The organism is Micromonospora zingiberis, assembly GCF_004331455.1.
In the GTDB taxonomy this organism is placed as follows: Bacteria; Actinomycetota; Actinomycetes; order Mycobacteriales; family Micromonosporaceae; genus Micromonospora; species Micromonospora zingiberis.
This window is the reverse complement of the sequence record NZ_SJJR01000018.1, coordinates 1-56,438: the sequence shown is the minus strand read 5'-3', so window position 1 is coordinate 56,438 and position 56,438 is coordinate 1. Positions and strand designations below refer to the sequence as shown.

The 56,438-nt window shown below is 71.2% G+C and carries 51 protein-coding genes and 1 pseudogene (1 of these 52 running past the window's edge); 28 read left to right on the top strand and 24 right to left on the bottom strand.

Features of this window, described 5'->3' with window-relative positions; genetic code table 11:
* Together E0H26_RS22365 and E0H26_RS22360 are read right to left on the bottom strand one after the other, a co-directional pair.
* Positions 1–1,483 carry the 5' portion of an integrase gene (locus E0H26_RS22365; RefSeq protein ID WP_131306873.1) on the bottom strand. The gene continues 134 nt to the left of window position 1, outside the view, so 1,483 of the gene's 1,617 nt are visible here — the first part of the coding sequence; the start codon lies at positions 1,481–1,483; its stop codon lies off the left edge, out of view.
* A 1,032-nt stretch (positions 1,484–2,515) separates the two neighbouring features.
* Complete coding sequence (locus tag E0H26_RS22360) at positions 2,516–4,543, bottom strand: hypothetical protein (protein ID WP_131306870.1); 2,028 nt, start codon at positions 4,541–4,543, stop codon at positions 2,516–2,518.
* A gap of 352 nt (positions 4,544–4,895) precedes the next feature.
* On the opposite strand from E0H26_RS22360, the pseudogene E0H26_RS30705 reads away from it, so the two are divergent.
* Both E0H26_RS30705 and E0H26_RS22350 read left to right on the top strand, forming a co-directional pair.
* Positions 4,896–5,020: pseudogene (locus E0H26_RS30705) on the top strand (transposase); the annotation flags it as partial.
* Positions 5,021–5,486: 466 nt separating this feature from the next.
* Positions 5,487–6,380, top strand: a complete 894-nt coding sequence (locus tag E0H26_RS22350; RefSeq protein WP_131306869.1) for an LLM class flavin-dependent oxidoreductase — start codon at positions 5,487–5,489, stop codon at positions 6,378–6,380.
* A 36-nt stretch (positions 6,381–6,416) separates the two neighbouring features.
* Here E0H26_RS22350 and E0H26_RS22345 read toward each other — a convergent pair whose 3' ends face one another.
* Positions 6,417–6,848: an ASCH domain-containing protein gene (locus E0H26_RS22345; RefSeq protein WP_131306867.1), complete on the bottom strand. Its 432-nt coding sequence runs from the start codon at positions 6,846–6,848 to the stop codon at positions 6,417–6,419.
* Positions 6,849–6,956: 108 nt separating this feature from the next.
* Here E0H26_RS22345 and E0H26_RS22340 point away from each other — a divergent pair, with 108 nt between their 5' ends.
* Positions 6,957–7,472, top strand: a complete 516-nt coding sequence (locus tag E0H26_RS22340; protein ID WP_131306865.1) for an alpha/beta fold hydrolase — start codon at positions 6,957–6,959, stop codon at positions 7,470–7,472.
* 68 nt (positions 7,473–7,540) lie between these two features.
* Here E0H26_RS22340 and E0H26_RS22335 read toward each other — a convergent pair whose 3' ends face one another.
* The gene (locus tag E0H26_RS22335; RefSeq protein WP_131306863.1) at positions 7,541–8,083 is read right to left on the bottom strand and encodes a phosphoribosyltransferase; all 543 of its coding nucleotides are present in this window, start codon (positions 8,081–8,083) and stop codon (positions 7,541–7,543) included.
* Positions 8,084–8,263: 180 nt separating this feature from the next.
* On the opposite strand from E0H26_RS22335, the gene E0H26_RS22330 reads away from it, so the two are divergent.
* From E0H26_RS22330 to E0H26_RS22315, 4 genes are all read left to right on the top strand, one after another.
* Complete coding sequence (locus E0H26_RS22330; protein ID WP_131306861.1) at positions 8,264–8,896, top strand: septal ring lytic transglycosylase RlpA family protein; 633 nt, start codon at positions 8,264–8,266, stop codon at positions 8,894–8,896.
* Positions 8,897–8,996: 100 nt separating this feature from the next.
* Positions 8,997–10,124 carry a PP2C family protein-serine/threonine phosphatase gene (locus tag E0H26_RS22325; protein ID WP_131306859.1) on the top strand — a complete coding sequence of 376 codons (1,128 nt, stop codon included), beginning with the start codon at positions 8,997–8,999 and terminating at the stop codon, positions 10,122–10,124.
* A gap of 150 nt (positions 10,125–10,274) precedes the next feature.
* Complete coding sequence (locus E0H26_RS22320; protein WP_131306857.1) at positions 10,275–12,131, top strand: acyl-CoA dehydrogenase; 1,857 nt, start codon at positions 10,275–10,277, stop codon at positions 12,129–12,131.
* 233 nt (positions 12,132–12,364) lie between these two features.
* On the top strand, positions 12,365–12,634 hold the full coding sequence (locus E0H26_RS22315) for a DUF6458 family protein (RefSeq protein WP_013730795.1): 270 nt from the start codon (positions 12,365–12,367) through the stop codon (positions 12,632–12,634).
* Positions 12,635–12,745: 111 nt separating this feature from the next.
* Here E0H26_RS22315 and E0H26_RS22310 read toward each other — a convergent pair whose 3' ends face one another.
* A complete protein-coding gene (locus E0H26_RS22310; protein ID WP_131306855.1) occupies positions 12,746–13,285 on the bottom strand; it encodes a SixA phosphatase family protein in 540 nt (179 codons plus the stop codon).
* Positions 13,286–13,402: 117 nt separating this feature from the next.
* On the opposite strand from E0H26_RS22310, the gene E0H26_RS22305 reads away from it, so the two are divergent.
* Positions 13,403–13,687: a DUF6458 family protein gene (locus E0H26_RS22305; RefSeq protein WP_131306853.1), complete on the top strand. Its 285-nt coding sequence runs from the start codon at positions 13,403–13,405 to the stop codon at positions 13,685–13,687.
* Between the two features lie 54 nt (positions 13,688–13,741).
* Here E0H26_RS22305 and trhA read toward each other — a convergent pair whose 3' ends face one another.
* Complete coding sequence (gene trhA / locus E0H26_RS22300; RefSeq protein WP_131306851.1) at positions 13,742–14,419, bottom strand: PAQR family membrane homeostasis protein TrhA; 678 nt, start codon at positions 14,417–14,419, stop codon at positions 13,742–13,744.
* Between the two features lie 106 nt (positions 14,420–14,525).
* Here trhA and E0H26_RS22295 point away from each other — a divergent pair, with 106 nt between their 5' ends.
* The 3 genes from E0H26_RS22295 to E0H26_RS22285 are packed head-to-tail and all read left to right on the top strand — an operon-like array spanning position 14,526 to position 16,760.
* Positions 14,526–15,182, top strand: coding sequence for a 5-oxoprolinase subunit B family protein (locus tag E0H26_RS22295; RefSeq protein ID WP_131306849.1), 657 nt, complete (start codon positions 14,526–14,528; stop codon positions 15,180–15,182).
* Positions 15,179–16,027 (top strand): 5-oxoprolinase subunit C family protein, encoded by an 849-nt coding sequence (locus tag E0H26_RS22290; RefSeq protein WP_131306847.1) that lies wholly within the window; start codon positions 15,179–15,181, stop codon positions 16,025–16,027. The genes E0H26_RS22295 and E0H26_RS22290 overlap by 4 nt, the downstream gene beginning before the upstream one ends.
* Positions 16,011–16,760 carry a LamB/YcsF family protein gene (locus tag E0H26_RS22285; protein WP_131306845.1) on the top strand — a complete coding sequence of 250 codons (750 nt, stop codon included), beginning with the start codon at positions 16,011–16,013 and terminating at the stop codon, positions 16,758–16,760. The genes E0H26_RS22290 and E0H26_RS22285 overlap by 17 nt, the downstream gene beginning before the upstream one ends.
* A 63-nt stretch (positions 16,761–16,823) precedes the next feature.
* On the opposite strand, the gene E0H26_RS22280 is transcribed toward E0H26_RS22285, so the two are convergent.
* The 7 genes from E0H26_RS22280 to E0H26_RS22255 form a co-directional block, all read right to left on the bottom strand.
* On the bottom strand, positions 16,824–18,659 hold the full coding sequence (locus E0H26_RS22280; protein WP_131306843.1) for an NHL domain-containing thioredoxin family protein: 1,836 nt from the start codon (positions 18,657–18,659) through the stop codon (positions 16,824–16,826).
* A gap of 163 nt (positions 18,660–18,822) precedes the next feature.
* Entirely contained in the window at positions 18,823–21,390 is a 2,568-nt protein-coding gene (locus E0H26_RS22275; protein ID WP_131306841.1) for a hypothetical protein, read from the bottom strand.
* A gap of 343 nt (positions 21,391–21,733) precedes the next feature.
* Positions 21,734–21,871 carry a hypothetical protein gene (locus E0H26_RS29415; protein ID WP_165521953.1) on the bottom strand — a complete coding sequence of 46 codons (138 nt, stop codon included), beginning with the start codon at positions 21,869–21,871 and terminating at the stop codon, positions 21,734–21,736.
* A gap of 214 nt (positions 21,872–22,085) precedes the next feature.
* Positions 22,086–23,558, bottom strand: coding sequence for a dihydrolipoamide acetyltransferase family protein (locus tag E0H26_RS22270; RefSeq protein ID WP_131307003.1), 1,473 nt, complete (start codon positions 23,556–23,558; stop codon positions 22,086–22,088).
* A gap of 5 nt (positions 23,559–23,563) precedes the next feature.
* Positions 23,564–24,553, bottom strand: a complete 990-nt coding sequence (locus E0H26_RS22265) for an alpha-ketoacid dehydrogenase subunit beta (protein ID WP_131306839.1) — start codon at positions 24,551–24,553, stop codon at positions 23,564–23,566.
* Positions 24,553–25,728 carry a pyruvate dehydrogenase (acetyl-transferring) E1 component subunit alpha gene (pdhA, locus tag E0H26_RS22260; RefSeq protein WP_131306837.1) on the bottom strand — a complete coding sequence of 392 codons (1,176 nt, stop codon included), beginning with the start codon at positions 25,726–25,728 and terminating at the stop codon, positions 24,553–24,555. The genes E0H26_RS22265 and pdhA overlap by 1 nt, the downstream gene beginning before the upstream one ends.
* A gap of 634 nt (positions 25,729–26,362) precedes the next feature.
* Complete coding sequence (locus tag E0H26_RS22255; RefSeq protein ID WP_131306835.1) at positions 26,363–27,151, bottom strand: hypothetical protein; 789 nt, start codon at positions 27,149–27,151, stop codon at positions 26,363–26,365.
* Between the two features lie 73 nt (positions 27,152–27,224).
* Between E0H26_RS22255 and E0H26_RS22250 the strand changes: the two genes are divergently transcribed.
* Positions 27,225–27,854 (top strand): phosphatase PAP2 family protein, encoded by a 630-nt coding sequence (locus tag E0H26_RS22250; RefSeq protein WP_131306833.1) that lies wholly within the window; start codon positions 27,225–27,227, stop codon positions 27,852–27,854.
* A gap of 119 nt (positions 27,855–27,973) precedes the next feature.
* Here E0H26_RS22250 and E0H26_RS22245 read toward each other — a convergent pair whose 3' ends face one another.
* Genes E0H26_RS22245 through E0H26_RS22235 form a run of 3 tightly spaced genes read right to left on the bottom strand, consistent with a single transcriptional unit; the run spans position 27,974 to position 32,802 of the window.
* Positions 27,974–29,194 carry a hypothetical protein gene (locus E0H26_RS22245; protein ID WP_131306831.1) on the bottom strand — a complete coding sequence of 407 codons (1,221 nt, stop codon included), beginning with the start codon at positions 29,192–29,194 and terminating at the stop codon, positions 27,974–27,976.
* Between the two features lie 58 nt (positions 29,195–29,252).
* Complete coding sequence (locus E0H26_RS22240; protein ID WP_131307001.1) at positions 29,253–30,929, bottom strand: GTPase; 1,677 nt, start codon at positions 30,927–30,929, stop codon at positions 29,253–29,255.
* Between the two features lie 34 nt (positions 30,930–30,963).
* The gene (locus tag E0H26_RS22235; protein ID WP_131306829.1) at positions 30,964–32,802 is read right to left on the bottom strand and encodes a GTPase family protein; all 1,839 of its coding nucleotides are present in this window, start codon (positions 32,800–32,802) and stop codon (positions 30,964–30,966) included.
* A 221-nt stretch (positions 32,803–33,023) separates the two neighbouring features.
* Between E0H26_RS22235 and dnaK the strand changes: the two genes are divergently transcribed.
* The 4 genes from dnaK (at position 33,024) to E0H26_RS22215 (ending at position 37,441) form a co-directional block, all read left to right on the top strand.
* Positions 33,024–34,898, top strand: coding sequence for a molecular chaperone DnaK (gene dnaK / locus E0H26_RS22230; RefSeq protein WP_131306827.1), 1,875 nt, complete (start codon positions 33,024–33,026; stop codon positions 34,896–34,898).
* 37 nt (positions 34,899–34,935) lie between these two features.
* Positions 34,936–35,712, top strand: coding sequence for a nucleotide exchange factor GrpE (grpE, locus tag E0H26_RS22225; protein ID WP_131306825.1), 777 nt, complete (start codon positions 34,936–34,938; stop codon positions 35,710–35,712).
* Between the two features lie 81 nt (positions 35,713–35,793).
* Complete coding sequence (dnaJ, locus tag E0H26_RS22220; protein WP_131306823.1) at positions 35,794–36,975, top strand: molecular chaperone DnaJ; 1,182 nt, start codon at positions 35,794–35,796, stop codon at positions 36,973–36,975.
* Between the two features lie 28 nt (positions 36,976–37,003).
* Positions 37,004–37,441, top strand: coding sequence for a heat shock protein transcriptional repressor HspR (locus E0H26_RS22215; protein ID WP_131306821.1), 438 nt, complete (start codon positions 37,004–37,006; stop codon positions 37,439–37,441).
* A gap of 127 nt (positions 37,442–37,568) precedes the next feature.
* On the opposite strand, the gene E0H26_RS30625 is transcribed toward E0H26_RS22215, so the two are convergent.
* The 4 genes from E0H26_RS30625 to E0H26_RS22195 form a co-directional block, all read right to left on the bottom strand.
* Positions 37,569–37,796 (bottom strand): hypothetical protein, encoded by a 228-nt coding sequence (locus E0H26_RS30625; RefSeq protein ID WP_206025302.1) that lies wholly within the window; start codon positions 37,794–37,796, stop codon positions 37,569–37,571.
* Between the two features lie 141 nt (positions 37,797–37,937).
* A complete protein-coding gene (locus E0H26_RS22205) occupies positions 37,938–38,366 on the bottom strand; it encodes a hypothetical protein (RefSeq protein ID WP_131306817.1) in 429 nt (142 codons plus the stop codon).
* 187 nt (positions 38,367–38,553) lie between these two features.
* Complete coding sequence (locus E0H26_RS22200; RefSeq protein ID WP_131306815.1) at positions 38,554–39,762, bottom strand: cation:proton antiporter; 1,209 nt, start codon at positions 39,760–39,762, stop codon at positions 38,554–38,556.
* 6 nt (positions 39,763–39,768) lie between these two features.
* Positions 39,769–40,269, bottom strand: coding sequence for a cation:proton antiporter regulatory subunit (locus E0H26_RS22195; RefSeq protein WP_131306813.1), 501 nt, complete (start codon positions 40,267–40,269; stop codon positions 39,769–39,771).
* A 31-nt stretch (positions 40,270–40,300) separates the two neighbouring features.
* Between E0H26_RS22195 and E0H26_RS22190 the strand changes: the two genes are divergently transcribed.
* The 9 genes from E0H26_RS22190 to E0H26_RS22150 all read left to right on the top strand — a co-directional run bounded on the left by E0H26_RS22190 (position 40,301) and on the right by E0H26_RS22150 (position 49,223).
* Positions 40,301–41,431 carry a hypothetical protein gene (locus tag E0H26_RS22190; protein WP_131306811.1) on the top strand — a complete coding sequence of 377 codons (1,131 nt, stop codon included), beginning with the start codon at positions 40,301–40,303 and terminating at the stop codon, positions 41,429–41,431.
* A gap of 303 nt (positions 41,432–41,734) precedes the next feature.
* Positions 41,735–44,326: an ATP-dependent chaperone ClpB gene (clpB, locus tag E0H26_RS22185; RefSeq protein ID WP_131306809.1), complete on the top strand. Its 2,592-nt coding sequence runs from the start codon at positions 41,735–41,737 to the stop codon at positions 44,324–44,326.
* 66 nt (positions 44,327–44,392) lie between these two features.
* On the top strand, positions 44,393–44,770 hold the full coding sequence (locus tag E0H26_RS22180) for a hypothetical protein (RefSeq protein WP_131306807.1): 378 nt from the start codon (positions 44,393–44,395) through the stop codon (positions 44,768–44,770).
* 91 nt (positions 44,771–44,861) lie between these two features.
* Complete coding sequence (locus E0H26_RS22175; protein WP_240742311.1) at positions 44,862–45,443, top strand: DUF4178 domain-containing protein; 582 nt, start codon at positions 44,862–44,864, stop codon at positions 45,441–45,443.
* A gap of 99 nt (positions 45,444–45,542) precedes the next feature.
* On the top strand, positions 45,543–46,442 hold the full coding sequence (locus tag E0H26_RS22170) for a polyadenylate binding domain-containing protein (RefSeq protein WP_240742310.1): 900 nt from the start codon (positions 45,543–45,545) through the stop codon (positions 46,440–46,442).
* 141 nt (positions 46,443–46,583) lie between these two features.
* Positions 46,584–47,255, top strand: a complete 672-nt coding sequence (locus E0H26_RS22165; RefSeq protein WP_131306803.1) for a hypothetical protein — start codon at positions 46,584–46,586, stop codon at positions 47,253–47,255.
* Between the two features lie 23 nt (positions 47,256–47,278).
* Positions 47,279–48,088 (top strand): SDR family NAD(P)-dependent oxidoreductase, encoded by an 810-nt coding sequence (locus E0H26_RS22160; protein WP_131306997.1) that lies wholly within the window; start codon positions 47,279–47,281, stop codon positions 48,086–48,088.
* Positions 48,089–48,257: 169 nt separating this feature from the next.
* The gene (locus E0H26_RS22155) at positions 48,258–48,788 is read left to right on the top strand and encodes an orotate phosphoribosyltransferase (protein ID WP_131306801.1); all 531 of its coding nucleotides are present in this window, start codon (positions 48,258–48,260) and stop codon (positions 48,786–48,788) included.
* A gap of 57 nt (positions 48,789–48,845) precedes the next feature.
* Positions 48,846–49,223: an ArsR/SmtB family transcription factor gene (locus tag E0H26_RS22150; protein WP_007454255.1), complete on the top strand. Its 378-nt coding sequence runs from the start codon at positions 48,846–48,848 to the stop codon at positions 49,221–49,223.
* A 51-nt stretch (positions 49,224–49,274) separates the two neighbouring features.
* Here E0H26_RS22150 and E0H26_RS22145 read toward each other — a convergent pair whose 3' ends face one another.
* The 3 genes from E0H26_RS22145 to E0H26_RS22135 all read right to left on the bottom strand — a co-directional run bounded on the left by E0H26_RS22145 (position 49,275) and on the right by E0H26_RS22135 (position 52,386).
* On the bottom strand, positions 49,275–50,210 hold the full coding sequence (locus tag E0H26_RS22145) for a DUF368 domain-containing protein (RefSeq protein ID WP_206025301.1): 936 nt from the start codon (positions 50,208–50,210) through the stop codon (positions 49,275–49,277).
* 235 nt (positions 50,211–50,445) lie between these two features.
* Complete coding sequence (locus E0H26_RS22140) at positions 50,446–52,017, bottom strand: LPXTG cell wall anchor domain-containing protein (RefSeq protein ID WP_131306800.1); 1,572 nt, start codon at positions 52,015–52,017, stop codon at positions 50,446–50,448.
* A gap of 156 nt (positions 52,018–52,173) precedes the next feature.
* On the bottom strand, positions 52,174–52,386 hold the full coding sequence (locus E0H26_RS22135) for a hypothetical protein (RefSeq protein WP_131306798.1): 213 nt from the start codon (positions 52,384–52,386) through the stop codon (positions 52,174–52,176).
* A 154-nt stretch (positions 52,387–52,540) separates the two neighbouring features.
* On the opposite strand from E0H26_RS22135, the gene E0H26_RS22130 reads away from it, so the two are divergent.
* Positions 52,541–52,924, top strand: a complete 384-nt coding sequence (locus E0H26_RS22130) for a phage holin family protein (protein WP_131306796.1) — start codon at positions 52,541–52,543, stop codon at positions 52,922–52,924.
* Positions 52,925–53,089: 165 nt separating this feature from the next.
* Entirely contained in the window at positions 53,090–54,115 is a 1,026-nt protein-coding gene (gene fbaA / locus E0H26_RS22125; RefSeq protein ID WP_131306794.1) for a class II fructose-bisphosphate aldolase, read from the top strand.
* 142 nt (positions 54,116–54,257) lie between these two features.
* Here fbaA and E0H26_RS22120 read toward each other — a convergent pair whose 3' ends face one another.
* Positions 54,258–55,505 (bottom strand): LOG family protein, encoded by a 1,248-nt coding sequence (locus tag E0H26_RS22120; RefSeq protein WP_206025297.1) that lies wholly within the window; start codon positions 55,503–55,505, stop codon positions 54,258–54,260.
* A gap of 283 nt (positions 55,506–55,788) precedes the next feature.
* On the opposite strand from E0H26_RS22120, the gene E0H26_RS22115 reads away from it, so the two are divergent.
* The gene (locus E0H26_RS22115; protein WP_131306790.1) at positions 55,789–56,217 is read left to right on the top strand and encodes a DUF3151 domain-containing protein; all 429 of its coding nucleotides are present in this window, start codon (positions 55,789–55,791) and stop codon (positions 56,215–56,217) included.
* Positions 56,218–56,438 lie beyond the last annotated feature (221 nt).

The following is a 56,438-nucleotide window of genomic DNA, read 5'->3' as shown; positions in this document are numbered from 1 at the left end:
CACCCACCAGTGGTGCCGCCGTTCGCAGCGTTGCGTCCAGCGCGACCGCCGCGGTGGTGCCGCCGTGGTTGACGATGTTGCGGTGGCGGTACAGCCGACGCAGCACGCTGCAGTACACCGCCCGGACGTCGGCGAGCTCCCTGCGTGGCCCGGCCAGCACCTTCGACATCCGCTCGCAGGCAGCGACGTCGCTCGGCTGGGACAGCGTTAAGGACGCCCCACTGGCCACTGCCCGGGCCACTTCTCGGCATCGCTCAATGTTGGTGCTTGCGGCTTCGAGTGCTCGGCTCAGTTCGTCCGGTTGGGTTGGCCGATGCCGGTACGACAGCGCTGTCAGCTCCGCCCGCGGCCAGGAGCACGCCACCAGCGCGGCCAGTCGGTCGGCGGCCACCACCCGTCCTCCGTCTGGATCATCCTTATCCCCTGGGTGGTAGAGAAGCGATTCGATCGCCGCCCACGCCCCGGACAGCGCCGGCGCCGGTGGCCCCTCATTCAGCGGAGCTGCCAACTCCAACGCGTCGTCGAGTCGGTCGGAGTCCGTCACCGAGTACATCGTGCCCTCCCGCTGCAGTGACAACACGTCCGCGCCGCGGGCAGGGGGTTGTACCGGCAGGGCCTCTGGATAATCGCCGACCCAAACCTGCCCGACTGGCTGTAGTCGCCCACGCCCTGCCCTGGCGAACGAGTTGCGGGCCTGCAACCTCAGAACCAGCGCACCGGCAGCGCGGGCAGCCGCCACCGCGTCTTTGGCCATGATTCGATAGACGAACGCGCCGTTGTGCCGGGGCCTACGGGTAACGCCCTGCTCTTCAAACCACTCCGCTGCCGCTGGCGCCGGCCGCCACTCTGGCAGCCGCTCGGCCAGTGCCTGTTGGTTGGGTACCGCCAGAAACGGGACCAACACCTCGAATTCACTGTCGCCGCATGCCGCAAGGTCGCGGGCATACTCGAGCAGGTGCCGGAGAGTGGCGTCCGAGAGCTGCGCCGTGTCATGCACCCAGCGGTGCAGTTGGCCCGAGCTCCACCCGCTATCGAGTAGGTGGGTGGCGACCGCCCGGGCAAGCCGCTCAGGCGATGGTGGCGCGGCGGTTTCGACCGCCTCCATCCACCGGGTCAGATAGCCGTCGGTAGCCAACGGGATGATCTGCTTCAGACGGCGCCGCTGCTGACTGTCAGGGGCAAGGCCCGAGCGCAACAGTTGGGTCAGCTCCTTGCGCAGCAGACTGTCGCCGAGGCCGCGGTCCGGGCCGATTTGGCGCTCCAACGTGTGCAGGTACCAGCCCACGGCGCTGGCGCCGAGCACCTGTTCCCGCTGCCAGTCGCCCGCCTCCCACGCCTCCCGCAACGCAAGTGCGCTGCTGATGTCCCACAGCCGGCGCGGCCAGGGCGTGGTGTCGGCGAAGAAGTCCAGCAGTCGGGCGGTCACGTGCGCCGCGTAGGTGCTGTTCAACGAGGCGTCCAACAGATTCGGGGCAGCGGTCACGAGATGATATGCTCTCATCAGAGCAGACGCTCGACGTCTAAAGTTGGGGAGCCGCCTCGCAAGGGGCCGCTCCCCACTTTCTTTCCCCAGGTCAGCGCTCCCACCTGCTACCCCGCACGGAGCCGGCCGGCGTGTCGTCCTCACCCACTCAGGCAGCGGCTCGGTCTGCTGAACAGGATCACTCTCGTCGAGGCGAGGCAGTACCGCCAGCACCGCTTGCCGTATTCACGCCGGCGTAAGAACCACTGCTGGCGCTTGGGCCTGTGTCGTGCTCGGGTACCGCAGGCACCAGCGTCATCGCCGTCTGGGCCACGAACTCCTCGGACGACCGTCGACAACTGTGCGAGTTCGTTCATAACCAAAGCGTAATGTCCGACTATGACTACTTCAGGGCTTCTGCGAACCTTACCCGCAAATCTAGTGAAGCTGGCCTTTTTGAGGCTTCCCGCTTGCCCGGAGGGGACATGAAGCGGGCCAGGAAGCGAAGGCTTCCTGGCCCGCTGAAACGCTGCGCGGCTATCCCGCTGCGCCAGCCTGGGTGATCATCAGGCAGGCCAGCTTGGCGTGGGACAGTTGCTGAGGCCGGCCGGGTCGGCTGCGACGCGAGGCCAGGTGATCATCTACGAATTCGGCGGGTCGATCCAGGTCGTCGGGACCGGACGCGGCAGCATGTTTAGGACCCGACGGCGATGCGGGGCAGCGCCATGTTCCGCTCAGGCCCAACCGCGAGCCCGATACGTCCCTCGACCCGGCGCAGTTCCCTCTCTGAGGTCCCATCCCTGAGCGGAATGATGTACACGCTCGCCCAGTCGAGTGTCTTTGTCAGGCTACCGAGGTGCTGCGAAAAGCGCGTGCGGACGCCGACGGTGGTGGAGCCGACGTAGAGAGTCTTCCCGGACCAGCCGCACACGAGGTAGACCACGTTTCGTGCGTGGACTCTGATGTTCGGGCTGAAGGGCATTGGTCCAGCTGGTCCGTCGGGATGGAGCTTGTCGCCGGCGTAGGCGGCGAGCGACGCGAGTCGGGCGGGGGTCACTTCGCGGCCTCAAGGTTGTCGGCGTCCTCGTCCTCCCAAGTATCGATCGCGCGATCGGTATCGTCGTCGTACTCGGTCTCCCAGTTGTCATCGCGCCGAGCGGTAGCCCGGGCTCCGCGGTTGCGCCGCTCCCAGATCCGGCCCCAGAACTCCAGGTCTGAGGTGGCGTCATCCAGGACGTTCTTCCACTCCTTGACGTGGTTGCGGTCGGCCCCGACCGTCTCGACATGGTCGGTTCCGTCGAGCGCCTTTACCGCACGGATCGCGGCCATGGCGTCTTCGACAGCCCGCACGGCAGCACCGAGCCGTGCGGCGGCGTCCCGCAGCGCGTCGTCGGGGGTGTCAGTGCTGGTCGGCCGCTGCGGCGAGCCCGGCTTCGGGAACGTCGAGCGCAGGTAGACGTCGTTAAGAATCTGGTCTTGGGCGCGGTCCTCCGTACGGCGGATGCTTCCGTCTTCGTTGACCGCACGCAGCGTTGAGCGGCCATTGTGGTGGTCGACGATCGCCCGGTGCAGCTGCCGGATGCCGAGTCTCGACGTGAGCATGGTGTCGATGACTTCCCCGGGGCGCCGCCTGTCGTCGGCGTTCGGGTTGTTCTGCGTGCCGCGGTCGGCCCACAGCGACAGCGTGGCGATGAGCGGGTAGGCAGAGCGGGCCGCGAGGTCGAGACGGGCCGGCCCCGGTTCACCAGCAGGGTCCTGGTCCAACTCGTCAAGGGCATCGGTGAGGATCACGTCGGCGTCGCGGTGCGTGGGCTTGAAGTACCTGTCGCGTACGGCGACGAACCCGTGTTGCATGTAGCGGCGGACTCGATCCGGGTTGGCGCCTTCGCCGGCGACGGCCCGGACGATCAGTGCGACAGCGAGATTGACCCGGACGTTCTTGGTGATCCGCTTGCGGGTCGACTGGCGGGTGACGGCGTCGCGGATCGCGTCGCGTACAAGCTGGTCGTCGCTGGTGAACAGGGCGATGATCTCGGCCGCTCGGATGGCCTGGTCGGTGGGCAGGTGAGCAGCGTTCGCCTGAGCGCGGCTGATCGAACCGGCGAACCAGCGACGTCGTAGGGGCGTGAGGATGCCGCGGTCCTCCATGACAGCCAGGGCCTCATCGGCGAGGGATTCCATTTCAGGACCATCGCCCCATGCCTTCGGCGCATCGACGTGGCGCAGCGCCACGAGCGATTTCACCGCTGATGAGAACCGGTCCGGTCCTCCGCTGAGGGGCTGGTAGCCGACCAGGATGAGCGCCGGCAGGGTTTCACAGCGCAGCGCCTCGGACTGCTTGATCGTGGGGCCCTGCTCTAAGGCGGTGTTCAACTCCTTAATGCGGCCGCGCATGTACGTGTCAGAGCTGGCCGTCACGACAGCGTCGACGCTGTTGCCCATGCCGAGAACGTCGTGGGCGGCGGTGGTGCGTGAGGAACCCTCAGCGGTGGTCATAGCCCACAGTGCAGGGCTGCCGTCCTCGGTGTGGTCGTAGCGGGTGGCGACCAGCCACACTTCGGTGAGCACGCCCTGGTTGCGGATGGAGTACCGCCAGTCGTTGGCTTCGAGGACGGCACGAGCAGCCAGGCCTGAAGCCCATCGCATGTGCTCGGCCGACTCGACCTCGACCGTGAGGTGGGGGGTGGTGCCCTCGCTGGTCGGGTCACCGACCGGCGCGAAGCGAGACTCCTCATCGGTGCCGGGCTCGACGGCGATGGGGTGGCGACGGGCGGCTCCGATCCGCGGGTTGCGAATGTCGGGCAGGGTACGGCGCGCCCAGACCTCCGCCCGTACGGCGAGGAGCGTGCCGCCGGTGATGGCCAACTGGGTGGGGGTTTCAATTGAGCGGCGCAGTTCGGCGGGATCGACAACTGCGTCGGCGATAGTGCTCGCGGCCGCCTCATCGAGGCTGAAGGTCTCGATCAGCTTGTCGGCTGCCTTGCGGCGCGCAGCGATCGGCGCGAGTTCCGGTAGCTTGCTCACTGGGCGGGGCGGGACGTGGTCGTGGACAGCGACCGGTTCGTCTATGGTCGTGGTCATCTCGATGCCTCCTGGCATGTTTGAGGCACGCCGAAGAAGGTTGAGACGATGGGAAGCTGCTGGTCGTCTCGTCCGCTCCCGGAGTGCCACACCTGGTGTGGAATCCGTGCCCGGGAGGTTGGACGACCGAGGCCGTCGAGCGCATCCCCTCCAACTTTGTCGGAGCAAGCCCCGATGTGGTCTTCGGCGGCAACGTGGCACTCGGCAGGATCTGCGGCGTGAGGAAGCGAGCCTCCACGTTGCCTACCGAGGGACGTGAGTCCCGCAGCGATCCTGCGTCGCTTCACGCGTCGCAGGCATCGGCGATTTTAGCACTCCCCTCTCGGTCCGTCACTCCTAGAAGGCCATCGAAAGTTGGGTCCGGCAGGCGTAGGTCGATGGCGGCCAGCGGCGGGGGTCACGTCGGAGGAGTCGGCGGAGCTGAAGCGGCCGCGGCGGGAGAACGCCGAGTTGCGTCGGTCGAATGAGATCTTGAAGGGCGGGTGCGATCGTCGGTGCGGAGACCTGCGGCCCGCCGCTTCCGGCACGGGCAGCATTGGGAGGGTTGGGTGGTGGGATGGAACGGTGCGCCGATTTCAGTCTTCGTGTCGTGCATGGTGACCTCCGTCTTGGAAGCTCGGAGGCGGCGCCGCTCCCCGGAGATTTGTTGGGGATCTTGATGGGGAACGACGCCGGATCTACCCGTCTGAGCCCGGAGTAAGCCGGAAGGTCTTGCAACGTAGCCGCAGCTCAGAGCCTGTTTGTGAGACTGGCCCTGATTTAGCCGGATGACTGAGGCGGTTTCCCAAGCTGACAGTGCGGGTTCGATTCCCGTCACCCGCTCCACGTACGAAGGCCCTGGCGGGACGAGAGTCCACGGCCGGGGCCTTGGTGTTGCTGCGGCCAATTGTGGCGGGCAGTGGTCCGGACCGAGGGTGCGCGACCTCGTCGTACGCTGGCGATCATGCGGATTGGCATCGTGATTCTGCCCGACCAGCGTTGGTCGGTGGCCCGGCACCGCTGGCGGCAGGCCGACGAGTGGGGGTTCGACCACGCCTGGACGTACGACCATCTGGGCTGGCGGGATCTGGTGGACGGGCCCTGGTTCGACTCGATGGGCACGCTGACCGCCGCCGCGACGGTGACCTCTCGGATCCGACTTGGCACGCTGGTCGCGTCGCCCAATTTCCGGCATCCGGCGGCGTTCGCCCGGCAGGTGACGGCGCTCGATGACGTGTCCGATGGGCGGGTGCTGCTCGGCATCGGGGCCGGGGGCATCGGCTTCGACTCGGCCGTGCTCGGCGGCGAGACACTGCCGCCGCGACGCCGGGTGGACCGGTTCGGCGAGTTCACCGAGTTGCTCGACGCGATTCTGCGGCAGGACGGTACGACGTGGCGGGGTGACTGGTTCGCGGCGGTGGACGCCCGCAACAACCCCGGCTGCGTACAGCGGCCACGGGTGCCGTTCGTGGTGGCCGCCAACGGGCCTCGGTCGATGCGGCTGGCCGCTCGGTTCGGGCAGGGTTGGGTGACCATCGGCAATGGCGGCGACGACCTCGACGCCTGGTGGGCGGGGATCGCCGAGACGGTCGCCCGGTTCGACTCGGTGCTGGAGGCCGAGGGGCGTGACCTGGCCGGGCTGGACCGCTACCTGTCGCTGGACGCGGCCCCGGTCTTCTCGCTGAGCAGCGCCGAGTTCTTCGCCGATCAGGTCGGTCGGGCGGCCGAGCTGGGCTTCACCGACGTGATCACGCACTGGCCCCGGGAGAGCAGCTGGTACGCCGGTGACGAGGCGATCCTGGCGGACGTCGCCAACCGCCTGCTGCCGGAGCTGCGCGGCCAGTGCGGGCACGGCTGAGGCTGGGAGCGGCGTGGCCGGCCGGTGCCGCCGCGCTCAGCTGCCGAGGTCGCCGGTGGCGATGCCGCCGTCGCCGGCGCTGACCAGGTGGAAGCGGATGCAGACGACCTCGGTGTCGTCGGTGACCGGGGTGCCGACGCGGGTCCAGTAGGCGGCGTGGCCGGCCCGCCACTCCTCGATCGAGCGGTCGCCTTCACCTTCGGAGCGGGCGAACTCCCAGGGCACCTCGGCGAAGCGGCACACCTGTACACCGGTCACCTCGACGATGCCGAGCAGGGCATCCTGGTCGTCGACGAGGGCCAGTCGCTCGCCGACGTGCTCAAGCTCCTCGCCCTGTTCGGCGTACTCGTCGAGCAGGCCGGCGGTCGCGGTTTTCACCCCGTTCAACACCAGGGTGTTGAGGTTCGTCCGCAGCTCACCCGGGGTGCCAAGGGCGAGGGTGCGCAGTACGCCGATCCGTGGCCACATCCTGCCGACGTTACCGGCCGGCTGGTCGGCGATGGCCGGTGACGCTTCGGTCGTCCCGCTGCGGCTTTGCTGGGGGTACGGTCGATGCCCGACAAGAAGGAGATGTCCATGGCGGACCGACGTGCGGTGCTCATTCCGGGCCGTGGCTACGACACCCGGTACCCACTGTTCCTGTATTTGGGTGAGGCGCTGCGCCGGGCCGGCTTCGGGCTACACGGGATTTCCTGGCAGGTGCCGGAGGACTTCGACGTCGATACCATCGGCAGGTGGGTGTGCGACCAGGTGGCACCGACCTTGAACGAGCGCGCCGACCTGCTGGTCGGCAAGTCGCTCGGCACCCTGGCCGCGCCGCTGGCGGTGGCCCGGGGGTTGCCCGCCGTCTGGCTCACCCCGTTGCTGCACCGTGGCGAGGTGGTCGACGCGCTGCGCCGGGCCACCGCCCCGTTCATCCTGGTCGGGGGTACGGCCGATTCGTCCTGGGACGGCGCCACCGCCCGACGGCTGACCCCGCACGTGCTGGAGATCCCCGCCGCCGATCACGCGCTGATGGTGCCTGGGCCGCTGGCCCGCTCCGCCGAGGCGCTGGGCCGGGTCTGCACGGTGGTCGAGGACTTCGTCCGCTGAGCGGACGGGCGCAGGTGTTAAGAAGGGGCCCTTCCTCTACCTGAGGCGTTAATAAGGTGCCCTTCCTTTCAGCTGGGCAGGGTGGTGAGGGCGTGGATTCTTAGGGCGGCGGCGACGGGTGGGGGGCAGTCGACGACCACGGCGGAGGTGCCCAGCGGTTCGGCGCCCAGGGTGGTGCAGATTTCGTAGAGCGCCTGCACCTGGGCGGCGGTGGCGACCCAGTCGTCCACCACCAGCACCCGGTCGCCCGGGCCGAGGTGCTGCTGCCGTATTGCCAGGTCGACTCGCCGGCCGCGGAAGTCGGGTGGGCTTTGTGCCCAGGTCAGCGGCCCGGCGGGCAGCCGCCCATCGCCCGGCTTGTGGGCCGGCACGAAGCCCACGCCGAGCGCGGTGGCGGCCAGCGGGCCGAGCAGGAACCCGGTGACCGCCGGGGCGACGACCACGGTGGGCCGGGCCGACCGGAACGGGGCGACCAGCGCGGGGCCCAGTGCGGCGAGGGTGGCCGGATCCCGCCACCAGCCGGAGACGTCGCTGACCAGGTGGCTCGTGTCCGGGCCCGGGTCGACCCAGCGGAACAACTCGACGAGGCGCTTGCTGAGCTCAGCGGACATCTTCCTATCCTGCGCCGGGGCGGCGCCGGGCACCCGGCCGCCCGGCCCATCGCGGCTCGGATGATCGGCTTCAGGTATCGCCGCAATTCCGGCTATACCACCATGATCACGTTGACTTCGGAAGTGCTTCTCTCGTTATGGTCCGACCCGATTTGATCCGCTGAGGAAAGGACCGGGCCGGTGACTGGTAGGCACACCCGTACCCGCAGGATCACCTCGCCGGCCGGCATCGCGGCCAGCGCGGTGGTGGCCGTCGCCCTCGCGGTCGGCGGGACCTTCGGCGCCGTACGACTGACCGCCGGCTCGGAGCCGGTCCGGCCGACGGCGATCGACCTCTCCGACCCGATCGAACCGGCCACCGGCTCGCCGAGCGCCAGCGCCTCGCCGAGCGCGAGTGCGAGTGCGAGCCCGACGCCGAGCCGTACGACGCAGGCGCCGTCGCGCAGCAAGCCGCGTACGCCCAGCCCCAAGGCGACGCCCACCGCGAAGCCGACGCCCACCGCGAAGAAGACGACGGCTCGGCCGGTGGTGCAGACCGGCTCGTGTGGCGCCTCGTTCTACTGGGAGGGCCAGATGACCGCCAACGGCGAGACGTTCAACCCGGAGGAGTTGACGGCCGCGCACAAGACGCTGCCGTTCAACACGAAGGTCCGGGTGACCAACCCGGCAAACGGCAAGTCGGTCACCGTCCGGATCAACGACCGGGGCCCGTTCATCGAGGGCCGTTGCCTGGATCTGTCCCGGGCCGCCTTCGGCGAGATCGCCTCGCTCGACCTGGGCCACATCGAGGTCCGCTACGAGGTGCTCGGCTGAGCCGGTGCCGTCCGGCGATCGGCTCTGGGCCGCGATCCTGGCGGCCAGAGCCCGCTCGTACGACGGGTCAGGTTGGTGCTTTCGTTCATCTCCATCAGGCATGCTGTCGGATGTACGTACGCGACTCCTCCAGCCGGGCCGTAGCCCGCTGAGCCCCGGATCCCGCGCCGGCCTCGGCGCGGCCCTCATTCTGCTCGCGATCGTCTCCGCGGTGGAGCTGGCCGACGGCCGCGCGGCGAACTACATCGCGTTGATGGTGGCCGCCCCCTTCCTGGCCGCCGCGTTGGCGTCCTGGCGGGTGGTGCTCGGCGTCGGCGCCACGGCCTCCCTGCTCGGGGCGGGCTTCGCGCTGGCCGAGCGGAGGCTGTCGCTGTCCACTGCGGTCGCCGTGGCGGGCATCGTGCTGGGTACCGGCATCGCGGCGGCGGTGGCGTCGGCACGGGAGCGGCAGGCCAAGCAGATCGCCGAGTTGTCGAAGCTCGCGGCGGTCGCCCAGCAGGCGGTGCTGCGCCCGCTCGGTCCCCGGGTGGGCACCCTGTCCGTGGCGGGCCGGTACATCTCCTCGACGGCGACGGCCGAGATCGGTGGCGACCTGTACGAGGCGATCGACACCCCGTACGGCGTCCGAATGATCATCGGCGACGTACGCGGCAAGGGCCTGGAGGCGGTCCGGCTGGCCAGCATCGTGTTGGGCTCGTACCGGCACGTCGCCTACGAGCGGGCCGACCTGCGGGCCGTGGTGGCGGACCTGGACCGGGCGGTGGCCCGCAACGTGGGCGACGAGGATTTCGTCACCGCGGCGCTGGTGGAGGAGCGTGGCGGCACGCTGACCATCGTGAACTGCGGTCATCCCGCCCCGCTGCTGCTGCGCGGTGGCGCGGTGATCCCACTCGAACCGCCGGCTCCGGCGCCGCCACTGGGCTTCATGCCGGTGGTCCGCCCCCGGGTGGAACGGCTGGAGCCGGGAGACCGGCTGCTGCTGTTCACCGACGGCCTCGGCGAGGCGCGTCGGGAGGGCGAGTTCTTTCCCACCGCCGACCGGGCCTGGCGGCTGCTCGGGCACGGCACGGTCGGCGACGGGCTGGCCTCCCTGGAGACGGCGTTGGTGGAGTGGGTGCACGGCCGGCTCGACGACGACATCGCACTGGTGTTGATGGAGTACACGGGCACGCCGACCGCCGCGACCGCGGCGGTGCCGAGCTGGGAGGTCGGCGCGGCGGAGGGCTGATTGGCCAACCCTGTCGAGGGCGCGGCCGGAACCCGAACCGCAGGTGTGTAATCGCCGTCACTTCGACGGGTGACTTGTCGCTGTCTACCCGCGAGTAATACAGTTTGGGTTACTGATCGGTAACACCTGTCCGGAAGCGGGGCCAGCGACATGACCCACTACAAGAGCAACCTTCGGGACCTCGAGTTCAACCTGTTCGAGGTCTTCGGAGCGGACCGGGCGTTCGGCCAGGAGCCGTACTCCGACCTCGACGTCGACACGGCGCGGAGCTTCCTCGCTGAGATGGACCGGCTGGCCCGCGAGGACCTGGCCGCCAGCTACACCGACAGCGACCGCAACCCCCCGGTCTTCGACCCGGCCACGCACACCGCGCCGCTGCCGGAGGCGTTCAAGAAGTCGTACCAGGCGTTCATGGATTCCGAGTTCTGGCGCCTGGACCTCCCCCCGGAGTTGGGCGGCACCAATGCCCCCCGCGCGCTGTGGTGGGCGCTCGCCGAGTTGGTGCTCGGCTCGAACGCCCCGGTCTGGATGTACGCCTCCGGCCCGTCCTTCGCGCACGTGCTGCACGTCGAGGGCACCGAGCAGCAGAAGAAGTGGGCCAAGCTCTTCATCGACAAGCAGTGGGGCTCGACCATGGTGCTCACCGAGCCGGACGCCGGCTCGGACGTCGGCGCCGGCCGGGCCCGGGCCATCCCCCAGCCGGACGGCTCGTGGCACATCGAGGGCGTGAAGCGCTTCATCACCTCCGGTGAGCACGACCTGAGCGACAACATCGTCCACTACGTACTGGCCCGTCCGGTGGGCGTGGCGGGCGTCGGTGGCCCGGGCACCAAGGGCCTGTCGCTGTTCGTGGTGCCGAAGTTCCACTTCGACGAGAACACCGGCGAGTTGGGCGAGCGCAACGGTGCCTACGCCACCAACGTCGAGCACAAGATGGGCCTGAAGGTCTCCAACACCTGCGAGGTGACCTTCGGCGAGCACGGCGTACCGGCCAAGGGCTGGCTGTTGGGCGACAAGCACGACGGCATCCGGCAGATGTTCATGATCATCGAGTACGCCCGGATGCTCGTCGGCACCAAGGCGATCGCCACCCTCTCCACCGGCTACCTGAACGCGCTGGAGTACGCGAAGAACCGGGTGCAGGGCGCCGACCTGATCCAGCAGGCCGACAAGAGCGCACCCCGGGTGACCATCACCCACCACCCCGACGTGCGTCGCTCGCTGCTGATGCAGAAGTCGTACGCCGAGGGCCTGCGCGCGTTGGTCTGCTACACCGCCTCCTGGCAGGACAAGGTCGCCATCGCCGAGGCGGCCGGTGACGAGAAGGCCATCGCGTTGGCCAAGCGGGTCAACGACCTGCTGCTGCCGCTGGTCAAGGGCGTCGGCTCGGAGCGGGCGTACGAACTGCTCGGGCACGAGTCGTTGCAGACCTTCGGTGGCTCCGGCTTCCTCCAGGACTACCCGCTGGAGCAGTACGTCCGGGATGCCAAGATCGACACCCTGTACGAGGGCACCACCGCCATCCAGAGCCTCGACCTGGTCTTCCGGAAGATCGTTCGGGACAACGGCAAGGCCCTGGTGGTGGTCGCCGGAGCGATCCAGGAGTTCATCACCACCGAGGGCGGCAACGGCCAGCTCAAGCAGGAGCGGCTGGCGCTCGGCAAGGCCCTCGCCGAGATCCAGGCCATCCTCGGTGTGTTGACCGGCTGGCTGGGCGAGGCGCAGAACGGTGACCCGCGCGCCCTGTACAAGGTCGGGCTGAGCAGCCGGCGGTTCCTGCTGGCGGTCGGCGACCTGGTGGTCGGCTGGCTGTTGCAGAAGCAGGCCGACGTGGCGCTCAAGGCGCTGGCCGGTGAGGTCCCGGCGGCGGACAAGGCGTTCTACACCGGCAAGGTGGCCGCCGCCCGGTTCTTCGCCCGCGAGGTGCTGCCGCGCATCGGCGCCGACCGGCGGATCATCGAGGGCGCCGACCTGGACATCATGGACATTCCGGAGGAGGCGTTCTGACTCCGACGCAGCTCGGGCGGCCGGTGGGCTGAGGCTCACCGGCCGGCTGGCCGTCGATCACCGTTTCGTCCAGATTTGCCGCCGGATGGTAGCGGTACCCGAGTCGGAGGGCGTCGAGGGTCGGGCCGAGGTGTTCGCCGCGCGACGGCGCGGGTAACCCCGGCCCGGACGGGTAACCGTCCCGGGCCAGTCAACGTACGCCCAGAGCAACCGCACGGGGGAGTGCCGCGCACATGGGCATTGGTAGTGGGATCTTCCTGATCGCCATCGGCGCGATCCTGACCTTCGCCATTCGGGCAAACGTCTGGTGGGTGGATCTACGCGCGGTCGGCTGGGTGTTCATCCTGGCCGGACTGGGCGTCCTGCTCACCACGCTCTGGTTCTGGCAGGATCGCCGCAAGCGGGCGAGGACGCTGATCGTGGAGGAGAACCGGCTGTCTCATCCGACCGCGATGATGCCGCCGCCGCCCGATCCGCCGCCGCCGACGGCACCGCCGAGCTGAGGCAACACACACGGTTGAGCCAGCGACCACCGAGACGGGGTCGCTGGCTCAGCCGCTGTATCGGTGGGCGGCGCCAGCCTGGTCGGCCCCGTCGGCGTCAGGTCAGCGTGGTCAGGCCCGAGCGGTGTGCCGGGCGCCGATCGCGGCCGTACCGCGAGCCAGTTCCGCCCACGGCAACGTCGTACGGTGCACGACCAGGTCGCTGGTGCGCAGCCCTTCCGGGTCGGCGCGTTGCGGATCGAGGAACTCGGACAGCAGCGAGATGCCCGGGTTGTGGGCGATCAGCAGAACTGTGCCGGCCTCCGGCTCGACCCGACGGACCAGCGTGAGCAGGTCCTCCGGATGTGCCTCGTACGCATCCGGCTCATAACGGACCATCGGCACCGGACCGGCCGGGCCGCTCTCCGGCGGCGAGCCGGTCATGCCCATCTCCACGCCGTGCCAGGTCTGCCGGGTACGCAGCGCCGCCGAGCAGAGGACCACCTCGGGCAGCAGCCCGTGCCGGGCCAGCCAGGCACCGGCCGCCGCCGCGTCGGCACGTCCCCGAGTGGACAACGGGCGTTCGATGTCGGGGCCGTCCGCCGTGGGGGGTTCCGCCTTGGCGTGCCGCAGCAGCACGAGCGTCCGTTCCTGCACCGGGGCGTCCGTCATGTACTCAGCTTGCCCGATTGGCGATCTCCGTGCCTGGGTAAGTCCAGGCGTGCCGCAACCTCATCCATGGCCGCGGCGGAGTGGAATGCCAGCTTCGAAAGCCGAGGAGATGACGAGATGGGCATCGGTGGCAGCATTTTCCTGATCGCGGTCGGCGCGATCTTCGCGTTCGCGGTGGAGGCGGATCTCGGCTGGCTCAACCTGAGCGTCGTCGGCTGGGTGCTGATGCTCGCCGGGGTCGCCGGCCTGATCATGACTCTCTACTTCTGGAACTCGCGTCGGCGTACGGTCGTCGCCCCGGTCCGTGAGGAGCGGGTGGTCGCCGAGCGCGCCGTGCCGGTCCAGGACGACCGGGTGGTGCAGGAGTACCGCGAGGTGCGCCGGCCCGGCCCCACGGTCTGATCTGCCCGCACCCGGGGGTTGGTGGGTTCGCCCACCAACCCCCGTGGCGTGCGGTCAGGCGAACAGTGCGAAGTAGATGGCGATGTGGTGGCAGATCGCCGCGACCAGGGTGCAGGCGTGGAAGAACTCGTGATGCCCGAACACGGTGGGCCACGGGTTCGGCCGGCGCAGCGCGTAGAAGACAGCGCCGACGGTGTAGATCGCGCCACCGACGCTGAGCAGCACCAACGCGGTGACGCCGCCCTGGTGCAGGATGTCGGGCAGGATCGCCACCGCCACCCAGCCGAGAGCCAGGTAGAGCGGCGCGGAAACCCAGCGTGAGGCGTGCGCCCAGACCATCTTGAGTGCCACACCGGCCAGTGCGCCGCCCCAGACCACCGCCAGCATGATCACAGCGGAGCGGGTGTCCAGCAGCAGTAGGCAGAACGGCGTGTACGTACCGGCGATGAACAGGAAGATCATCGAGTGGTCCATCCGGCGCATCACCTGGAAGCCGCGCGCCGACCACACTCGACGGTGGTAGAGCGCACTGGTGCCGAAGAGGCCGCAGATGGTGAGGCTGTAGACGGCTGTGCTGACCAGGGGTGTCCAGCCGGGTCGGGCAGCGGCGATCGAGCAGAGCACGATGCCGCAGACCACGGCGACGAAGAACGCGTACGTGTGCAGCCAGCCGCGCATCCGGGGTTTCCCGATGTCGACCGGCTTGAGCCGGGGCGGTGCTGAGGTCGTCACGAGATTAGGTTACGGCACCGTAGGTTACTTTCGGGTAGTGCGTCCGGTCACGCTTTCGGCCGGTGGGACGACGCGGCCGTTATACCTGGTCCGCGAGGATGACGGCATGCGGATCAGACCGGTCGGCGCGCACGCCCTGCTCCTCGACTTCACCGCACCCCCGCCCGAGGTCGGAGCCGGATCGGCGGCCACCCCCGCAAGCGTGGTGGAAGCCTGGCGGGCCGAGCTTTGGCGGCGCCGCGAGCAGGGCGAGCTGGTGGCCACCGAGATCGTGCCGGCAGCCGCCACCGTGCTGCTCGACGGCGTACCGGACCCGGCGGCCACCGCCGCCCGCCTCCTGGGCTGGACGCCGGCCCCGCCCGCCGGCACCACGACACCCGGCGCCGACCCGGTCGAGGTGCCCGTGACGTACGACGGTGAGGACCTGCCCCAGGTCGCCGCGCACTGGGGCACCGATGTGCCGTCCGTGCTGCGCCGCCTGGAGCGGACCGAGTTCCGGGTGGCGTTCTGCGGCTTCGCGCCCGGCTTCGGCTACCTGACCGGGCTCCCCGCCGAACTGGCGGTGCCCCGGCTCGCCTCCCCGCGCCCCCGGGTGCCGGCGGGCTCGGTCGCGCTGGCCGGACCGTACGCCGGGATCTATCCCACCGCCTCCCCCGGCGGCTGGCTGCTGGTCGGGCGTACCACGCTGACCCTGTTCGACGTACACGCCGATCCGCCGGCCCGACTCACCCCCGGCACCCCGGTCCGGCTGGTGCCCGCATGATCGAGGTGCTGCGGGCCGGGGCGCTGACCACCGTGCAGGATCTGGGCCGGCCCGGCTGGGCGCACCTGGGGGTGCCCCGCTCCGGCGCGCTCGACCCGGACGCGATGCGGCTGGCCAACCGCCTGGTCGGCAATCCGGAGTCGGCGGCCGGCCTGGAGCTCACCATGACCGGCTGCGCACTGCGCCTCACCCGGGCCACCACCGTCGCCGTCGTCGGGGCCGAGGTCGACGTGTGGGTGGGCGCCCGACCCGGCGACACCGGTCGTCCGCTGGCCGTACCGGCCGGGGCGGTGCTGCGGATCGGTCCCGCCCGACGGGGCCTGCGCTGCTGGCTGGCGGTGGCCGGCGGCATCGCCGTCGACCCGGTCCTGGGCAGCCGCGCCACCGACACCCTCGCCGGACTCGGGCCGGCGCCGCTGCGTGACGGCGACCGGCTGCCGCTGGGCGTGCCGGCCGGCCCGCCCGCCCCGGTCGACGTCACCATGCCGGTCGCGCACCCGACGGAGGTACACCTCACCGCCCAACTCGGCCCCCGACACGACTGGTTCGACACCGTCGCGCTCGACCTGCTGTACGGCACGGCGTACACGGTGAGTCCGTTGAGCAACCGGGTCGGCGCGCGACTGGCCGGCGCACCGCTGCCCCGGGCGGTGCCCGGGGAACTGCCCAGCGAAGGAGTCGTCCTCGGCGCGGTGCAGGTGCCGGCGGACGGCCAACCGTTGATCTTCCTCGCCGACCATCCCACCACCGGCGGATATCCCGTCATCGCCGTGGTGGCCGACGTGACCCCGCTCGCGCAGGCCCGACCAGGTACTACCGTCAGGTTCCATGGACCTCAACGCTGATCTCGGTGAAGGCTTTGGTGTCTGGCGGCTCGGCGACGACGAGGCACTCCTCGGCCTGATCACCTCGGCCAACGTCGCCTGCGGCTTCCACGCCGGTGATCCCGCCACCATGCGCCGGGTCTGTGCCGCCGCAGCCGAGCGGCGGGTGGCCGTCGGCGCCCAGGTCGGCTACCGCGACCTGGCCGGCTTCGGTCGCCGGCACATCGCGTACGAGTTCACCCAACTGCGCGACGAGGTCCTCTACCAACTCGGCGCGCTCGACGCCTTCTGCCGCCCGTACCGCACCCGCGTTCGTTACCTGAAGCCGCACGGCGCGCTGTACCACGCGGCAGCCTGCGACGAGACCCAGGCGGCGGCGTTGGTCGCCGCCGTCGACGACTACGATCCGGAACTGCCCCTGCTCTGCCCACCCGGCTCGGTGCTGGCCCAACTCGCGCAGGGCGCCGGGCTGCGGGTGGTGGCCGAGGGCTTCGCCGACCGCAACTACCTGCCCAACGGGCAACTGGTGCCGCGTACCTCGCCCAACGCCCTGGTCACCGACCCGCAGGAGGTGGCCGCCCAGGCGGTACGGATGGCCACCGAGCGGACGGTGGTCGCCGTCGACGGCACCGTGGTCCCGTGCGCCGTCGACTCGATCTGCCTGCACGGCGACAGCCCCGGCGCGGTGGCCGCCGCGGAACTCGTCCGCGCCGCCCTCGTGGACGCCGGAACCACCCCCACCCCGTTCACCTGACGTGATAGGAAAGGCACCTTATTAACGCCTGCGGTAGATAAGGGGTCCCTTCTTAACGAAAACCTAGCTAGCGTCCAGGCCGCGCAGCACCAAAGGAAGCCGGGTCGCGCCGTCGGTGTCGACCTCCACCGGCACGCCCCAGTCCTGTCGGGTCAGGTGGCAGGCCGCGTGCTCCACATCGGCGTCGCAGGTCGCCGCCTGGGCGGTCACCTGGAGCACACCGTCGGTCACCGAGCCGGACACCACCAGCCGGCGGGACAGTTCGGTGCTGGTGCCGGCCCCCTCGACCAGCAGCTCGGGCGGGGACGCGGAAACCACCAGGCGGGTGGACGGGCCGTACGTCTCGTCCAGCTTCTGCCCGGGAGCCGGGGTGAAGACCACGTCCAGCACCACCTCACCGGCGGCCAGCGCGGTCGGCTTGCGTTCGGTGCGGTGCCGGGGACCATCGACGGTGTTCGCACCGGCGGCGGAGAGTGCGCCCGGGGCCAGCCGGGTGATCCGGTGCCCGGTCGACTCCACGACCAGCACCGCGCCATCCGGGGTGAGCACCAGGTCACTCGGCTCGGCCAGATCGGTGGCGACCGTGGTCACCTGGTCCGTCGCCGGGTCGTAGCGGCGTACCGCCCCGTTGTAGGTGTCCGCCACCAGCACCGAACCGTCGGGCAGGGCGCAGACGCCGAGCGGATGCTGGAGCAGCGCCTGCGCCGCCGGCCCGTCCACATGACCGAAGTCGAAGAGGCCCTGGCCGACCGAGGTGCCCAGCACGCCGTCCTCGACGTACCGGAGGGCACTGGTCTCGCTGTCGGCGACCCAGAGCCGAGCGCCGTCGGCGGAGACGGCGAGCCCGGACGGCTGGGCCAGCCATGCCTGCGCCAGCGGGCCGTCGCGCAGCGCCTCCACCGTCGTGCCGGCGTACATGCCTGCGGTCCGCTTGATCGGATCGAACCACCACAACTGGTGGATGCCGGCCATCGCGATGATGACCTTGCCGTCGTACCAGGCCAGGTCCCAGGGGGAGGAGAGGTCGACCGAGAGCGCGTCGTGGGCGTGGTCGTCGACCGTGGACCGCCACTGCCGTCCGGTGCCGGCCACGGTGACCACCTCACCGCTGCTCAGGCGTACGCCGCGCAGCAGGTGGTTGACCGTGTCGGCGACCACCAGGTCGTAGCCGGCGACCTCGGCCACATGTGTCGGTAGCAGGCACAGCCCCTGCGGCTCGGAGAACGTCGCGGTGTCGGCCGTACCGTCGGATCGGCCCCGGCTGCCGGTGCCGATGGCACGGAGCACGGTCTCTCCGTCAGCGGCCAACTCCACCACCCGGTGCCGGGCGGAGTCCGACACCAGCAGGGTGCCGTCGGGCCCGGCCACCAGCTTGCCCGGAAACCGCAGGGTGGTCTGCGGCTCTGCCGGCGGAACGTAGGGGCCGTCGCCCCGGTGCAGCGTGCCCTTGGCCTCGTGGGTGGCGATCAGGTCGTCGATCAGCCGGGCCAGCCCTTCGGCATGACCCTCACCGGCCATCGTGGCGACCACGTAACCCTCGGGGTCGATCACCGCGAGGGTCGGCCAGGCGCGGGCCGCGTACTGCTGCCACATGTCCAGCTCAGGATCATCGAGTACGGGGTGGTGCACGCCGTACCGCTCGACGGCGTCGGCCAGCGCGTCCGGGTCCTTCTCGTGCTCGAACTTCGGCGAGTGCACCCCGATCACGACCAGGACGTCCGCGTACTTCTCCTCAAGCGGCCGCAGCTCGTCCAGTACGTGCAGGCAGTTGATGCAGCAGAAGGTCCAGAAGTCGGCGATCACGATCTTGCCGCGCAGGTCGGCGAGCGTCAGCTCCCGCCCACCGGTGTTCAGCCAGCCTCTGCCCCGCAGCTCAGGCGCCCGTACGCGTGCACTCATGCCCCCATCGTGCCGTACCACCGTTCGGTCCCCACCCGATGGGCGGCGAGAGAGGCGCAGCTGACATCTCCCACCCGCCGGCGAGCCAGACAGGCGGAAGCGCCCGTCCCTTCGTGGGGCGGGCGCTTCCGCATGCGATCGTCGCGACACCGCGACACCGGAATCAGCTGGCGGCGTCCTTCAGGCAGAGCACCGGGTTGGCCACGCTGCCCCGCAGCTCCACGTACGGCAGGGCCGGGTCGGGGCACTTGTCCTTCGAGTCGACCTTCGACACCACGCTGAACGACTCCGGCTCGCCGCACACCGCCTCGATGGCGGTGTCGCCCGAGCGCTTGACGCAGGAGCCGACCGCCGGGTCGAACGGTGCGGCCGAGTCCGAGCCGCCGAACTTGCCGAGCAGCAGAAGCAGGCCGAGCGGGATGGCGAGGATGAGCACCGCAGCCACCAGCACCGCGGCGAGCACCCGACCGTTGCGTACCTTCGGTGGCGGCGCGTCGGGATCGGGCTCCGCGACCGGCTTGAACGCGTCGAAGCGGCCCTGCTCCGACTCGGCTGCCGGGGCGCTCGGGCTCCACGGCGCGTTCGACTGGGGTGCCGGCGGGAAGGCCGACGTGTGGTCGCCGCCCGACTCGGGACGGGCCGGCGAGCCGTAGGTGACCCCGGGGCGGTCAGGTGAACCGGCGAACGGGTCACGAGCCGGACCGCCGAACGGGTCACCAGCGGGGGCTCCGAACCGATCAGCCGGGCGTTCCGGTTCGGCGTGCGGCTTGACGCCGTTGACCGGCCGGTTGGTCGCTGGCGCGTCCGCGAAGGAGGGCATGGCTGGCGGGAAGGCGGGCGAGGCCGGCGCGGCGGCGGCGAAGCCGTTCGGCCCGGATTGCTCGTGATCACCGAAACGCGGATCCGGGCCCTGGTCGAACCGGGTTGCCGGGGAATGCTCCTCCCGTTCCTGGGCGGATTCCTCCGGCTCCGGTCGGGCGGGTCGGCCGTACACCCGGGGTGCGGACGGGCCGGTCGGCCGAACCGTGTGGTCGGCCGGCGGCGTGACCCGGCTGGCCGTCGGCACCGACGCGCTCGCCGAGACACCGCCGGCACCTGCCGGCGGGGTGGCCCGGCCGGCGGATTCGGACGAGGTCCGGGGCGCGGGGATGACTGGTTCAGCCGGTGACTGTGGCTCGTCCTGCTGCGACTCGGACTGGCCCCAGCCGATGCCGCCGGCCGGCTGTTCGGCGGGCGGACGCGAACCCGGCGTGGCCGGGTCATCGGAGAACTGGGCCGGGTAGTCGGCGGGCGGTGCGGCGGCCAGGCTGGCACCGGGTACCCGCTGCTCCTGTGGCGGCAGCGGCACCATGTTGGCCGGCGAGATGCCCGGGGCCGGCGCGGGCTGGTAGACCGGGCTGTCCTCGGAACGCCCGGCGTCAGGTCGGGCCGACCCGGCCTCGCCCGCCCCGCTGCTTCCCCATGCCTCGCCGGGTGCCCATGGCTCGATCTCGGTGAGCGGCGCCCGGTCGGCGGCGGTACGGGACGGCAACGGCTCCTGGGAGGGGCTCCAGGTCGGCGTCGGCGCCCCGGGGGCGGGCTCGGCGGGCGTCCATGCCACTGCCGGTCGGTCCTGAGCCGGCGGCGACCACTGGGGCCGCTCGTCGGCGGTCGTGCCGCCACCGGCCCAGCCGGCCGGTTCGGCGGGCTGCGACGTGGCCCAGTCGGGCTGCGCGGGCCGCTCGCCTGCGGTCTGCCAGCCCTCGGCCGGCCGCTGCTCGCCGGCCCAGCCGGCGGCCTCCGGCTGCCGGCCCTGACCGGTGGCCCAGCTGGGTTGCTCCTGCTGCTCGGCGGGCCAGGCGCCGGCCCGGGCCGCATCGCCCGCTGCGGACGGCTGCTGCGGCGCGGGGTCGGCCCGCGGCACCTGGGCAGTGGCCCGGGCCGCCGGCTCGGCGGGCTGATCGGTCTGCGCCCAGTCGGGCTGTGCGGGCGAACTGGCCTGCGCCCAGTCGGGCTGCGCCGGTGCGCTGGTCTGCGCCCAGTCGGGCTGCGCGGACGAGTTGGTCTGCGCCCAGTCGGGCTGCGCCGGTGCGCTGGCCTGCGCCCAGTCGGGCTGCGCGGGCTGGTTGGTCTGGGCCCACTCCGGCTGCGCCGGCTCGGGCGGGCTCGCGGTGGTGGCCCAGCCCGGTGGCTGCTCACTGGGGCGGGGGGTGGCGTTCCACTCCGCCTGCTGGCCAGCCGGCCAGGCGGCTGGCTGGGCCGACCCCGGCTGGCCGTTGTTCCAGTCCGCCGACGGACCCGACGGGGTCTGGTTGGGCGTCCACTCTGCTGGTTGGCCGGCGTCCGATGTGGTGGAGCCGGCCCAGGCCGGGTTGCTCTGCCCACCGTTGGCCCAGGCGGGTTGGTCCGATGTGGGCGGCGCCGCCGAGGCCCAGTTGGCCCCGGGCTGCTCGCCCTGCGCGGCCCAGGACGGCTGACCGCCGGCGGCCGGATCCCAGCTGCCGGAGGTGGCGCTCTGCGCCTGCCGGGTCGCCTGCGGGCTGCCCCAGCCAGCGCCCGGCTGGCTCGCCCACGCGGGGGTGGCCTGGTCGGGGCGGGCCGGCGGTGGGGGTGCCCAGCCCAGGTCCGGGGCGGGTGTGCCGTATCCGTTGTCCTGCTGAGCCGGTCGGTCGCCGTATGGCGCCGGTCCGCCGCCGCCCGGCGGCACCTCGTCCGGCTCCTGGCCGGGGTGGTGCGGGCCCTCGGACGTCATGCGTGCGCCTCCTCCATCACATGTCGGCCGCCGTCGCCGATCGTCTCGGCCGGGCAGCCGGCGGTGCCGGCGTACCGGCCGTGCCGGCTCCCCGCACCGTATCCCGGTGACCTTTCGAGGGGCTTCCGGGGAGCATTGATCGTCACTGTCCGTCGCTGGGCGGTGTCGAGGTGCATCTATCGCCCCAACCTGTCCCCGACCACGGATGACGACCGTGCCCCACCGTACCGGGCGCTGCGTCGGGGCGGTATCCCGGTGCCAGCGGCCGGGCGCAACGCCGACGCCCCGCCCGGTGGCCGGGCGGGGCGTCGATCTGGAGGAGGGCGGATAACGTCGTGGAGCGTCAGTGCATGTGACGCTGGGCGATGGCGAGGATCTCGTCGCGGACCGCAGGCGAGCTCGCGGAACGCAGGGCCCGCTCGATGGCGCGGGCGCGGCGGTTGGCGTCGCGGCGGTTACGGATTCGCTCGATCATGCTCATTGGGGGTCTCCTCCTGGCTATTCGGTTGTCGGCCCGTCGTTGAGTCCATTGAAGCGCAAAACGGCACCAGGATCCAACGATTATTAGGTGAGCTGCAACACCGGCCTAAGAATCGTAGGTACGCGGCGGAGCGTGGACCGGCTTTCTTCGTCCAACGGCAACGGCCGGTGTGCCGGGCGTTCACCCGTGGCACACCGGCCGTCGTCGTGCTGCGTCAGGTCCAGGCGAGCAGTGCCGCCTCCGGATCGGCGAGGAAGTCGCCGATGTCGCGCAGGAACTTCGAGCCCAGCTCACCGTCGATGATCCGGTGGTCGAAGGAGAGGCCGAGCGTGGTGACCAGGCGTGGCTTGACCTTGCCCTTGTGCACCCAGGGCAGCTCGCGTACCGCGCCGAAGGCCAGGATCGCCGACTCACCCGGCGGCAGGATCGGCGTACCGGTGTCCACCCCGAAGACCCCGACGTTGGTGATGGTCAGGGTGCCGCCCGACATGTCGGCCGGCGAGGTCTTGCCGGTCTTGGCCGTCTGCACCAGGTTGGTCATCGCGTCCGCCAGCTCGCGCAGACTCAGTCGGCCGGCGTCCTTGATGTTCGGCACGATCAGCCCGCGCTCGGTGGCCGCTGCGATGCCCAGGTTGACGTACTCCTTGACGACGATCTCGTCGCCGGCCCAGGAGGAGTTGACCATCGGATGCCGCTTGACCGCCAGCAGCACCGCCTTCGCCACCAGCAGCAGCGGCGAAACCCGTACGTCGCGCCACTCCCGCCGGTCACGCAACCGGTCCAGGGCCTTCATCGCCCGGGTCACGTCAACGGTGAGGAACTCGGTGACGTGCGGGGCGGTGAACGCCGAGCGGGACATGTTCTCGGCGGTGAGCTTGCGTACCCCCTTGACGGGGATGCGCTGCTCGCGGTCGGCACCGAAGCTCGCGGCGGAGGTGGCCGGCGCGCCCGCCGTCAGCGGCTCGGCCGCCGCCGGTGCCGACGCCGCCCGCTGTACGTCCTCCCGGGTGATCGAGCCGAGCGGGCCCGAGCCGGTCAGCGTACGCAGGTCGACGCCGAGATCCTTGGCGAGCTTGCGTACCGGCGGCTTGGCCAGCACCGGACCGGCGAGGTGACCGTTGCCGTTCACCGCCGGGACGGGTGACACCGGCGCGGCCGGGACCGGCACCGGCGCGACCGGCGCCGCGACCGGCGCGACGGGCGCCGCGACCGCGGCGGCCGGCACCGCAGCCGCCGGGGCCGCACCCTTGCGGGGACGGCGCTTGGCGGCGGTGGTACGCGGGCCGTAACCGACCAGAACGGCGGTACGACCACCCGGTGCGGGCCCACCGATCAGGCCCGGCTCGACCGCGCCCTCAGCCGGGGCGACCTCGACAGCGGCCAGCGAGGCCGCCGACGGGGTGGGCAGGTCGGTGGCCGAGGACTCGACCGGTCCGGCGCCCGGTTCGGTGTCGATCGCGATGATCGGGGTACCGACCTCGACCGTGGTGCCCTCCGGGTGGAAGATCGCCTGCACCTGGCCGGCCCACTTCGCCGGGATCTCCACCGCCGCCTTGGCGGTTTCCACCTCGACGATCGGCTGGTTCAGCTCGATGGTGTCGCCCACCTTGACCAGCCAGGCGAGGATCTCGCCCTCGGTCAGGCCCTCACCCAGGTCGGGCAGGTTGAATTCTTTGATCCGGGACATCCCGCTCACCAGCCGAAGGTGCGGTCGACGGCGTCGAGCACCCGGTCGAGGTCGGGCAGGTACTCCTCCTCCACCCGGGCGGCCGGGTAGGGGGTGTCGAAGCCGGCCACCCGCAGCACCGGCGACTCCAGCGAGTAGAAGCACTCCTCGGTGATCCGGGCGGCGATCTCGGCGCCCAGGCCGACGTTGGACGGTGCCTCGTGCACCACCACCGCGCGGCCGGTGCGCCGCACCGACTCGTACACCACCCCGAGGTCCAGCGGGGAGAGCGTGCGCAGGTCGATGACCTCCAGGTTGCGGCCGTCCTCGGCGGCGGCGGTCGCCGCGTCCAGGCAGGTCCGCACCATCGGGCCGTACGCCAGCAGGGTGACGTCCGTGCCGGCCCGCGCCACCCGCGCCGAGTGCAGCGGGTACGCCCCGGACAGCGGGGCGTCCAGGTCGACCTGCCCCTTCTCCCAGTAGCGTCGCTTCGGCTCCAGGAAGACGATCGGGTCGTCCGAGGCGATGGCCTGCTGGATCATCACGTACGCGTCCTGCGGGTTGGCGCAGGAGACGACCTTGAGGCCGGCGGTGTGCGCGAAGTACGCCTCGGGTGACTCCGAGTGGTGCTCCACCGCACCGATGCCGCCACCGAACGGGATCCGGATGACCATCGGGATGTTCAGCTTGCCGCGCGAGCGGTAGTGCATCTTCGCCACCTGCGACACGATCTGGTCGTACGCCGGGTAGACGAAGCCGTCGAACTGGATCTCGCAGACCGGCCGGTAGCCCCGGATGGCCAGGCCGACCGCGGTGCCGATGATGCCGGACTCGGCGAGCGGGGTGTCGATCACCCGCTGGTCGCCGAAGTCCTTCTGCAACCCGTCGGTGATCCGGAAGACGCCGCCGAGCTTGCCGACGTCCTCGCCCATGATGACGACCTTCGGGTCGTTCTCCAGGGCCTTGCGCAGGCCGGCGTTGAGGGCCTTGCCGAGGGTGAGCGTCTCCGTGGCCATCAGTGGGTGCTCCCCTCGAACGAGTCGAAGTACTTGTTGAACTGCGCACGCTGCTCGTCGAGCAGCGGCGACCCGTTGGGATAGACGTGGTCGAACATGGTGACCGGCTCCGGGTTCGGCATGGCCAGCACCCGCTCGCGCAGCTCGATCGCCTCCCGGCGGGCCTGCTCGTCGACCTCGGCGAAGAAGTCGCTGTCGGCGATCTGCTCCCGCTCCAGGAACGCCTTCATCCGGGCGATCGGGTCCTTGGCCTGCCAGGCCTCGACCTCGCTGGCGATCCGGTAACGGGTCGGGTCGTCGGAGGTGGTGTGCGCCCCCATCCGGTAGGTGTACGCCTCGATCAGGCTCGGGCCCTGCCCGTGCCGGGCGTTGTCCAGCGCGTGCCGGGTCACCGCGTACGTGGCCAGCACGTCGTTGCCGTCCACCCGGATGCCGGGGAAGCCGAAGCCGGCGGCCCGCCGGTAGAGCGGAATGCGGGTCTGCCGCTCCAGCGGCTCGGAGATGGCGTACTGGTTGTTCTGGCAGAAGAACACCAGCGGGGAGTTGAACACGCCGGCCCAGACGAACGCCTCGTTGACGTCGCCCTGGCTGGTGGCGCCGTCGCCGAAGTAGGCGATCACCGCCTCACCGTCGTCGGTGCCGGTCTTGCCGTCCATCGCGACGCCCATGGCGTAACCGGTCGCGTGCAGGGTCTGCGCCCCGATCACGATCGTGTACATGTTGAACTTGAACTCGTTCGGATCCCACCCGCCCTGGTCCACGCCGCGGAACAGCCCCAGCGGCATGATCGGGTCGATGCCACGGCAGTAGAGCACGCCGTGCTCGCGGTAGGTGGGGAACGCCATGTCCTGCGTACGCAGGGCCCGGCCCGAGCCGACCTGCGCCGCCTCCTGGCCGAGCAGGCTCGCCCAGATGCCCAGCTCGCCCTGTCGTTGCAGGGCCGTCGCCTCCGCGTCCAGTTTCCGGACCAGTACCAGGTCGCGGTAGAGGCCGCGGTACTCCTCGTCGGTGAAGTCGACGCGGTATTCCGTGCCGTCCGGGCCGGTGACGCTCTCGATCCGCTCACCCGTGGGGGTGAGCAGCTGCACCAGTTCCGGGTCGCCGGTCGCGGCCTTCCTGGATCGGGGTGCGGCTCGCCGGCCGCGGGTGCTGGCCCCGGGGTCGCCCTTTGCCATCCGTCTCTCCCTGTCGTGTCTGCGTCGGCACCGGGGGGTCACCCGGCCGCGCGACTCGTGCGCCCGTCCCGGCTGGTGCCGGGATCGGTTCCTGGCGACCGCGCCTAGCCCCGGTGGGGGTTGCCGCGCGGTGTTGAGCCGGATTCATGGCCGAACCCGGTTCGGGGAGCGCCGACGCCCAGTCGCGCCTACCGCGTGGGTGCGCGGAGGTCGCGGCTGCGCTGCCGCCGTGGCTCCATATTCGCATCACAGGTGAGCCGTCCCACACTCCGCCTGCCCCGCATCCCAGGCCGGGCCCGCTTCGTTACCCGAAATGCCGAGGTGTCGGGTCCAGCGACGCCCGGCCGATCCGGTGGTGGTTCGTCACCATTCGGCCAGATACGCGTTTCGACACGCGGTGAGGGGTTGGCTGACTCAGAGTCACTGACCCAGGCTGTTTCGCGTGGGCCTCCGATCCAATCTCGGCGGTCCGCCGGGCTGCTCAGGTGGTCCCGGCCCGGGGCGACGACGAGGAGTGCGTGGTGTCCGAACCAGCTGAGGGGGCCGGAACTCTCGGACGGCATCGGGCACCCGGCGGCTACCGCCGGGTGGTGGGTGCCCATCGCGCCGTACGCACCGCCGGTCCCGCCCGGGGCTACCTGTTGACCGTGGCGCTGCTCGCCGGCACGGCCTCGATGCCGGTCCTCGCCGCGATCAGCACCGGCTCGGCGACGGTGGGCAGCACCGCCCTGCCGGACAGCCGTACGCCGTTCATGCCGACGCCTTCGGTCGGACCGGTGGTGATCCCGCCGCCGCCCACCGGCGCCCCCACCGCCACCTCGACGGCGGTGCCGTCGACCGCTCCGGCCGCCCCGCCGGTTGTCCCGGTGGGCCGGCCTGGCCTGGGGCCGACCCGCTCGGCAGCGACACCGGAGCGTCGCGCGGACCCGCCGCGGACCTCCCCCCGGCCCTGGCCGCCCTCGACCAACCCGGTGCCGGTGCCGACCCCGGCTCCGACACCCGCGCCGAGCGGGTCGCTGCCCGGATCTCCGTCGCCGTCGGCCACACCGACCTCGTCACCCACCCCCAGCGCCTCCGCCAGCCCGACGGTTTCGGCAACCCCGTCGGACGGGGCCGACCCGAGCGCCTCGGCGAATCCGCCGGCCACGACCGACCCCTCGGCCAGCACCGACCCGCCGGCCACCACCGACCCGTCCAGCTCGGCAAGCCCCAGCACGCCGACGGACCCGAGCACGCCCACCGGTCCGAGCGCCTCGGCGGAGCCAGCCGGGCCGGCCGAGCCGACCGATGCGCTGCCCGCGTCGTCGCCGGCCAGCGTCGCGGCGGGACGTCCGGCCTCCCCGGACCGGGCTCGCAGCCGGTCGCAGCACCACCTGCGCCGCCGCCGGAGCGCACCAGCAGGCCCGGATCTACCGGGAAGCACCGGGGCGCCGACGGTACGGTGAGGGCGGCGCCACGGCGCCCTCGGCGGGTCGGACGGAGCGGGGGATCGGATCTTGGTCGACGGTGACCTGGCCGCCCACGACGTCGCTGCGGCCCGGCCCGGCCCAGGACTGCGACTGGCCCGGATCGTCACCGAGTTGACCGCGCCCGCCGTCCTGGTGTCGCTGCTCACCGTCGTGATCGGCTGGCACAGCGCCCGGGGCGCGATGAGCGGTCTGGGGTGGGGCCTGTTCGCGGTCGTCTTCGTCAGTGTGATCCCGATGGCGTACATCCTCGGCGGGGTGCGTCGCGGCCGGCTCACCGATCACCACGTGCGGGTACGCGAACAGCGGCGGATCCCGCTGCTGTTCGGACTCGGCTCGGCCGCCGCCGGGCTGGCCCTGCTCGCGGTGCTCGGCGCGCCGCGCCCGGTCCTGGCGCTGGTCGCCGCCGGACTGGTGGGCCTGGTGGTGGCGGTGACCGTCAGCCACTGGTGGAAGATGTCGATCCACTCGGCGGTCGCCGTCGGCACGCTGGTGGTGCTGGTGGTGACCTTCGGCGCCTGGCTGCTCGTCGCCTCCCCGTTGCTCGGGCTGGTCGGCTGGTCACGGGTCCGGCTGGGCGACCACACCTCCGCCCAGGTGCTCACCGGCGGCGCACTCGGTGGCCTGGTCGCGGCGGTGGTCTTCGTCCTGCTGCGCTGAGCAGGCCGCGTCGCTTGAACAGCTTGATTCCGGCGGCACGGCGGTATCGAGACGGCTTGGATACCGCACCGCCGCCGGAACGCCACTGGACCAGCGGCCGGCACCTGAGCCGGGCCGGGTCAGCCGTCGTCGGAGAGGCGGTGCCGATTGGCGTCGATCCAGGCGTCGAGGGCGGCCGGGTCGTCCGGGTCGACGCCGTCGGCCATCAGTTGGGCGACGGCGGCGGTCGCCGGGCTGCGCCGCTCGCCGGTCGCGTAGAGCCGGACGAACTCCGGCACCATCTCGGCGATGGCGGTGTCCGTTCCGGCGGCAGCCGCTGCGGGCAGCCCACGTTTGCGGGCCGCGTACCCGGCCCAGGCACGCAGCACCCGAGGCAGCATCGCCGCGTCGTCCATGTCCAGCACGGCCCGACGGTGAACCCAGTCGAGCAGGAAGAACCCGGCCACCGTCGGGCTCCAGCGCAGCGGGTCGGCGTCGGCGAAGGTGGCCGCGTGGTCCAGCAGCAGGCCCAGGCAGAAGTGCAGCGAGGCCAACTCGGCACCATCGACGTCGTCGAACCCGGCCCGGCTCGCCTCGGGCGAGGCGAGGAAACGCCGGATCTCCGCAGCCCGCGCGGCGTCCGGCAGCGGATCGTCGGACGGCCCGGGCAGGGGCACCTTCGCAGCCGGCAGGATCGCCAGCCGAGCCCCGGCCAACGCGCGATCCGTGGCCAGGGAAGTCGTCCCCGGCAACTGTCCGAGGTGGTCGGTGACGGCCAGGTGGCGGCTCACCTCGCCGCGCATCCGGGTCGGGTCCTCCTCCCGAAACCAGGTCAACTCGTCCTCGGCGCACAACTGCCGGACCTGGTCCAGAATCCGGCTCGCCGGCCCGCCGACGAAGACGTCCTTGGCGATGCCGATGTTGTGGTCGACCAGCGCGATCAGCGCGTGCTCCGGCCCACCGGCGGTGTCGTCGTACGCGAAGGTCGCCAGGTAGGAGGTCTGGTCACCGTAGACGTCGCCGTACGCCCAGGTGCCGGTGAGGTGCACCCGGCCGAGCTGACCCGACCAGGCCGGTGCGGCAGCCCCGGGGCGAACCCGGTCCGCGCCGGTCGCATCCGGCACGAGGGCGGCGAACACCGCGCGTACGGTGGTCGCCGCAGCGGCCCGCCGTCGGGAGGTGGCCGCGAGGAAGCCGGTCACGAACTCACGTACCGCCGTTTCCCGGTCGGTCTCCGCGACCTCGTACACGCTGCCCAGCAGAGCCGCACCGAGCATTTCCGCGTCGAGCGCCGTGTCGAGCTTGGTCACGTCGCGGGCGGCGTGCAGCACCGCTTCGTAAGGGGTCTGTGGCGTGGCCATGAGTCGACACTACGCCGCTCGCGGCCCGGCCACCGCTGACCGAACCGACCGGTATCGGTCACCGGTGTCGGGCGACCTCGAGAACGGTCCGGGCGTCGGCGTGCGCGGCGATCACTGCGCGCACCGGTGCCAGCACGTACTCCTCGCCGACCTGGGCCACCGCGCTGGTCAGCCGGGCCTCGGCGCGCTGCCGGGCCCGCCGGGCGGCCCACCGCGCCACCGGTTGGGTCAGCGCCGTCACCAGCAGCCCGGCCAGCAACCCGCCGAGCAGCAGCAGCGTCGGTACGGGCACCTCACCGACCATCGGATGACGCAGCTCCGGCAGCCCCAGGGCCCGCAGCGCGTAGCCGAGCGCGAGCCAGCCGAGCCCGGCCAGGGCCGCCAGGGTCACCAGCCACTGCACCCCGCCGACCAGCCGCCACCAGACGCGGGGCCGGTTCATCCCCAGGTCGGTGCCGGCGATCGCGCGGTCCAGGGCGTCCGGCAGGTCACCGAGCCGGGACCGGGCCGCCGCGGTGACCGCGTTCGGCCAGGCGCTCGGCAGACCCGAGCCGGCCCGCTCGGCCACCGTGCGGACGGCGAGCCCCAGCGCGGACCGGTCGGCGGCGCTCGGTTCCGGTACGGACGTCGCGGCGACCAGACTCTCCGCCGGGTCGCGCGGGTAACCCGACGAGTCGGTCAGGTGCAGCCGGCGCAGCGGATCGGCGCGTAGCCGCCGCCAGAGCCGCACCACGGGCCAGCCGGTGGTCGAGGCGGCCCGGTGTCGGTACGCCTGCTCGACCGCCGCCGCGACCGTCGGCACGCCCGCTGCGGCGACCAGCGCCCGGTCCAACGAGGCCACCGCCGGATCACCGGCGGGCAGCGCCGGACGCGGCGCGCCGACCATCTCGTCCAGCGCGGCGACCACCGCGTCCACGTCACCGGAGAGCCGGCGCAGCGCGGCCTGTCGCTCGGCGACACCGCGTTCCAGCGCCTCGCGCAGCCCTTCCGTGCCGGCCGGTTCGGCGATGGTGGTGGCCAGCAGCGGCACCCCCGCGAGCCCGTCGGCGTCGAGCAGTCGGCGCAGGTCGGCCAGGACCCGGGGCACCTCGGCCGGGGGCAGCCGGTCGACCTGGTTGAGTACGACCACCGTGACGTCGCGGTGCCGGTGGAATTCGCGCAGGTAGCTGTCGTGCACCACCCGGTCGGCGTACTTCTGCGGGTCGACCACCCAGACCACCAGGTCGACCAGGCCGAGCAGCCGGTCCACCTCCAAGCGGTGGGAGTGCTGCACCGAGTCGAAGTCCGGCAGGTCGAGCAGGATCAGCCCGTGCAGCGTGGACTCGTCGTCGCCGTCCAGCGCGCTCTCCCGGACGAACCGGTGCCGAGGCAGCACGCCGAGCCAGTCCAGCAGCCGGGTGCCGCCGTCGAGTGGCCCCCACACGCAGGCGTGTGCCACGCCGGTGGTGGGCCGGCGTACCCCCACCGTGGAGAGGTCCATCCGGGCCATCGCGTTGAACAGGCTCGACTTGCCGCTGCCGGTCGCGCCAGCGAGCGCCACGACGGTGTGGTCGCGGGAGAGCGACAGCCGGGTGCCGGCCCGTTCGACCAGCGTGCGTGCCGGCACCAGCGGGGTGTCCGGCAGTTGGCCGTCGACGATGCCGAGGAACCGGTGGATCGCCTCCAGTCGGGCGACCAACTGGTCGGCGTCCACCCGGCCGTCCGCCCGCAACGCCTCACGCAGGCGTCCGCCCATTCCCATCACGGCCGCTCCCGGCTGATCGCTGTGCTCACGCCGGCCGCCCCGGGGCGGCCGGTCCGCTCAGGGCGGCGGCCGGGTCGGCGAAACCGCTGCGTAGCCGGGCCGTCTCCACCCGCTCGGCGGCCTGGCGCAACGCGGTCGCGGCCTGTGCCGCCGGCCGGGCCTGTTCGGTCCGGGCGAGGTAGCGGGCCGCCTCGGCGTCCAGCAGGACCCGCACCCGGTCCAGCAGATCCTCCCGGGCCTTGTTGGCGAGCGTACGCACCGCCTGGTCGCCGAAGATGGCTTGCAGTACCGCCTGTCCGGCGACGGTGGTGCCCGCTCCGGTGGCGACCTCCAGCCCGGTCGGGATGAACGCCGTCGAGGCGAACACCGCGATCATGACGGCCAGCCCGGTGGCGTTCACCGCGTACGCCGCCGTGCGGGCCACGAAACGTCGGTCGCCGCCCTCGGTGCGGACCAACTCCAGCACGCCCCGCTGCCAGTCCCGGACCAGCCGCTCGGCGCGTTCGGGCAGGTCGGCGGAGTGGTGCGCGAGCTCCGGTTCGAGTAGCGCCGCGCCGGCCGGATGAGCCTTCCAGCCGGTGTACGCGTGCTCGGCCGCCTCGGCGGCCACTGCCCGCAGCAGGGTGACCAGTTGGGATTCGATCGCGTCGCGCAGCTCGGCGGCGGGCGCCGGGCGTCGGCTGAACGCGGCCACGAGCCGGTCCCGTAGCCGGCCGATCCGCGCCTCCAGGCTGCGGAAGAACTCGCTGGTGCCGACGAACTCCTGCCAGCGGGCCAGCACCTCGCCACGGAGCAGCCGGCCGTCGCGCAGCCCCTGCTCCACCGTCCGGTTCGCGGACCGGTACGCGGCGCGTACCCGATCGTCCAGCGCGTCGGCGGCGGCCACCTGTTCGTCTGCGGCACCGGCCAGGCTCTCGACGGCCGGTTGCAGCGCGGCCAGCGCGCCGCCCAGGGTCTGCCGGACCACCGCGGAGCGGGCGTCCGCGTCGGCGGCGAGCCGGGCGAACCAGTCGGCCAGCGGTGCGGTGACCCGGTCGGGTAGCAGGCCCTGCCCGTCGATCCAGGTCTCCGGCAGGACGAACAGCGGCGCCGAGCCGAGATCCTGCTCGGCGAGCATCTCGCCGAGGTGCGCGGCCACCTCGTCGGTGGCCTCCGCCGGCACCCGGTCGAGCACCATGGCGATCACCGCGCCCCGGGCCCGCGCGCCGCGCAGCAGCTCCCACGGGACGGCGTCGGCGTACCGGGCGGCGGTGGTGACGAAGAGCCAGAGGTCGGCGGCGGCGAGTAGTTGGCCGGCCAACGCCCGGTTGGCGTCGACCACCGAGTCGATGTCGGGGGCGTCCAGGAAGGCCAGCCCGGGTGCGAGCGCCGGGGCGGTCACCAGATGCAGGGTGCGGGGGTCGTCGCTGGGCTGGTTGGTGCGGGTGAGGCCGGGCAGCAGTTCGCCCCGGCGGAACCAGGGCGAGTCGGCCGGATTGCACACCAGGACGGGCGAGCGGGTGGTGGGACGCAGCACCCCGGCGGCGCTGACCCGCGCCTGCACCAGGCTGTTGACCAGGGTCGACTTCCCGGCGCCGGTGGACCCGCCGACCACCACGAGCAGCGGCGCGTCGAGGCGGGTGAGCCGGGGCAGCAGGTAGTCGTCGAGTTGGTCGGCGAGAGCGGCGCCGATCCGCCCGGCGGGGTCGGCCGAGGGCAGTACGAGCGGGAACCGGGCCTCCCCGATCGCGGCACGCAGGCCGGTCAGGGCGTCGGGCAGGAGGTCTTCCCCGGCGGACCGGACCTCCCCGGCGTCGATGGGGCCGGTGCGGGCTGCGACGGCGGGCGTGCCGGATAGTGAGGCGGAATCGCCGTTCGTCGTCACCGCTAAAGCGTGCCCGACCGACACAAGGTAAGACAACCGGTCGGTAGCGAGCCGCGAGTTGCGCCTATCCGACTCAACCCTGACTTGACGATTCCGGCGGGCGTGGCACTATTGAGTCAAGTTCACTCAACTTGAGGTGGGGTCGCTGCGGGCGGCGCCCGCCAGGCAGTGCGACGGCAACCTCCGTCACCTGCTCAACGTTACGAAGCGAGGAAGCGAAGATGGCACGTGCGGTCGGTATCGACCTCGGCACGACGAACTCCTGCGTCAGCGTTCTGGAGGGCGGTGAGCCCACCGTCATCGCCAACGCGGAGGGCTCGCGGACGACCCCGTCGATCGTCGCGTTCGCCCGCAACGGCGAGGTGCTCGTCGGCGAGGTCGCCAAGCGCCAGGCGGTGACGAACCCGGACCGGACGATCCGTTCGGTCAAGCGGGAGATCGGCACCAACTGGTCCGTCGACATCGACGGCAAGAAGTACACCCCGCAGGAGATCTCGGCCCGGACGCTGATGAAGCTCAAGCGGGACGCCGAGGCGTACCTGGGCGAGCAGATCACCGACGCGGTGATCACCGTCCCGGCGTACTTCAACGACGGCCAGCGCCAGGCCACCAAGGAGGCCGGTGAGATCGCCGGCTTCAACGTGCTGCGGATCGTGAACGAGCCGACCGCGGCGGCGCTGGCGTACGGGCTGGACAAGGGCTCCAAGGAGCAGACCGTCCTGGTCTTCGACCTGGGCGGCGGCACCTTCGACGTGTCGCTGCTGGAGTTGGCCGAGGGCGTCATCGAGGTCAAGTCGACCAGCGGTGACAACCTGCTCGGCGGCGACGACTGGGACCAGCGGATCATCGACCATCTGGTGAAGACCTTCCGGGGCGAGCACGGCATCGACCTGTCGCAGGACAAGATGGCGATGCAGCGGCTCAAGGAGGCGGCCGAGAAGGCCAAGATCGAGCTGTCCGCCGCCACCACCACCAACATCAACCTGCCGTACATCACCGCCGGCTCCGCCGGCCCGCTGCACCTGGACGTGACGCTCAGCCGGGCCGAGTTCCAGCGCATGACGCAGGACCTGCTGGACCGCTGCAAGGGCCCGTTCGAGCAGGCCGTCAAGGACGCGGGGATCAAGGTCGCCGACGTCGAGCACGTGATCCTGGTGGGTGGCTCGACCCGGATGCCGGCCGTGACCGAGCTGGTCAAGCAGCTCACCGGCCGCGAGCCCAACAAGGGCGTCAACCCGGACGAGGTCGTCGCCGTCGGCGCCGCCCTCCAGGCCGGTGTGCTCAAGGGCGAGGTCAAGGACGTCCTGCTGCTCGACGTGACCCCGCTGAGCCTGGGCATCGAGACCAAGGGCGGCATCTTCACCAAGCTGATCGAGCGCAACACCACCATCCCGACCAAGCGCTCCGAGGTGTTCACCACCGCCGACGACAACCAGCCGTCGGTGCTGATCCAGGTCTTCCAGGGCGAGCGTGAGATCGCCGCGTACAACAAGAAGCTCGGCACCTTCGAGCTGACCGGCCTCCCGCCGGCCCCGCGCGGCGTGCCGCAGATCGAGGTCACCTTCGACATCGACGCCAACGGCATCGTCAACGTCCACGCCAAGGACCTGGGCACCGGCAAGGAGCAGAAGATGACCATCACCGGCGGCTCCTCGCTGCCGAAGGATGACATCGAGCGGATGCGCCGGGACGCCGAGGAGCACGCCGAGGAGGACAAGCGCCGCCGCGACGAGGCCGAGAGCCGCAACGTCGCCGAGGCCCTCCAGTGGCAGACCGAGAAGTTCCTGGCCGAGAACGGCGACAAGCTGCCCGCCGAGAACCGCGACAAGCTGAACGAGGCTCTCGGTGAGCTGCGTGGTGCCCTCGGTGGCAGCGACATCGATAAGATCAAGTCGGCGCACGAGCGGTTGGCGCAGGTCTCGCAGGAGGCCGGCTCGCTGCTCTACGCCCAGCAGGCCGAGCAGCCCGAGGCGGGCGGCCCTGGTGGCGCCGGTGGCGCGGCCGGTGCCGGTGCGGCCGGCGGCACGCAGGCCGGCGCTCGGCCCGGTGCCGACGACGTGGTCGACGCGGAGATCGTGGACGAGGACAAGAAGTGACCGCCCGGACTCGCGGGCAGAGGGACGAGGTAGTCGTATGACGGAGAAGCCACGAGCCGCTGACCCGGGTGACACCGGGTCGGCGCCGGGTGGCTCGGCGTCGGAGCCGGCCGCCGGCGCCGCGCCGCGGGTCGTCATCCGCAACAACCGCAAGATCAGTCAGACCCGTGAGCCGGACGGTGCGGCGGCCGACGCCGGGTCGGACGCCCCGGCCGAGGGCTTGGTCGAGGACGCCGAGGTCGTGGTCGACGCGATCGAGGTCGAGGCCGCCGCGCTGAGCGAACCGTCCACCGACGGGCCGCCGGTGGTGGACTCTCCGGCGAACCCGGTGGGGGAGACCCCGGCGGAGAAGGTGTCGGAGAGCGCGGGTACCGCACTCGGTGCCGAGCTGGAGGCGCTCCGCGCCGACCTGGAGGAACGCACGCGGGACCTGCAACGGGTGTCGGCGGAGTACGCCAACTACCGCAAGCGGGTCGAGCGCGACCGTGGGCTGGTCACCGAGCAGGCCACCGGTTCCGTGCTCGCCGCGCTGCTGCCGATCCTGGACGACCTGGACCGGGCCCGGGAGCACGGCGACCTGGTCGGCCCCTTCGGTTCGGTGGCCGAGCAGCTGATCACCGCGTTGGGCAAGTTCGGCCTGACGCCCTTCGGTGAGCAGGGCGACCCGTTCGACCCGACGCGGCACGAGGCGGTGGCCCACCAGACGTCGGCCGACGTCACCGAGCCGACCTGCGTGCAGGTGATGCGGCGGGGCTACCAGATTGGCGAGCGACTGCTGCGGCCCGCGCTGGTCGCGGTGGCCGATCCGGAATAGTGCGCGACGGTGACCGGGCCGCCCCGCCCGCCGAGTTACGGCGGACGGGGCGGCCCCGGCCCGACGGCGGGGAGGTGGACGTTGAGTTCCAAGGACTGGATCGAGAAGGACTACTACGCGGTCCTGGGCGTGGCGAAGACCGCCTCCGCTGACGAGATCAAGAAGGCGTACCGGAAGCTGGCCCGCGAGTCACACCCGGACCACAACCCCGGTGACCCCAAGGCCGAGGAGCGCTTCAAGGCGGTCTCCGAGGCGTACGCGGTGCTCGGTGACGACACCAAGCGCCGTGAGTACGACGAGATGCGTTCGCTGTTCGGCTCGGGCGCGTTCCGCCGAGGTGCCCGCCAGACGGGCCAGCCCGGCGGGATGCCGTTCGACGTCTCCGACCTGTTCGGCGGGGCGTCCCCCGGCGGCGGCCGGTTCGCCGGCGGCAACATCTCCGACCTGTTCAGCTCGATCTTCTCCGGCGGCGCCCCGGGTGCTGGCGGCGGTGCGCCCGGCCCGGCGCGTGGGCGGGACGTCGAGACCGAGGTGGCGCTCGACTTCGACGACGCGGTCCGGGGCGTGACGCTGCCGTTGACGTTGCGGGCACCCGGGGTCTGCGACACCTGCCACGGCAACGGTGCCAAGCCGGGCACCCAACCGAGGGCCTGCCCGGTCTGCCACGGAGCCGGGGTGACCACCCGTAATCAGGGCGCGTTCAGCTTCTCCGAGCCGTGCCGCAACTGTCAGGGCGTCGGCACCGTGGTCGACGAGAAGTGCCCGGAGTGCCAGGGCACCGGCGGCGTGACCAAGACCCGTACGCTCAACGTCCGCTTCCCGGCCGGCGTGGCCGACGGGCAGCGGATCCGGCTGGCCGGCCGGGGCGAGCCCGGCGAGCGCGGCGGCCCGGCGGGTGACCTGTTCGTGCACGTCAAGGTCCGGCCGGACGAGCTGTTCGGGCGCACCGGTGACGACCTCACCCTGACTGTCCCGATCACCTTCACGGAGGCGGTGCTCGGCACCGATCTGCGGGTGCCGACCCTCGACGGTGCGGTGACCCTGCGGGTGCCGGCTGGTACGCCGAGCGGACGTGTGCTGCGGGCCCGGGGCAAGGGTGTGAGCCGCCGGGACGGTCAGGCCGGCGACCTGCTCGTCACGCTCGACGTGGTGGTGCCGGCCCGGGTCTCCGACGAGGCACGGGCGGCCCTGGAGACGTTCGCCGCGCAGACGCCGCCAGCGGCTCGGGAACATCTCGACGCGCGAGTGCGTCGGTTCAGTTGATCGGTGAAGCGGTGCGGAGGTGAGCGGCATGGACGGGTTCGTCGGTTCGGATGACCCTGCCTACGAGGCCAAGGTGCTGATGATCTCGGTTGCGGCACGGATGGCGGGGATGCACCCGCAGACGCTGCGCCAGTACGACCGGCTCGGCCTGGTGCAGGCCGGCCGCGCGGCGGGTGGTGGGCGGCGGTACAGCGTGCGGGACGTGGTGCTGCTGCGCGAGGTGCAACGGCTCAGCCAGGACGACGGGGTCAACCTCGCCGGGATCAAGCGGATCATCGGCCTGGAGCAGCTGTTGGAGCGGGCGCAGCAGCGGGTTGCCCAGTTGGAGGCCGAACTGGAGGCCGCGTACCGCCGGATGGCCGAGCTGGAATCGCTGGCCCGCTTCCCCGGCCGTGACCTGGTGCCGACCAACCAGACCTCCACCGCACTGGTGGTCTGGCGTCCCCGCCGTAGCCCCGGCCGCTGATTCCTCGACCCGCCCAGCAGTTCTGCCGGCGAGGCGCCGGCCGGCTCGTCGGACCGGCTCGGGTTGACGCAAACCCGAGCGGGGGACCGCTTCTCTCGATAGCCTCGACTAATCGGATCTAACCATCTCAAACCGGACCGATCTGGCGGGGGGAGCCATGACGGAAGCGGCGAAGAAGGTGGCCGAACAGGCGGAGCACCGGCTCGACAATCTGGCTGAGGACGTCCGGCAGCGGTTCGACCGGATCACCAAAGGGCGCTTCGCCGACCAGGTCAAGTCCGGCAGATTCAGCGGCCAGGATGGTCAGGGCGGTCGGGGCGGACACGGTGCCGGCCAGGCACGCACCGATCAGCACCGCCGAGAGCGAGGCGGGTCCCGCTGACGATCCGCTGACGTGCGGCCCGGGAGCCACGGGGGTTCCCGGCCCGTTCGCTGCACCGAATCTTGGTACGAAATCCTCGAGAGGGCAGTTTCGTACCAAGATCTGCGCGGGGGCTCAGAGGCGGCGACCCTCGCGGACCAGGCCGCCTTCGCACCATTCCCGGTAGACGAACAACTCCGGACGGGTCAGCAGTACCCGGCTGTTGTGCGCCCAAATGCGCATCATCTCGTCGCCGTTGCGCTCGGCCTGGTCCACCAGCTTGCGGAAGCGTCGCCGGGGATGCGCCCGGAAGTTCGTCCGGATCCCGTCGGCGGCGTAGATGTACAGGCAGTGCAGGGCGAACCGCCGGGCCGGACAGGTCGGGTCCATCGCCAGGTCGAACAACGTCGTCACCAGGCGGTCACCCGAGACCAGCAGGTCCCAGTCCGGTGGCATGGACGTCAACGGCACCGAATCGGGGTTGTACGCCCACGCCCGCAACTCCGCCGGAGTCGGGTCGACGGGGTTGGCGAAGCCGTGGAACGCTGACTCCTGCACGCTCACCGGCCAACCTTCCGCTCTGCCCGTGGGGGCGTCGTCCGCCCTACGCGAACCCTGGCTGCTGGGGCGACACGGTAACGCGGTACCGGTGAGTACGGGTAGCCCTTCCCAGAAGCAATTCCGCGTCTGTCGGGTGGGCCGGATCGTCCGGACGGCCGAACCGGTCCGCTCACTCGGCCGGTTTGCCCGGTCACGCCCGGTCCACCGTCGCCGTCCCGACCCGTTGCGGAACCGCCCGCTTCCGCAGCCATTTCTTGGCCCGGGGCAGATCCGGCAGCCGGGCGAGCATCGGCCCACTTACCACCGTGATCAGAACGTACGTCGCGGCGAGTGCCGCCAGCTTCGGCGAGACGCTGCCGGCCGCCACCGCGAGGCCCGCGATGACGATGGAGAACTCACCCCGGGGCACCAGTGCCAGCCCGGCCCGCCACCGGCCCGGCTCGGCGATGCCGACCCGCCGGGCGGCGAGATAGCCGGTGAGCGTCTTGGTCGCCATGGTGACCAGTGCGAGCAGCAGCGCGGGCAGCAGCACCGGCGGGATGTGCCGGGGGTCGGTGGCCAGCCCGAAGAAGACGAAGAAGACGGCGGCGAACAGGTCACGTACCGGCGTGAGCAACTCGGTGGCGTGGTGGGCGACCGGCCCGGAGAGCGCGATACCGACCAGGAACGCCCCCACCGCCGCGGACACCTGGAGCTTCGCCGCCGCCCCGGCCACCAGCAGGGTCAGGCCGAGGACACCGAGCAGCAGCGCCTCGGGGTTGTCGGCGGACATCGCCCGGGAGATGAGGTTTCCGTAGCGGAGCGCGACCACCAGGACGGTGACCACCGTCAACACCGCGATTCCGAGCGCGACACCGCCCTGGACCAGCCCGACGCCGGCGAGCAGTGCGGTCACCAGCGGCAGGTAGAACGCCATGGCCAGGTCCTCGACCACCAGCACGGAAAGGACCACCGGCGTTTCCCGGTTACCGAGCCGCCCCAGGTCGCCGAGGACCTTGGCGATCACGCCGGAGGAGGAGACCCAGGTGATCCCGGCGAGCACCACGGCGGCCAGCCAGCCCCAGCCGAGCAGCAGCGCGAAGGCCGCGCCCGGCAGCGCGTTCAGCACCGCGTCCAGCAGACCCGCCGGTGCGGCCGACCGTAGGTTGCCGACCAACTCACCGGCCGAGTACTCCAGGCCGAGCATCAGCAGGAGCAGGATCACGCCGATCTCGGCGCCGAGGGCGAAGAACTCCTCGCTGGCGTTCAGCTCCAGGATGCCGCCGTGGCCGAAGGCGAGCCCGGCCAGCAGGTACAGCGGGATCGGTGAGAGCCCGATCCGGCGGCCGAGCCGCCCGAGCAGGCCGAGCAGGAACAGCAGCGCACCGACCTGGATGAGCAGGTTAGTGAAGTCGTGCACCGGAGGTCAGCCGGTCGGATCGTCGTCGGCGAAGATCGCACTCACCCCGTCCAGACCCTGCCGGTTGCCGACCACCACCACCACGTCGCCGGCCGCGAAACGGAAGGTCGGTGGCGGCGAGACGATCACCTCACCGGCGCGCAGGACGGCCACGATCGAGGCGCTCGTACGACTGCGCACCTTCGCGTCGCCCATCGGGCGGTTGACGTAGGTCGAGGAGGCCGGAATGGCGATCTGTTCGGTGAGCAGCCCGGCCGCCTGCTCGCGCAGCCCGGAGAGCTGTCCCAGGATCAGTGACGCGCCGAGGATGTCGGCCAACGCCGCCGCCTCGTCGTCGGTGAGCGCGATGTCCGCCGCGCAGCCGTCGGGGTCGTCCGGGTCGTACAGGACGAGGTCTCGGCGACCGTTGCGGTGGGACACCACCCCCAGGCGGCGGCCGGATTCCGTCATCATGTCATGACGTACGCCGATGCCCGGTAGAGCCGTCTGTTCGACACGAACTCGCACGGGCTCAGGCTACTCCCGCGACGGAGGCCGAGTGACTGTGCGCCGAACCCGCTGTCTGGCCCTGTTTGCCCTGGTAGTGATCCTGTCGGGCTGCTCGATCGGAGACATCCGCCGGACCCCGCCCGCGCCGCCGCCGATCTCGTCCAGCCCCGACCCGTCCGGACCGCCGCCGCCCTCGGCGTCCGTCGCGGAGACCCGCGTCAACCGGCTCGCCGTCCCATCGAGGTACGACCGACCGCACGTCGAGTTCGTCGACGCCGACCAGGGGTACGCCCTCTTCGCGGCCTGCGACGGCCAGCCGCCCGACCCGGACTGCCGCGCCCTGCTCTGGTCCACCGGCGATGGCGGCCGGTCCTGGCAGCGGCTGCGTCATCCGAAGCCGGTGGCCGACGAACAGCAGATGTTCACCGCGCCGGGGGTGCTGGCGTTGTCCGCTCGGCCGTACGGCTGGTGGACGTCCACCGACGGTGGCAAGACCTTCCGGCACAGTCCGGGCGAGGCGGTGCCCGCGCGATGGCAGGCCGCCCAGGGACGATTCCAGATCATCGAGGGCACCGGCGAGGTCGGCAGCTGGGCGGGCGAAGCCCTGCACGCACTGCCCGTACAGCCGCCGCTGCCCGCGTTGACCACGGTCGTGCAGGGCGCCGGTAGGACGAACTCCGACGGCGGCACGTGGGGTGGGCCGGTGGTGGCCGCCGGGGCGACCGCAGACCACAAGCTACACGCCGCCATCTCCTGGAACGAGGGCGCGACGTGGCGGGAGACCCGGGTACCGGCGCCCGACGGTACGGTTGACAGACTCCGCCTGGCGGCGGTGGCCGGGGAAATCTGGCTGGTCGGCGAGCGGCCAGACCGGATGGGCTTCCCGGCGCTGTGGCGGCTTGCGGGTGAGTCCTGGCAACTGGTCCGCGCCGAGGGGCAGCCGGAGTCGGGGCAGGTCGTTCCGCTCGGTGCCGGTGTGGTGGCGGTACTCGGTCCGCAGGGCCCCGGAGCGGTGGTCGGTGGCCGCTACGTCGACCTGCCCTGGCCCCTGACCAAGGATGACCACCTCCGGCTGCTCTCCGACAGCACCCTGTTCGCGACGACGCCGGAGGGCATCCTGCTCGGGTCCGGCCACTTCGGCGACCGCACCTGGACAGCCGTGATCATCGAGACGGACTGATCCGTGCCGTAAAGCGACCGGCGCCCGAGATCTTGGTACGAGTGCGCCCCTCAAGGGGCAAATTTGTACCAAGATCTCCCCCGCGTGCAGGCTCTACGCTGCCGCGTTGACAGCGCGAACGGTTCAGCTCGACAGGCTCCCTGCGCCCGCCCCGCCCTCGGCGGTCAATCAGGAAGACCTTAGGTAGTTTCGTGCACCGCGCCGGGGTGATGGAGTGGTGCATGTCACACGCCCAGGGTTGAGCGGAATAGGCTCAACTCTGGTTCTGTCGGTACCAGTGGACACACCGATCCAGGGGAGCCCATGAACACCGAACGCCTCACCACCAAGAGCCGCGAAACCATCACCGGTGCCGTAGCCCTGGCCAACCAGCGCGGGCACGCCACGGTCGAGCCGTGGCACCTGCTGCTGTCGCTGCTGGACACCGAGGGTTCCACCGCCGCCGGCCTGCTGCGCGCCGTCGGGGCCGACCCCGCCGAGCTGCGCCGGGTCGCCCAGCGCGCCGTCGACGCGTTGCCCGCCGCGCGGGGCTCCAGCATCGCCGAGCCGACCCTGGCCCGTGAGTTCGTCAACGCCATCGGCGCGGCCGAGCAGATCGCCCGCCCGCTGGGCGACGAGTACACCTCCACCGAGCATCTGCTGGCCGGGCTGGCCCGGGTCGGCGGCGCCGTCTCCGGTGCCCTCAAGGCGGCTGGTGCCACCGAGGAGACGCTGGTCGCCGCCTTCCCGACGGTGCGTGGCGGGGACCGCCGGGTGACCACCGCCGATCCGGAGCAGACCTACCAGGCGCTGGCCAAGTACGGCGTCGACCTGACCGCGAGCGCCCGGGACGGCAAGATCGACCCGGTGATCGGCCGGGACTCCGAGATCCGCCGGGTGATCCAGGTGCTGTCCCGGCGTACGAAGAACAACCCGGTGCTGATCGGCGAGCCCGGCGTCGGCAAGACCGCCATCGTGGAGGGCCTGGCCCAGCGGATCGTCGCCGGTGACGTACCCGAGTCGCTGCGCGACAAGAAGCTGGTCTCGCTCGACCTCGGTGCGATGGTCGCCGGTGCGTCGTACCGGGGCCAGTTCGAGGAGCGACTCAAGTCCGTCCTGGAGGAGATCAAGAACTCCGACGGGCAGGTCATCACCTTCCTCGACGAGCTGCACACCGTGGTCGGCGCCGGCAAGGGCGAGGGCTCGATGGACGCCGGCAACATGCTCAAGCCGATGCTGGCCCGTGGCGAACTGCGGATGGTCGGTGCGACCACGCTGGACGAGTACCGCGAGCACATCGAGAAGGACCCGGCCCTGGAGCGGCGCTTCCAGCCGGTGCTGGTCGGCGAGCCGACCGTCGAGGACACCATCGGCATCCTCCGTGGCCTCAAGGAGCGCTACGAGGTGCACCACGGCGTACGCATCACCGACGCCGCCCTGGTCGCCGCCGCCGCGCTCTCCGACCGGTACATCACCGACCGGTTCCTGCCGGACAAGGCGATCGACCTGGTCGACGAGTCCGCGTCCCGGCTCCGGATGGAGATCGACTCCCGGCCGGTCGAGGTGGACGAGATCGAGCGGGCGGTACGCCGGCTGGAGATCGAGGAGATGGCGCTGGCCAAGGAGCCGGACGCCGCCTCCGCCGAGCGCCTCGAACGGCTGCGCAAGGAGTTGGCCGACAAGCGTGAGCAGCTCACCGCCCTCTCCGAGCGGTGGAAGCTGGAGAAGACCCACATCACCAAGCTCTCCACCGCCAAGGAGGAGTTGGAGCGCCTCGGTGGCGAGGCCGAGCGGGCCGAGCGGGACGGCGAGCTGGAACGCGCGGCCGAGCTGCGGTACGGCCGGATCCCGGCACTGAACAACGAGCTGAAGCAGGCGGAGGAGGAACTGGCCCGGCTCCAGGCCGACGGCGCGATGCTCAAGGAGGAGGTCGGCGCCGACGACATCGCCGCCGTGGTCGCCTCCTGGACCGGCATCCCCGCCGGTCGGCTGTTGGAGGGCGAGACCGCCAAGCTGCTGCGGATGGAGGAGTCGCTGCGCGAGCGGGTGATCGGCCAGGCCGAGGCGGTCGGTGCGGTCTCCGACGCGGTACGCCGCGCTCGGGCCGGCGTCGCCGACCCGGACCGGCCGACCGGCAGCTTCCTCTTCCTCGGCCCGACCGGTGTCGGCAAGACCGAGCTGGCCAAGGCGCTCGCCGAGTTCCTCTTCGACGACGAACGGGCCATGGTCCGCATCGACATGAGCGAGTACGGCGAGAAGCACTCCGTGGCCCGCCTGGTCGGTGCTCCGCCCGGCTACGTCGGGTACGAGGAGGGCGGCCAGCTCACCGAGGCGGTGCGTCGCCGGCCGTACTCGGTGATCCTGCTGGACGAGGTGGAGAAGGCGCACCCGGACGTCTTCGACATCCTGCTCCAGGTGCTCGACGACGGCCGGCTCACCGACGGCCAGGGCCGTACCGTCGACTTCCGCAACGCCATCCTGATCCTCACCTCGAACCTGGGATCGGCGGTGATCAGCGATCTGACGCTGGCCGAGGAACAGCGCCGGGAGGGCGTACTCGCGGTGGTCCGGTCGCACTTCAAGCCGGAGTTCCTGAACCGGCTCGACGACATCGTGGTCTTCGCCGCCCTCCACGGTGACGATCTGCGGGCCATCGTGGACATCCAGATTTCCCGACTGCGGCGCCGGCTCGCCGACCGCCGGTTGGCGCTGGACGTCAGCGACGCCGCGCGCACCTGGCTCGCCGAGCACGGGTACGACCCCATCTACGGCGCCCGGCCGCTGCGCCGGCTGGTCCAGTCCGCGATCGGCGACCAACTCGCCAAGGCCCTGCTCGGCGGCGTGGTCCGAGACGGCGACACGGTGCGGGTCGACCTTGCCGACGGCAAGGACGGCCTCTCGGTGACCGCCGCCTGACCGCCGAATCGGGCCAGTTGGCACCGGGACAGTGCGCCGCCGGCCGGTCCGGGCCAGGATGGAGACATGTTCGGGACCAGACGACAGCGCGACGAGTTGGCGGCCGCGGTCGCGGTCCTCGCCGACGCCGAGACGGTTTCCTTCGGCGGGGTGGGGCTGGCCGGAACCCTGCTGCCGGAGACCGAGGCATACCAGCGGGTCGAGGCGGCGACGGCCGACCACCCCGACGAGGTACGCGGACAGCTCGAACGCCTGCTGTCGGCGAGGTCGCCGGCCGCCCGGGTCTATGCCGCCACCCTGCTGGAACGGCTCGATCCGGTGGCCGGGCGGGCGGCCTGGGCCGGGTTGCGCGCCGACTCGGCGGAGGTGAACACCGCCACCGGCTGCGTACTCGGCAGCACCACGGTCGGCGAGTACGCCGCGGACCGGCTCGCCGGTTCCTGACTCCGAGCAAAGGCGGCCGGTTGGCAGACCGCTCGGCACGGCACGGATCATGGGTACCTGTCTCGGCCGACTGACCTCGGGAGGTGACCAGGTGGGCAAGGCATGGGTGTACCTGGTGACGGCGCTCGGGTCGGCGCTGTCGGCCACGTTCTGGCGGCGTTGGTTCCGCCGCCCACCGCGCACGCTGGGTCCGCCGCACAACCCGCCGCGCGGCGAACGGTCCGATCCGCGCCGGATCGAGGTCGGCGACATCGTCGAGATCGGGGACGTGGCCTATCCGGTACGCGGCTCGGTCCGCCTGGTCGAGGGCGAGTGGACCTGGGCCGAGCATCTGCTCGACGATCCCGATGGCCGGCGCCGACTCTCCGTGGCGGAGAACCCCGAGTTCGAGTTGGTGCTCTGGCGGCCGGAGGCGGGCGGTGCCGGCACCGCCGGTGCCCCGGTCGTCGAGTTCGCCGGCCGGCGGTACGGCTGGCGCGAGTCCGGCCAGGCCCGCTACACCGCCACCGGCGCTACCGGGCTCGCCCCGAGCGGCGTGATGCGCTATCACGACTATCGAGCGGCCGGCGGCGCTCGTCTCACCTTCGAGGCGTACGGCGAAGCCGGCTGGCACGTGGCCCGGGGTGAGCGCCTGGACCGCGCCGACGTGATCGTCCATCCCCAGAGCCGATGATCCGTTGCGACGGCTGACCCGCCGGATGCACTGGCGTCGTTGTCATGCCGAACTGGTCGGGTGCCGATACGGTGAAGCGCGTTTTAGGGAAGGAGAGAGATGGTCGATCCTCAGAGCACCCCGGTCCGGTCCCGTCCGGGCGTGGTGACGATATCCACCTACCTGCTGTTGCTGTTCGCGATCTGCCAGCTGATCGGTGCGATCGTGACGCTGGCCACCATCGGCACCGTACGTGACGCGATGGAGGATGCCCTACAGGGCAGCGGGGGCGAAGGAATGGAGGGGATCGCCGACCTGGCGGTCGCCGTCGCCGTCGCAACCGCCGCCTTCATGCTGGCGGCGGCACTGGCGCTGGCCGGTCTGGGTCTGGTGAACCTGCGCGGCAAGAACGGTACGCGGATCGCCACCTGGATCGTGGGCGGCATCCTGTTCTGCTGCAACGGGTTCAACATCCTCGGCAGCGCGACCGGCGGCCTGACCGCACCGAACGACACCAGCGGGGACATGCCGAGCCCCGAGGAGATCCAGCGCCGGGTGGAGGAGGCACTGCCCTCCTGGGCCACCCCGGTCAGCATCCTGGTCGGCGTGATCAGTCTGATCTCGCTGCTGGTGGCGCTGATCCTGCTGGCCCTGCCGAAGGCGAACGAGTACTTCCGCAAGCCGGCGCCGCAGTGGGAGCCGCCGACTCCCGGCGGCACCTACCCCGGCCAGCCCGGCCAGCCCGGCTACCCGGGTCAGCCGGGTTACCCCGGTCAGCCCGGCTACCCGGGTCAGCCGGGCTATCCGGGTCAGCCCGGTTATCCCGGTCAGCCCGGTCAGCCCGGCTACCCGCCGGCACCCGGTCAGCCGGGTGCCGCGCAACAGTCCGGTGAGCCCGGTTACCCGCCGATTCCCGGCCAGACGTCCTCCGGGCAGTCGGGCGACCAGGGTGGGCCGAACCCGCCGGCCGACGGGCCGGGGCAACCCGGCGACCAGCCGCCCAGCGGCAGCTCCAACTGATCGAGGGCGGTTCGGGTCCGGTCGAGGCCCTGCCCCGGGCCCGCGTGGCCCGCGTCGGGACCTCGACACGCCCGAACCGCCGCGACTGTGACGGTCCCTCCGAGTAGGTTGCTTCCCGAACGCCTACCGGAGGGACTCGTCGTGTCGTACCCCGAACAGGCGCCAGCCGGCCGGCCGGGTGTGGTCCGGCTCGCCGTGACGGTGCTGGTGGTGATGGCGCTCGGGGCCCTCGGGTACGCCGTGGCGGGGCTGACCATGCTCGGTGGCACCCTGGACCGGTTCCGCGCTGCGGCCACCGGCACCTCGGCCGACGGCAGCCAGATCGACGCGATGGCCGCCCTCCTGCTGACGTCGATCGTGCTGTCGGCGGTGGTGAGCGTGCTCGCCGGGCTGCTCCTCGCCGGCCTCGCGCTCGGCCTGGCCGCCCGCCGGCCCGCCGCCCGGGTGGCCACCTGGGTGGTCGCCGGGTTCGGCGTGCTCCTCGGCTGTTGCGCCAGCGTGACCCTGTTCGTCCAGCGCGTGACGCCGCTCGACTTCGGTGACGACCAGGCCGCCGCCGAGCTGGCCGAGCTCGCTGGGGACGCCTACCCGTTGTGGTGGATTCCGCTCACCGCGACCCTTTCGGTCGCCCAGGTGCTCGGTTACCTTGTGGTAGCCGTACTGCTGGCGTTGCCTTCGGCCAATGCCTGGTTCCGGCGCCCCTCGGCCCCCGCGCCGTTGTCCTATCAGCCGGGTGGACCGCCGCCAGCACCGCCGTACCACCCCTATCCGCCGCCTGGGGCTCCGCAGCCGCCCCCGTACCCGCCGAGGTGAGCAGCCCCGTGACGCCCGAACCTGTGACGCCCGAGCAGCCGGCCGCCGGGCGTTGGGCGTTGATCACCGGGGCGACCGCAGGCATCGGAGCGGCGTTCGCCGGGCGACTCGCCGCCGACGGGTGGCACCTGGTGCTCGTCGCCCGGGACGGCGACCGGCTCGCCGCACAGGCCGCCGAGCTGACCGGTCGGCACGGCGTGGAGACCGAAACCATCACCGCCGACCTGTCCACTGACGACGGTTGCGAGCAGGTGGAGCGGCGACTGGCCGACAGCCCGCCCGTCGAACTACTGGTCAACAACGCCGGGATCAGCTTGAACACGCCGTTCCTGCGGTCGTCCGCCCAGGACGAGGCCCGGCTGCTCCGGCTCAACGTGCACGCGGTGATGCGGCTTACCTTGGCTGCGCTGCGCACGATGACCGAGCGGCGGGCCGGGGCAGTGATTAATGTCTCTTCCGTAGCCGGGTTCGGTGCGGTCATGCCCGGTTCGACGTACCCCGCCAGCAAGGCGTGGGTCACCAACTTCAGCGAGTCGGTCGGCCAGTCCGCGCGTCCCTACGGGGTACGGGTGATGGCGCTCTGTCCTGGCTACACGCGCACCGAGTTCCACCAACGAGCCGGCATCGACATGTCGAAAACCCCCGAATGGATGTGGCTCGGCGCCCCGGCCGTGGTCGACGAAGCCCTTCGTGACCTGGGCAAAGGCAAGTTGGTAAGTGTTCCGTCGTGGAAGTACAAACTGGCCGTGGCGGGCCTGCGACACGCGCCGCGTCGACTGATCGACCTGGTCGGCCGGGACACCCGTGGCCGCATCGGCCGCGATCGCGGCTGACCCGGCAAAGCCCAGTGGGCATAGCCGCCCGAACCGACGTCAGGTCACTCGATCCGCCCCGATGATTGACTCAACGTAACGGGCATCGTCGCTCGTCGGTCGCCCGTAAGGGTTGCCGCAGGTGGCCCGCGCACGCGACGCACAGCTTTCCGCAGTACCCTCTATCGCCATGGGGGACCACGACGACCTGCGTAAATTCATCTCTGACCTGGCTGTGGTCCACGGCCGGGTGGTGCTCTCCTCAGGGCAGGAGGCCGACTGGTACGTCGACCTCAGGCGCGTCACGCTCCATCACCAGGCGGCCCCGTTGGTCGGCCGGGTGATGCGGGAGTTGACCGCCGACTGGTCATACGACGCAGTGGGCGGCCTGACGTTGGGCGCGGATCCCATCGCCCTGTCGATGCTGCACGCCACCGGGCGTCCATTGGACGCGTACGTGGTGCGGAAGGCGGGCAAGGCGCACGGGCTGCAACGAAGGATCGAAGGTCCGGATGTGGCCGGTCGTCGGGTGCTGGCGGTGGAGGACACCTCCACCACCGGCGGAAGTGTGTTGACCGCCGTCGAGGCTCTTCGCGAGGCCGGGGCCGACGTCGTGGGGGTGGCGGTTATCGTTGATCGTGGTGCCGGCGACGCGGTGCGAGCCGCCGGATTGCCCTATCGGGCGGCCTATACGTTGGCTGACCTCGGCCTTGTGGCGTAAAAGTCTGCCGATTCGGATCTGCTGATATGCAGGCGGATCGATGCTGCTGGTGGAAGGATGGAATACGTGGGAACTGCGTTGGCCGAAATGACTATGCCTCAGATCTCGCCGCTTGCCGGCGAGCCGATCGAACGTGCCGACGCCGAGCGGCTGGCCGGGGTCCTCAAGGCCCTTGCTGACCCCGCGCGGCTGCGGCTGCTCAGCCTGATCCAGTCGGCGCCTGAGGGCGAGGCGTGCGTGTGCGACCTGACCGCACCGCTCGGCCTCTCCCAGCCGACGGTCAGCCACCACCTGCGTATCCTCACCGAGGCCGGCTTGCTGGAGCGGGAGAAGCGCGGTGTGTGGGCCTACTACCGACTGGTCCCGAGTGCGATCGCCACGATCGCCGACCTGCTGACCCCGCCGCGCAAGCGGGCCACCAAGAAGGCTCGCTGAGTCACAGCCGTCTGGTGGCTACCCAGTTGAGTAGCCACCAGACGGCGGGCGTCAGCGTACGTGCGTCGGCTCGTACGCCTGCTCGGTGACATCCTGGGCGGCGCGGCGGAGCCGGCGACGCTCGGCGATGACCATTGCCGTGACCACGGCGACGCCGACCAGGAACAGCGCGACGATGGGCAGTAGGTTGTCGCCCGGGGCGTGCAGGTCCCGCTCCTCGGACTGCCACGGCCAGAGTGCCCGCAGGCTGCCCAGCAGCGCACCGGACATCACCGCGAGGGTCATCCTGCGGTGCTGCTCCAGCAGCCACTGAAGAAACTTGACGAAGAGCGACAGGCCGATCACCATGCCGGTCGCGAAGATCGCCAGGTAGCCGAAGTCGCGGTCGTTCAACGCGGTGATCGTCGGTTCGTAGAGGCCGACGGTCAGCAGCAGGAACGACCCGGACACTCCGGGCATCACCAGGGCGCACACCGCGACGGCCGCCGCCACCAGCACGATCATCGGGTGCGGATCAAGGGTGGCCTGCGGTAGGCCGGTCAGCGCGAACGCGGCCACCGCAGCGAGGGCCAGGGCGACGATCTCGACCCGCCGCCACGGTGCGCCGACCATCGAGATCGGCACCAGCACCGAGGCGAGCACCAGCCCGAGGAAGAGCCCTCGGGTGTGTTCCGGGTAGCCGGTCAGCAGCGGCTCCAGCGTCTTCGCGGCGATGAGCAGCCCTGGCAGCATGCCGATCAGCAGTGGGACGACCAGATCCCAGTGCACCTGGCGTAGCTGGTGCTGGGTGCGCGTCCAGCCACGTCCGCGGGGGACGTCGGAGGCCGCGTACCGGGCGGCGCTCACCACGTGACCGGCGGACGCGATGAGCCGCTCGTACACACCGGTGACCAGTGCGATGGTTCCGCCGCTGATCCCCGGCACCGCCTCGGCCACGCCGATCGCCGCGCCACGCAGGCCGTCACCTACCCGTTGCCCCAATGCCATGAAGATTCCGCTCCGTAAGTCGTTCGACCAGTCCATGTGGCCGCTGCCACGGCGGCCCAGGCTACCGGGGCGCCCGGCAGTGTCCAGCCTGCACGGTCACGGCCGGGAGCCATCGCCGCGCGACCGGCGGCGACCCCGTCCCTGTCGCGCGCCAGGGCAGGCCGACCGTGGGCGCCGATGTGACGATGCCCCGCCGCGTGGTGCGGCGGGGCATCGTCCGTGCTGGTGGAGAGGGTCAGGCAGTGAAGTGGGTACGACGGCGCCGGGTCAGTACGAAGCCGGCCGCGCCAGCCGCGAGCAGCAGACCGCCGACACCCGCGATCAGGGCGGTGTTGGCGCCGGTGATCGGCAGCATGCCGCCGTCGCCGCCCTGGCCGCCATCGTCCTGACCACGGGTCGGGTTAACGATGATCTTGGCGGTGTCGTTGGCGGGGTTCAGGTCGGCGTAGAAGCCGCCGTCGCAGTTGCACGGGACGTTGACCTTCACCTTGCCGGCCGCGTTCGGGGTGACCTTGTCGATCCGGAGCCCGAACTCGAAGGTCTCCTCGTCCCCCGCCTTGATGAACCAGCTGGGGAAGCAGCGGTACGTCCGGCCACCCGGCTCGCCCGGCTCACCCCACTCGTCCTTGTTGTTGACCGGAGCGCACGCCTGGGGAACCTTGACAGCGCTCGTGCCCTTGGGGATCTCGATCGCCAGATGGGTGACCGAGGATCCGCTGCGGCCGTTGTCCAGGGTGGCCGGGCCGTTGTTGCGGAAACCGACGGTCGCCAGGACCTCGGCGCCCTCGGCGCCGGACACCTTGTCACCGATCGCGGCAAGGTCGGTGCTGTTCTTTCCGGTGACCGTCACCGCCAGGCTCGACCAGTTGTTGTAGGGCTCGGTGTCCGCCTGGAAGCCACGTGCCGAGATGCGCGGCTCGGCTCCGGTCAGCTTCAGCTCGCCGGCAGTGCCCGGCTCGCCCGCCGTGACGCCCCATTCCTTCAGGTACTTCGCGAAGTCATCGGCCTCGGCCGGCGTCATCCAGACGACCTCGCCGTGGTCGTAGCCCGGCGCGAACGCGTCCTTCGCGACCCGGTAGGCGAGTTCGGCGGCATAGCTGACACCCGGCGTCAGGTCGCCGGCGAAGTGGCACGAGCGGAGCTGCGCCTCCACGTACGTGCAGTTGCTGTAGCGCTGGTCGGCCTGGATGCCGTAGTCGTTGAAGAAGAACGCGGTGGCGCCCTTGGCGACCGTGCCGCCGGCGTTGCTGACCACCAGCGGGGCGGTGAAGCTCTTACCGGGGCCGGCGGCACGTTCGACGGACTCGCCGGCGGCCAGGTCGACACCCTCGCCGACGCGCACTCGTGCGTCATAGCTGGCCGGTGCGAAGCCGGCGGCGCTGAGGCTCACCTTGACGGTGCCCTCGTCGCCGTCCTTCGCCTCGTTCGTCGGCGCGATCACCACCGGGAAGCGCCCACCGAAGCCCGACTCGTAGATCTCCAGCTCGAACGGATCGGTGCAGACCAGTACGTTCGCCTCGGGCGAGTTGCACCAGTCGGCCGAGCTTTCCGGCGTGAACGTGGCCACGCCCGCGAGGTCGGTGAAGTCGTAGCGGATGGTCAGGTCGCGTACGACCACCGTCGACGAGGCGAAGATGATCGGGCTGTCGATCTTTCCGGGCGAGCCGGCGGCGATGGTGTTGTCGCCGAAGTAGACGCCCAGTGAGATCTTCGGCTCCTCGGCCGAAGCAGGGCTGGCGGAGGCGGCGACGAGTGTGCCAGCCACGCCCAGCCCGGCGAGCCAGCGTCGGGTGGAGCGGGTGAACATTTCCGGGGTCCTCCCGTGAGGATTGCAGGTGGAGCCCCGGAGCTTAGGGATCGATGAGGACTCCCGCTGTCCGTGATGGTGGTCCGGGAGTGAAGATCCACCGAACGGCCAGCCGATCGTGTCAATTCGGCTGGTGCCGTGCAGCGCAGCTGGGCGTCAGCGGTAGTCGTCCTCGTCGGCGGCGACCACCCGGGCCTGTTCCATCGCGTCCCAGTCGTCGACCTCCAGGCCGCGGTGCGGCTCCTCCTCGACCTCGGTGGGATCGACCACGGCCGCCTGCTCGATCGCGTCGGCCGGCTCAGCCTCCAGATCGCGTTCCTCCGGGCTGAGGTGGTCGCCGGGAGCGAAGTCCTCGTCAGGCTGACCCATGCGATGCCTCCGGATAGTCGGTGGACGGGTACCCACACACGTTACGGGCTGCACTCGCGCCTCGCTGGTAACCGGCGGGGCGGGCGGGCGCGGAGCACAGGTGCAGTCGGTCGAATCGCCCCGCCAGGGGCCGCCCCGGTGCCAGGATGTTGTCGTGGGCTTCCTCATCCGACTGGCGACAACCGCCGTCGCGCTGTGGATCACCACGCTGATCGTGCCCGGGGTCGAGGTGACCGGACGAACCGGCTACGACACCGCTTTGACCCTGCTCGTCGTGGCGTTGATCTTCGGGGTGATCAACGCGGTGCTCAAGCCGGTCATCAAGGTGGTGGGCTGCGTCTTCTACCTGCTGACACTCGGCCTGTTCGCGCTGGTGGTCAACGCGTTGCTGTTCCTGCTGACCGACTGGATCGCGCGCGTACTGCATCTGCCGTTCCACGTGAACGGATTCTGGGCGGCCTTCTGGGGAGCCATCGTGATGGCAGTGGTCACCTGGCTGATCAGTGTCGTCGTACCCGACACGACGGACCGGCGGTGAACGCCCGGCGGACTGGGCCGGTTGTGCCCGGCTGATCCAGCTACGGGATACTGCCCGCGGAGGACAGCGCGGTCCGGCGTGCCCAATGGAGTCAGGCGCCGTAAACCGGCACGCAAGGAGAACAGCGGCCGCACGGCCGACAGCGGCAAGTAAGGAGCGTTCGACATGCCCATCGCTTCCCCCGAGGCTTACGCCGAGATGCTGGACCGCGCCAAGGCGGGCCGGTACGCGTACCCGGCGATCAACGTGACGTCCTCGCAGACGCTCAACGCGGCGCTCAAGGGCTTCGCCGACGCGGAGAGCGACGGCATCATCCAGGTCTCCACCGGTGGCGCGGAGTACCTCTCCGGCCCGTCGGTCAAGGACATGGTCACCGGCGCGGTGGCGTTCGCCGCGTACGCGCACGAGGTGGCCAAGAAGTACCCGGTCAACATCGCGCTGCACACCGACCACTGCCCGAAGGACAAGCTGGACAAGTTCGTCCGGCCGCTGATGGCCATCTCCCAGGAGCGGGTGAAGGGCGGCCAGGAGCCGCTGTTCCAGTCGCACATGTGGGACGGCTCGGCCGTACCGGTGGCGGAGAACCTGGAGATCGCCGAGCAGCTGCTCGCCGAGGCCGCCAAGGGCAAGATCGTCCTGGAGATCGAGGTCGGCGTCGTCGGCGGCGAAGAGGATGGCGTCGAGAACGCCATCAACGACAAGCTCTACACCACTGTCGAGGACGGCCTGGCCATGGTGGACGCGCTCGGCCTGGGCGAGAAGGGCCGCTACATGGCGGCGCTGACCTTCGGCAACGTGCACGGCGTCTACAAGCCGGGCAACGTCAAACTCCGCCCCGAGGTGCTCCACCAGATCCAGGAGGCGGTCGGCGCCAAGTACGGCAAGGAGAAGCCGCTCAGCCTGGTCTTCCACGGTGGCTCCGGCTCGCTGCTGTCGGAGATCCGGGAGGCGCTGGACTACGGCGTGGTGAAGATGAACATCGACACCGACACCCAGTACACCTTCTCCCGCCCGGTCGCCGACCACATGTTCCGCAACTACGACGGCGTACTCAAGGTCGACGGCGAGGTCGGCAACAAGAAGCTGTACGACCCGCGGGTGTGGGGCAAGGCCGCCGAGGCCGGCATGGCCGCCCGGGTCGCGGAGGCCTGCGAGCACCTGCGCTCGACCGGCACCACGATGACCAAGTGACGCTCAGCCGCTGATGCGACGGCGGCCGGTCCCGTTCCCGGGGCCGGCCGCCGCGTTCGTTGCCGGGTGAGTTGCTTGGCGCGGGTGGGGGTGTTAACAAGGGGCCCTTCCGCTACCGGAGGCGTTAAGAAGGTGCCCTTCCTTACCCCACCAGCAGGCGGACGGCCTCGTGGACGTCGTCGGTGAGGTGCACGGTGTCGGACAGGTCGCCGAACGGCGAGGTCGCCAGCAGCGGACGCAGCAGCGACTCCACCGGAAGCTCGGTCGTCCAGTACGTGCGGTCCAGGAACACGTACGCGCCACTGGCTCCGTCGGTGCCGTAGTAGGTCTTGGTGGCCGCCTGGAACACCTCCTGCACCGTGCCGGCCCGGCCCGGAGCGAAGACGATCCCGCCTCGGGCCAGCCGCAGGATGGTGTCCTCCCGAATGGCGTTCGAGAAGTACTTGGCGATCCGGCCGGCGAACAGGTTCGCCGGTTCGTGGCCGTACAGCCAGGTCGGTACGGCCAGCCCGCCGCAGCCCGCCCAGTCCAGGTCACCGGTGGCCAACGCGGTCGAGTCGGCCCGGTATGCCGTGACCGGCTCGGTGCCGTCCGGTGGTGGCGTGACGGACCGGCCGAACGTTTCCCGGACGCGAAGTGCCGCCGCCGTGTAGCGGTCGTGGTCGGTGAAGTCGGGCGCGGTGGCGAGCAGGTCGATGGCGGCGGTCAGGTCCTCGGCCGGCCGGGTCGACAGGTACGCGCCCAGGTTGGCGGCCTCCATCACCCCCGGCCCGCCGCCGGTGACCACCAGCCGGTGGGCTCGGGCCAGTTCCCAGCCGAGCACGGCGGCCATCCGGTACGACCGGCTGCCCCGGCGTACCGCGTGTCCGCCCATCACGCCGACGACCGACTGCGGCCCGTGGATGGCCAGCCAGGCGCGGGTGGCGTCGGCGAGGGCGTTGTCCACGCCGTGGTCGTGCAGCCGCTGACCGAGCGCCTCCCGCACGTCGGGCAGCGCCCCGCCGTGGGCCCGGAAGTGCGTGTACACCCGGTTGTCGTACATCGCCTCGAACCCGCCCTCGGCGAAGCCGGCGGCCAACTCCTCCGGGGTGTAGAGGTGCGGTGGCTGGGTCGGGTACGGCAGCCCGGAGAACGGCGGCACCACGTTCGCACCCCGACGGACCAGATCGGCGCCGACCTGTCGGGAAGCGAAGCGGCAGCCGACGAAGAGGGTCCCGGCCACCTCGACGTCGGTGAAATCCGGAGCCGGATCCAGGTCCAGCCGAAGCCCTTGAATGGTGAGGCCGACCAGGCTTCCGGTGGTCAGCCGCCGGTCGAACTCGGCTCGGGTCTGAATCTCGTCTGTCCAGGTGTGCGGCTCGATGACGTCCGCGGGGGGTGGAGTCGGCACCCGACCATCCTGCCCGGCCGGCTCGGCCCCCGCCGAGCGCCCCCGCGACGCGGCGGCGGTGGCCAGCTGACCGGGCTGGGCGTCAAGGCGAGGGGCGGGAACCCGGCGGCCTGGCCGGGCTCCCGCAGTTCCGGTTCCCTGGGGAGGCTCCGGAGCTTCAGTTGTAGTGGAAATTGCGGAACGAGGGCATGGGCCGCAGGCGTGACGGACCTCTCGGCCGTTCAGCCAGCCGGCTTACCGGACCCGCTCGCGGACCCCGGTTCGAAGCGGGTTGAATGGGGCGATGCAGAACCTCCTACCTGAGCCACCCGCCACGCTCCTGCCCGCCGACGAGGAGGCCGACGCCGCGCTGGCCGTGGCCGAGCAGGGCGGCAGCGACGAGGCGTACGCCGAGGCGGCGGCCCGGTTCCCGAGCAACAGCGCCGCCTGGGCCGCGCTGGCGGCGAGGGCCTTCGCCGAGGGCCAGGCCGTTCAGGCGTACGCGTACGCCCGCACCGGCTACCACCGTGGCCTGGACCAGCTGCGCCGCAACGGCTGGAAGGGGCATGGCCCGGTGCCCTGGGCACACGAGCCGAACCGTGGCTTCCTGCGCTGCCTGTACGTGCTGTCCCGGTCCGCCGACGCGATCGGCGAGGCCGACGAGGCGGCCCGCTGCGCCCAGTTCCTCCGTGACTGCGACCCGGCTGCCGCCGACGCCCTCGCCAGCAACTGACCCCGCCGGCCGGCCTGTCGACTCAGCGCAACCGGCCATGATCGCGCGCTAGGTTCTAGCTGCGGATCTTGGTACGAAACGGCCCTCATGGGGACTGTCCTGTCCCGAGACATGTGTCAAGGGGAAGTCCCGGTAGATGTGTCATGAGTTGTTGATCATTTTGTTCGGGTGAGGCTGATGTAGTTGCGGTCGGGGGTGAGGTGGAAGTGGCCGAGGGGTTG

What these genes read in the sequence shown, in the direction of transcription:
- E0H26_RS22360 (WP_131306870.1), bottom strand. Translation starts at nt 4,543, where the DNA reads ATGACCACGACCATAGACGAACCGGTCGCTGTCCACGACCACGTCCCG.
- E0H26_RS22350 (WP_131306869.1), top strand. Translation starts at nt 5,487, where the DNA reads ATGCGGATTGGCATCGTGATTCTGCCCGACCAGCGTTGGTCGGTGGCC.
- E0H26_RS22345 (WP_131306867.1), bottom strand. Translation starts at nt 6,848, where the DNA reads ATGTGGCCACGGATCGGCGTACTGCGCACCCTCGCCCTTGGCACCCCG.
- E0H26_RS22340 (WP_131306865.1), top strand. Translation starts at nt 6,957, where the DNA reads ATGGCGGACCGACGTGCGGTGCTCATTCCGGGCCGTGGCTACGACACC.
- E0H26_RS22335 (WP_131306863.1), bottom strand. Translation starts at nt 8,083, where the DNA reads ATGTCCGCTGAGCTCAGCAAGCGCCTCGTCGAGTTGTTCCGCTGGGTC.
- E0H26_RS22325 (WP_131306859.1), top strand. Translation starts at nt 8,997, where the DNA reads ATGCTGTCGGATGTACGTACGCGACTCCTCCAGCCGGGCCGTAGCCCG.
- E0H26_RS22320 (WP_131306857.1), top strand. Translation starts at nt 10,275, where the DNA reads ATGACCCACTACAAGAGCAACCTTCGGGACCTCGAGTTCAACCTGTTC.
- E0H26_RS22315 (WP_013730795.1), top strand. Translation starts at nt 12,365, where the DNA reads ATGGGCATTGGTAGTGGGATCTTCCTGATCGCCATCGGCGCGATCCTG.
- E0H26_RS22310 (WP_131306855.1), bottom strand. Translation starts at nt 13,285, where the DNA reads ATGACGGACGCCCCGGTGCAGGAACGGACGCTCGTGCTGCTGCGGCAC.
- E0H26_RS22305 (WP_131306853.1), top strand. Translation starts at nt 13,403, where the DNA reads ATGGGCATCGGTGGCAGCATTTTCCTGATCGCGGTCGGCGCGATCTTC.
- E0H26_RS22295 (WP_131306849.1), top strand. Translation starts at nt 14,526, where the DNA reads ATGCGGATCAGACCGGTCGGCGCGCACGCCCTGCTCCTCGACTTCACC.
- E0H26_RS22290 (WP_131306847.1), top strand. Translation starts at nt 15,179, where the DNA reads ATGATCGAGGTGCTGCGGGCCGGGGCGCTGACCACCGTGCAGGATCTG.
- E0H26_RS22285 (WP_131306845.1), top strand. Translation starts at nt 16,011, where the DNA reads ATGGACCTCAACGCTGATCTCGGTGAAGGCTTTGGTGTCTGGCGGCTC.
- E0H26_RS22280 (WP_131306843.1), bottom strand. Translation starts at nt 18,659, where the DNA reads ATGAGTGCACGCGTACGGGCGCCTGAGCTGCGGGGCAGAGGCTGGCTG.
- E0H26_RS22275 (WP_131306841.1), bottom strand. Translation starts at nt 21,390, where the DNA reads ATGACGTCCGAGGGCCCGCACCACCCCGGCCAGGAGCCGGACGAGGTG.
- E0H26_RS29415 (WP_165521953.1), bottom strand. Translation starts at nt 21,871, where the DNA reads ATGAGCATGATCGAGCGAATCCGTAACCGCCGCGACGCCAACCGCCGC.
- E0H26_RS22270 (WP_131307003.1), bottom strand. Translation starts at nt 23,558, where the DNA reads ATGTCCCGGATCAAAGAATTCAACCTGCCCGACCTGGGTGAGGGCCTG.
- E0H26_RS22265 (WP_131306839.1), bottom strand. Translation starts at nt 24,553, where the DNA reads ATGGCCACGGAGACGCTCACCCTCGGCAAGGCCCTCAACGCCGGCCTG.
- pdhA (WP_131306837.1), bottom strand. Translation starts at nt 25,728, where the DNA reads ATGGCAAAGGGCGACCCCGGGGCCAGCACCCGCGGCCGGCGAGCCGCA.
- E0H26_RS22245 (WP_131306831.1), bottom strand. Translation starts at nt 29,194, where the DNA reads ATGGCCACGCCACAGACCCCTTACGAAGCGGTGCTGCACGCCGCCCGC.
- E0H26_RS22240 (WP_131307001.1), bottom strand. Translation starts at nt 30,929, where the DNA reads ATGGGCGGACGCCTGCGTGAGGCGTTGCGGGCGGACGGCCGGGTGGAC.
- dnaK (WP_131306827.1), top strand. Translation starts at nt 33,024, where the DNA reads ATGGCACGTGCGGTCGGTATCGACCTCGGCACGACGAACTCCTGCGTC.
- grpE (WP_131306825.1), top strand. Translation starts at nt 34,936, where the DNA reads ATGACGGAGAAGCCACGAGCCGCTGACCCGGGTGACACCGGGTCGGCG.
- E0H26_RS22215 (WP_131306821.1), top strand. Translation starts at nt 37,004, where the DNA reads ATGGACGGGTTCGTCGGTTCGGATGACCCTGCCTACGAGGCCAAGGTG.
- clpB (WP_131306809.1), top strand. Translation starts at nt 41,735, where the DNA reads ATGAACACCGAACGCCTCACCACCAAGAGCCGCGAAACCATCACCGGT.
- E0H26_RS22180 (WP_131306807.1), top strand. Translation starts at nt 44,393, where the DNA reads ATGTTCGGGACCAGACGACAGCGCGACGAGTTGGCGGCCGCGGTCGCG.
- E0H26_RS22170 (WP_240742310.1), top strand. Translation starts at nt 45,543, where the DNA reads ATGGTCGATCCTCAGAGCACCCCGGTCCGGTCCCGTCCGGGCGTGGTG.
- E0H26_RS22155 (WP_131306801.1), top strand. Translation starts at nt 48,258, where the DNA reads ATGGGGGACCACGACGACCTGCGTAAATTCATCTCTGACCTGGCTGTG.
- E0H26_RS22150 (WP_007454255.1), top strand. Translation starts at nt 48,846, where the DNA reads ATGGAATACGTGGGAACTGCGTTGGCCGAAATGACTATGCCTCAGATC.
- E0H26_RS22145 (WP_206025301.1), bottom strand. Translation starts at nt 50,210, where the DNA reads ATGGCATTGGGGCAACGGGTAGGTGACGGCCTGCGTGGCGCGGCGATC.
- E0H26_RS22140 (WP_131306800.1), bottom strand. Translation starts at nt 52,017, where the DNA reads ATGTTCACCCGCTCCACCCGACGCTGGCTCGCCGGGCTGGGCGTGGCT.
- E0H26_RS22135 (WP_131306798.1), bottom strand. Translation starts at nt 52,386, where the DNA reads ATGGGTCAGCCTGACGAGGACTTCGCTCCCGGCGACCACCTCAGCCCG.
- fbaA (WP_131306794.1), top strand. Translation starts at nt 53,090, where the DNA reads ATGCCCATCGCTTCCCCCGAGGCTTACGCCGAGATGCTGGACCGCGCC.
- E0H26_RS22115 (WP_131306790.1), top strand. Translation starts at nt 55,789, where the DNA reads ATGCAGAACCTCCTACCTGAGCCACCCGCCACGCTCCTGCCCGCCGAC.